The sequence below is a fragment of the Pseudomonas sp. NPDC087639 genome, assembly GCF_044743385.1.
Taxonomy (GTDB): domain Bacteria; phylum Pseudomonadota; class Gammaproteobacteria; order Pseudomonadales; family Pseudomonadaceae; genus Aquipseudomonas.
The window spans coordinates 1-55,291 of record NZ_JBIUWI010000037.1 but is presented as its reverse complement, the minus strand read 5'-3'; the positions used below and the strand labels follow the sequence as shown (position 1 = coordinate 55,291).

Sequence of the window (55,291 nt, the reverse complement as noted above, 5' to 3'; positions counted from 1 at the left end):
GGCCAGCGAGGACGAAATCGCCAACGTCTTCGACGAGTTGAGCAAGAAGTGGGACGGCCTGGACTGCATCGTCCACTCCGTCGGCTTCGCCCCGGGCGACCAACTGGACGGCGACTTCACCGAAGCCACCACCCGTGACGGTTTCCGCATCGCTCACGACATCAGCGCCTACAGCTTCGTGGCCCTGGCCAAAGCTGGCCGCGAAATGATGAAAGGCCGCAACGGCAGCCTGCTGACCCTGTCGTACCTGGGCGCCGAGCGCACCATGCCGAACTACAACGTCATGGGCATGGCCAAGGCTTCGCTGGAAGCCGGCGTGCGTTACCTGGCCGGCTCCCTGGGCCCGGACGGCACCCGCGTCAACTGCGTATCGGCTGGCCCGATCCGTACTCTGGCAGCCTCGGGCATCAAGAACTTCCGCAAGATGCTGGCCGCCAACGAAGCGCAAACCCCACTGCGCCGCAACGTCACCATCGACGAAGTCGGCAACGCCGGCGCCTTCCTGTGCTCCGACCTGGCGTCGGGCATCAGCGGTGAAATCATGTACGTGGACGGCGGCTTCAACACCACCGCCATGGGCAACATCGAAGAGTGATCTTCGGTTAGCCGATAAAAAACCCGCCGATTCAGGCGGGTTTTTTTTGCTCGCAAAAAACTCATTACTCAACGCATACATATGTACCGCCAGCCGCTTTCCTTGCCGCTCGACAATCCACTCCAGCAAGTCTTTTTGCTGCTTACTGGAGAACACCCATGCCCCCTCAGCCAGCCCTTGCACCTGACGAAAAGCACGAACCTGCGATGGTTCAGATCGTGATCGAAGAGCTCTCGGCGCTCCCGACCGCAACGCCGGAGGTCGCACTCGCGCGAACCCTCGATATCCCTCGCAACAGCCTGCTGCGTGAATGGATGGAGCTCTACTGGGTCAGCCTTGATCGCTCGAGCTTTCTCGATTGGGCCAGCACGTTCGACATCGACCTGGACACCCTCAGCCTCAAAGGTGACACGCTGCACGCCTCGACCCTCAAGGACGGCGTCCTCACCACGCGCACGTTCACCCAGCAAGATGACTCCCTGTGGTGGAAAGTCGCGTTTCCGCCCTTGTCCATCGCCCGCAAAATCGACCCCGCAGGACTGGGTCTACCCTCCGTCGGCGGCAAATCCGCCAACCCGCTTTGCCTGATTCCCCGGGCGCTCGTGCTGGCGTTTTACGGTTATCCCGAGCCGGAAAACCGTATGCAGGCTCAGGTGATCATCGATGAGCTAAAAGCCAGCGGATTCGCGCCGATCGCAAGCGATGCGCACACGACGTCGGCAGTGGTTGCCGAGCGCAACGCGCAAACGGCCGACTACCAGGTTCTGGCTACCGCGCTCGAGCAGTCGATCAATACCCTCAGACAGAACCAGCCCTTGCAGTTGGACCTTACACGCGTACGTCTGCGTCACGGATCCTGGCTGACCACCCTCATGCACCGTGGGACGACGGCCATGATGGCACTGGTTCACAATGAGGCGTTTCTGACCTTGGCCGCAGATGCCACGCCCTTCGTGACCTGCCGTTACTCATTGAAGGAGCAGATATTTTCGTTCACTTGCAACGATGGTTCGATCATTGAACACCCACAAAGTCTGTTCGATGACGGTCTGCCAGATGACTCATTGGCTGAGCTGATAAGCGCAGCAGGAAAACTGGGTTGCGTCATCGCCAGCGATGAGTTTTTCAACCTCGATCAACTTCTTGAGTGTTACGGGTTTGAGATACCCGCCACCCTCGACGCCGCCCGCGACTTGCTCACTCGACTGCGACAGCACAAATGGCCGCCCCTGCCCTACGTCAGTGAACACATCCAGACGCGCAAGCTCATCCAACGTTACAAGCGTGCTTTTGCGAATGTTGAGGACTTTCGCAATATCCATTTGCTCCTTGAAGTACTGGCCTGGAACAAGGAGGCAGGTGCCGAAATCGACCTCTACTACCTCAGTGCGCCAGACCCGGAATCCGCATTGGGCGAAAAGACAGTGACGGGCAAACAACGATTGCTGAGTTTCAGAGATAGCAGCGAATTTCAGCGGCTCTTGAAGGCTAACCAACTGCCCGCCGACAGCCCGCTGCTTCTGACCCGTTCAGGTCATGTCGGCACACCAGGGAAGAAAAAGAACTGGGAGGACCTGACGACGCAGGTAGAACAAAACAGCACGCTCAAAACCAAACGCGATGAACTTCGGCTGTTGGCCGACAAGGCCGGCGGCGCCTTGCGTACCAACGGACTGGTGACACTCAAGCAAATGATGGGTTTCTACGAAATCCCGCTGCCTGCAAACGCGCAAGTCGCCGGGATCATCGCGCAGTGGATGAAACCCTACCAGTTGCTCCCCCCAGGCTTTACGAATCACTGGTACATGCTCGGCTCCCCCGGTAGCGGCTCGCCGGGCCTCACCGCCGAGCGACGCAAGTTGATCATCGACGCCAGCGCAGCATTCCTGGCGCACACTTGCGTTGCATTGATCGATTATCTGAGCGAAGGCGTGGTACCTGATCTGAGCGCCACAGTGCTGCAAGCCAAAGCCGATTCGCTGCTCAGCCAGATACTGATTTCGCCACGTGCGCATCAATTGGGCAATCGTCTGCTGGAAAAGCTTGATCCTGAAAAATGGAAGAGAAAGGAAGACATAGCCACCAATCGTGAGTATCTGTTACTGACTGCCTTGATCCTCAGTCTCGATCCTCTGGCAGGCCAGCAGCCAGGCAAGGTGATCGATCAGCCGCTCAATGACAGCTTTTTTTGGGGTGAGTCGTACAAGGATGTCCGACGCTTTATCGATGGGCAATTCGCGCTGCATCGCATCAAGCAGAAAACCCTGGCGACACATCTACTGCTCTCAGGTATCGCTCCGGAATTTCTGGTCCGCGGCATCCCCGCTTCACTCGCCTACATGACCGCGCACTCATGGCTGAAGCTCAAACAAGTGGTGCTCTTCATCGAAAACCACGCCCCCGGCATGACCCGTTTGATGAGTTACAACGAAATCATGACACTGTCCGCCCTGCCCATGATTCCCCACCTGCAGGAGTTCCGCTCGAAGAAAGCACCCGTCTCTCTGGTAGCCGATTGGGCCATTGCCAGAGGCGTGATTCAACGCGACTCGGTCCAGACGGATGCGCTCTATGATGCCGCCACACTCAATGCAGCCGACAATGCGTTTGTCCTGCATGGACAGAGGATGTTCACCCATACCGAGCTGGCCTTTCGCGCACCCTTCGCAACACCGTACACCGTTGCCCTGCAAGATCTGCGCAAGGTGTTTCCTGACGCGTTGTACCTGGAAGAAAGGTGCCTGATATGGCTGCCAAAATGCAGGAAAGTGTCAGCCACACCGACAGCGCCTGACGCGGCGCCGACCGAAAAGTATTCGCTGGTCGAGTTGCACATGGCGCAGAAGCTGACCACCGAATGGAGCAATTGGAGCTCGACACTCCCGCAAGTACAGCTATCGCTGCTGGCACCGTCGTTTGACCAGCTCACGTCGGTTGCCGGCGCGTTCCTGGTGCAGCTCAAAAGCCGACTGGAACGAATGAAGGACGCCTACGTGGCCCTGATCAAGGAATCGTTCTGTGAATTACCGCTTCAGCAACGACTCGATCTGGAGACCGGCCCACTGGAATTCTTCGGCCTGCATCCGGTAACAGCACAACCCCCGGGCCAGGCTGCCGCAGATAAGCAGAATCCGGCGGCTGGATTGTTTGCCATGATCGTCTCCTGCCAAAGTGAGCTGCCACGAATTTACGAGATATTCATTCGAGAGCGAGCCGTTCATCTGCGTCAGGACATCAACTATTCCACGCTGGTGTCGGCATCCGCGAAAACGACCAGCACAAGCCTGCCATTCGACGCAGAGACGTACCTGCAAGGCGCAACGGCAAGAAGCCCAGGCACCTGTCGTGGCCAGATCAAAAGAATCGAAATCGAGCAAGAACAGTTGGCAGTTGGCGCCTATCAACAGATCCCCGCAACATTCACGTCATCAAGAATCCAGACGATTGCCAGCACAGCAGTAGAACGCCTGTTCGCCGTTCAACAGGCCTCGGCCCTGGAACGGGCCAACCGTGCGATCGAGCTCCAAGAAGCTGAAGGTATTCATCAGGCCTGGATGGTGTTTTTTCAATCCATCCAGGCATCGTCCTTTTGATCTTGAACCACCAAGCCCCGATCAGATGCGCTTCAAGGCCTGTTTATGGGCATACATCGCCCCATCTGCATCTGCCAGCAGTCGATCCACCGTGTCATGCCGCTGCGGGTCATATTCGATCTGGCCGACGCTGAAACGAATGGCATAACCACGGTGCAACGTAGCGTTGCGCTCTTCGAGGATTTCCTTGAGCCGCGCCATGATCGCCGTGGTTTCGATATGACTGGAGCCGGTCAGCAACGCCACAAACTCATCGCCACCCAGACGCCCGACCACATCACTTTCGCGAAAGGCAATGCGCAGCACATCAGCGAAGGTCTTCAATGCACCATCGCCCTCGGCATGGCCATAGAGATCGTTGATCTGCTTGAAGTCATTGAGGTCGAAAAACAGCAAAGTGGCCGGCCGGTTCAGCCGCGCGCAGGCGTCCAGTGCATGCTGGGCCAATTGCTTGAAACCGCGACGATTGGAGAGCAGCGTCAGCTCGTCCATGCTCGCCATTTGCACGGCCGTCAGCTCTTGCTCGGCCATCTCTGCCAGATCACGCAGCAGCGCGCGTTCTTCGTCGTCGAGTTCGCGGGGTTTGGTGTCGATCAGGCACAGCGTGCCCATTTTGTTGCCAGTAGGCACGGTCAGTGGATAGCCGGCATAGAAGCGAATGTGCGGCTCGCCGGTCACTAGCGGATTGTCATGAAAGCGCTCGTCCTGGCGGGCATCAGGCACCAGCAACAAGTCATTCTTGAGAATGGCGTGGCCGCAGAAAGACACGTCCCGCGAGGTTTCAGTGACATTCAGCCCGACACAGGACTTGAACCACTGACGATCCTTGTCCACCAGCGTCACCAAGGCGATCGGCACATTGAACAGACGCTTGGCCAGTCGCGTGAGTCGGTCGAAACGCTCTTCGGGAGCCGAATCGAGAAGGTCGAGGCCATGCAGCACTTGAATTCGCGTGGCTTCATTGGCGGGTTTTCCGGGAACCAGCATCACACACTCCATCGAGGTCAGTGGCCCTTAGAGTAGCCTGATTCGCCGCCCGGTCACACCGTCAACTCCCGGCCACCGGACATGGCCCGCCAGCATCAGCCCAGAGCTTGAACTGGTTCACGAATAGGTCGTGCGGTACCGGCACCGGCGCACGCCCTGTTCCGGGATTCCAACCCCAGAGCACCAGTTTGTCCTCGCTGACGTGTTTGATCAGCGCGGAAAAATCGCGGTCACCGTTGCTGGAACGGTCCTTGATCATTGCGCACAACTTGTCCGGCGGCAGGCCGATCCAGGCCATTTTGTGCGCGGCCGGTGGCAGGCTCCAGTGCGGCGCGCCCGGTGGTGCGTGGGGGCCGTAACTGGCCGGCGGATTGCTTTCGGCATGACAGGTCGCGCAGGGCAAACCGGCGGCGCCTTTGCCGTCCATGCCGCGCACCACGTTCATCGCGTGTGGCGTGCCGGCATCGAACTGCAGCGGTGAGTCCCCGGGGATGTGGCAGTTCTGGCAGCGCGGGCTCTTGAACACTTTCTGAATCGTGCCGAACGCCTTCAAGGCTTCCTGATCCTCGGCGAACAAGTCTGAGGCGTAACCGCCCAACCCAAGCAAAACCACCGTTCCCAACAGCAGATGTCGTTTCATCTCACACCCCCGACAGTTGCAGCGGCAGCTCGCGCAGGCGTTGCCCGGTCAAGGCAAACAGCGCGTTGGCCACCGCCGGAGCGGTCGGCGGCACACCGGCCTCGCCGATGCCGCCGGGTTTCTCGCTGCTGGGTACGATATGCACCTCGACCACCGGCATCTCGTTGAGCCGCAGCACCTGATAATCGTGATAGTTGGACTGCACCACCGCGCCGTTCTTCAGCGTGAGCTTATTGTGCAGCGCCATGCCCAGGCCGAAGGTGATGCACGACTCCATCTGCGCGGCGATGCTCTGCGGGTTGACCGCGATCCCACAATCCACCGCACACACCACCCGATGCACACGAATGGCCAGATTGTCCTGCGAGACCTCGGCCACCTGCGCCACATAACTGCCGAACGACTCGTGTACCGCCACGCCCAAGGCATGGCCGTCAGGCAACGGCGCTTTCCAGTTGGCCTTCTCCACCGCCAGATTGAGCACGCCGAGATGCCGCGGATGCGCCTTGAGAAGCGTGCGTCGATATTCCAGCGGGTCCTTGCCCGCCGCTGTGGCCAGTTCATCGATCAGCGATTCCATGACAAACGCGGTATGGGTATGCCCCACCGAACGCATCCACAACACATTGATGCCGGTCTGCGGCGAGTGCAGCTCGACCTGATGATGGGCCAGGTCTTTGACGTAAGGGCTGTCGGCGACGCCCTCGACCGAGGTCGGATCGATGCCATTTTTGACCATGGTCGCTTCCATCAACGTGCCGGTCATGATCGACTGGCCGACCAGCACATGCTGCCAGGCCAGCGGCAGCCCATCGGCGCCAAGGCCGACACGCGCCTGATGCAAAAACATCGAACGGTAGTAACCGCCGCGAATGTCGTCCTCCCGCGACCACACGGTTTTCACCGGCATGCCTGCCGCTTTCGCCACCTCCACCGCTTCGGCGACAAAGTCCGAGGTTGGATTGGCCCGCCGGCCAAAACCGCCGCCGAGGAATTCTGTGTGGATTTCCACTTGCTCGGGTTTCAGCCCGGTGATTTTCCCGGCGACCATCTGATCCAGCGTCTGAAACTGCGTACCCGTCCAGATCTCACACTTCTCGGCGCTGATTTTTACCGTGCAATTCAAGGGTTCCATCGGCGCATGGGCGAGATAAGGCACGCTGTACTCGACGTCGATTTTCTTCGCCGCTTTGCTGAAATTACCTTTGGCATCCCCGGCCTGACTGGCCGAAGTGCCCGGTGTCGCGGCCAGTTTGCGAAAGCTCTCGAGCAGTTTTTCACTGTTCAGATCCGCGTGCGGCCCCAGATCCCAATCAACCTTCAGCGCGTCGCGACCGAGCTTCGCCGCCCAGTAATGGTCAGCAACCACTGCCACACCTGTCGGCACTTGCAGCACTTTATGCACGCCCGGTACCGCCAGCGCTTCGGCGCCTTCGAAGGATTTGACCGTGGCCCCGAACGCTGGTGCGCGGGCGACCATGGCGGTCATCAAGCCTTCAAATTGCACGTCCATGCCGAACTTGGCGCGACCGGTGATTTTCTCCGGGGTGTCGAGGCGTTTGGTGGGTTTGCCAATGACTTTCCAATCCTTGGCCTCTTTGAACGTGATGGATTTAGGGTCCGGCACTGGCAGTTGCCCGGCGGCGTCGGCCAATTCGCCATAAGTCGCGCGTTTATCACCCGCGATCACCACGCCCGATTCAGTGCGAATCGTCGAAGGCGCCACCTCAAAACGCTTGGCCGCCGCTTCCACCAGCATCTGCCGCGCCGTAGCACCCGCCAACCGATAGCGGTCGAACTCCATCCAGGTTGACGTCGAGCCGCCCGTAATCTGCATGCCGCCAAAACCGGGCATGCCGTAATCCGCTGCCGAGGCCGGCGAATGTTCGACACGGATTTTCGACCAGTCGGCATCCAGCTCTTCGGCGATCAGCATGGTCAGGCCAGTCCAGATGCCCTGCCCCATTTCCGAATGACCAAGCAGCACGGTGACGCTGTTATCAGCGGCGATACGCAGGAAAGCGTTCGGCGCGAAGACCTTGCCTTCATTCTCTGCCGCCAAAGCAAAACGATGGGCACCGGGCACGACAAACGCCACCACCAGACCGCCGCCCAACATGGCGCTGCCCTTGAGAAAACCCCGACGCGATACGGGACTGTTCATGGTCTACCTCCCCGTCAGGTTCAACCGATCTCGGACGCACGTTTGACCGCGGCACGAATTCTTGGGTAGGTGCCGCAGCGGCAGATATTGCCGGAGAGCGCCTGATCGATATCGCTGTCGGTGGGTTTGGGAATCTTCGCCAATAAAGCAGCGGCGGACATGATCTGCCCGGACTGGCAGTAACCGCACTGCACCACATCAAGTTCGGCCCAGGCTTGCTGCACCGGGTGCGAACCGTCCGTGGACAAGCCTTCGATGGTGAGAATTTTCTGCCCATGGGCGACGGCGGTGGCCGGGGTGATACAGGCGCGCAACGGCGCACCATCGACATGCACGGTACAGGCGCCGCACTGGGCCATGCCGCAGCCGAATTTGGTACCGGTCAGGTGCGCGACATCGCGCAGGACCCAGAGCAACGGCATGTCCGCGGGGACATCGAGCTCCTGATCCTTGCCATTGATATTCAAGGTCAGCATCGGGAAATTTCCTCAGACTCACGGTGTTCTGAAGGGGCGTTGCTGCGGCAATGAATGCCTGCGCACGCCTCGGCTTATCCCTTTCAGCTAAGCGTAATTTGCGTTTTAGGCCAGATGCGGCGACCACCGGTCATGCAGATGTCGGCTTTAATCCTACAGTTGATAACGGCTCTCACCCGAGTGAGCGCGAGGGCACACTCGTCATGCAAACCGAACCTCCACTTTGATCAGGAGTAGCGAACATGGGATTTGTCACCACCAAAGACGGCGTCGAGATTTTCTACAAGGACTGGGGGCCGAAAGACGCCCCGGTCATCCACTTCCACCACGGCTGGCCACTGAGTTCGGATGACTGGGACGCGCAGATGCTGTTCTTTCTGGGGCAAGGCTTTCGGGTGATTGCCCATGATCGCCGGGGCCATGGGCGCTCCAGTCAGGTCTGGGATGGCCACGATATGGATCACTACGCCGATGATGCCCTGGCCGTGGTCAACCACCTGGGCGTGAAAAACGTCGTGCATGTCGGCCACTCCACTGGTGGCGGCGAAGTCATCCATTACATCGCCCGCCATGGTCAGGACAACGTCGCCAAAGGGGTGCTCATCAGCGCCGTGCCGCCATTGATGGTGCAGACCGAGAGCAATCCGGGTGGTTTGCCGAAATCAGTGTTCGATGATTTGCAGGCGCAACTGGCGGCGAATCGGGCGCAGTTTTATCGCGATATTCCGAGTGGGCCTTTTTATGGCTACAACCGGCCGGGGGCCACGCCGTCGGAAGGCATCATCGCCAACTGGTGGCGTCAGGGCATGATCGGCGGCGCCAAGGCGCATTACGACGGCATCGTGGCGTTCTCGCAGACGGATTTCACCGAAGACTTGAAGAAGGTCACCGTGCCGGTGCTGGTCATGCATGGCGAGGATGATCAGATTGTGCCGTATGCGAACTCGGGGCCGTTGTCGGCCAAGTTGCTGCCCAATGGCACGTTGAAGTCGTATCCGGGGTTTCCGCACGGGATGCCGACGACTGAGGCGGAGACGATTAACGCGGATCTTTTAGCCTTTATTCGCGGCTGAGTTGAACAGCAGCCATCCACTTCCCCTGTGGGAGCGAGCCTGCTCGCGAAAGCAATCTGTCAGCTGCACTTGAGCTGAATGACCCACCGCTTTCGCGAGCAGGCTCGCTCCCACAATGGGTCCACTATTGCTCTGTGCGCTCTGTGCCTTCAAGGTCACGTTCGTAATGGTGAGCCAGTGGCAGCGCCGGTAGCCATGCCTCACGGCGAATGGTCCAGAGCTCATAGGTGGGCTTGCACTGGTTCGGTTCATCGAGCGACCCGACGTTGACTTCCACTTCATCTGCCGACCGCGTGAACACCGGTGAACCGCAGCGCGGGCAGAAAAAGCGCCCGTTATAGTCACGGGTTTCGCCGATGACCTTCAACGCATCCTCGGGAAATATGGCCGAGGTACCGAACAGCGTGCCGTGGCGTTTGCGGCAGTCGAGGCAGTGGCAGATGCCGACGCGGTAGGGCTGGCCTGATACTTCGAAACGGACATCGCCGCACAGGCAACCGCCAGTCAATCGATTCATGTCACACCTCCTCTGCTCGACCTCAATTTACAGATCGTCCAAATCGGGAAAGGCAATCCTGCCCAGCGTCCAAGGCTCAACAATCTGGCAATGCACATTGCGCAGAAATGAGCCCCACTCGCTTCGGTTATGCGCATCCGGGCCGGTGACCGTCAGTAGCAGATATTCATCCCGAAACGCGTCATAGGCATAGATCAGCCAAAAGTCATTATCAGCTTCGTCAACCAGTACAGTGCGGTAATACTGACGATTTATTTTTGCCCATCGAGCTTGCAGTGACGAAGTACTGGCAAGGTGGATATGGTGCATATCGGTCAGATCGAGTCGTTCGTCACGCCCGAAAATCCCGGGTAACTCACCGCACACCTTGTAGTTATAAAAATGTGCAGCGAAGTTTTGCCAGTTAGTGATTTGTTCAAAAAGCGCAGAAATCTTGATGGCTGGCATTCAGGCCTACTTTGTAATAGGTAGCCTGCCAGTGATCACAAATTTATCGAACACTTTCTGCCCATCACGCGCGGCTTGCCGAACATCAAGGAATGTCAGCTCATTACGAACTTCCTTTTTGTTAGGTTTGTCGGTCTTTCTGGTGGTGGCCATCGGAGCCTCCGAAGGATGTGTATTCATGCTGACCAGCTTAAGTGATTAAGTTTTGACCGGCAAACGATAGGATCTTGTTTCAAGGCAGACAAGTCGGCGGATTCTCGCGAGCTTGTAGGTCATGACGCCCAAAATTGTAGTCCGTGAGCGATCTGGGCTCAGGTTCGCCGCTCGGCATCTTCCATGCTTAAACGCAACTTCGAGCGAACGTTTAAAGCACACAAACCGTTACGCCATCCTCCCTACAACACCTTGCGCCGTTACCTACGCGTACGCCAGAATCCGCCGGCTTACGCGGCTGTGGGGCGGGTTGTATCGTTTCCCTGTCACTGAAAAACAGTGATCGGGTTTGGTAGCCCGCTTTAAATTGTCGTTGTTGCGACACCTTCGATGCTGTCTCTTTTTTAAGGTATAGCTTTGTATGGTGGGCATGCGTGGGGCTCCTCTGCGAGCGCCGGGTTTCCCAATTTAACCGGTCTACCAACCCGCGCATGGCCGCCACCCGCCGTTTGGTAGCGAGGGTGATGGCTCCCATTTTTTAAATTGGAGCTTTATCTATGTTCAAAATCACGCCTAACCCACCGCACACCGATCCAATCCCCCACGACCCCGCGCTTGACCCGCAAAAGGTCAAAGAGGCAACCGATCGCGCCCTCGACTACTACCTCAAGCCCGAAGACCTGGCAGCTCCGCCAGCATCGCCCAAGTTTCGCCCCGTCTTTCTCGTCGACCCCACGCTGGATGACGAAACCCTGCTGGTCGAAGCCTGTGAATCGCTGTCATACGCCCACGCCATGGCCGGTAATATCGCTGACTCGGTGGGTGGCCCGGAGCGTAAACCGCTGCTGGCGCTGCGACAGGTGATCATGTTGAACGAGCTGTTGGTCAACCGATTGCTGGACAAGCTGCGCCTGCCGCAGTAGGTAGCTGACGGATCGCCATGCAGGGCCAGTGCATCCTGCATGGCGATCTTGAGTCCGGCGTCCATACTGATTTTTTGCAAACGGCATCCTCCACTCAACTGTCCGGACACCGACATGCCCTCCCTCGAATCCACCCTTTTGCAGAGCTGGCACGACAACGCCCACGCCTGGATCGAAGTGATCCGCAGTGGGGCCATCGAAAGCCGTCAGCAGGTCACCGATCAGGCGATTCTGTTGGCGATCATGGGCCGTCAATCGCAGCGGGTGCTCGACCTCGGTTGCGGCGAAGGCTGGCTGTTGCGGGCACTGGTGGATCGGGGCATTGAGGCGACGGGCGTGGATGGCGATGCGACGCTGGTGGAAGCGGCGCGTCTGGCCGGTGCATCGCAGGCGCATGTCGCCAGTTATGAAGCGTTGGTTGAGGCTACGGTGGACATCGGTCGCGACTATGACCTCATCTGTGCGAATTTCTCTTTGCTGCAACAGGACATCATCCCGTTGCTCGCCGCGATGAACGCGTTGCTGGTGCCCGGCGGCGCACTGGTGATTCAGACATTGCACCCTTGGGTCGTCGCGGCGGGTGATTATCAGGACGGCTGGCGGGAAGAGACTTTCGCCGGGTTCAAGGGTCAGTGGCAGCCCATGCCCTGGTACTTTCGTACGTTGTCGAGCTGGGTCAACGCGCTGGACATGGCCGGATTTCAACTGGCCGCACTGCAAGAGCCACAGCATCCGCAAAGCCCTGTGCCGCAGTCTTTGCTGCTAGTGGCTGAGCGGTGCTAGTTTCAGAGCCTTTGCCGGCCAGAGCTAATACACTCGGCCACTGGCCCGCCGGGATGACGTCGATGAAACACGCTGCCGCGAAATACCCTGAAAAAGCCCCACGCTTCTGGCGCGACGATGCCCTGCCCTTCATTGAGGCGCGGGCCATCGCCGATGGCCGCGAAGTCTGCTATGCGCGGCATTCTCACGCGCATTTTTCTATCGGTGCGATCACCGCCGGGCGCAGCACGTATGTGCACGAACAGACGCAGTTCGAAGTGGCGGCGGGCACCGTGGTGCTGATGAATCCCGGTGATGTGCATGCGTGCAATCCGATCGATGATCAGCCGTGGTCATACGTGATGCTGTACGTGGAAACGCCATGGCTGACGGATTTGCAGCATCAACTGGGGTTTGCCGCCGACGTGGAATTTCGTCGCTTCGCGACCACGCATCTCGACGACGCCAGGCTGTTCAATGATCTCAACGGGTTGTATGAGGTGCTGGTCAATGACCAACAGGATGTCTTGCGCAAACACAGCGCCGCGGTGGAGTTTTTCACCGATCTGCAACTGCGCTTGAACCCGGCGCAAGCGCCCGTGCGAGAACCGAATTTCAAGCTTGAACGCGCCGCCGATTTCATCCGCGAACACTGCACCGAGCTGCTGAGCCTCGACGACATTTGCAGCGCGGCGCAGCTGTCACCGTCCTACCTGATCCGCGCTTTCAAACAGCATTACGGCATGACGCCGCACGCGTTTGTGGTCAACCAGCGCATCCAGTTCGCCCGCGAGCGGTTGCGCAGAGGACAGTTGATTGCGGATGTAGCGCTCGAAGCCGGGTTTGCCGATCAAGCGCACTTTCAACGGGCGTTCAAACAGCATCTGGCGGCGACGCCCGGCCAATATCGCGGCTGACATCGACCCCCTGCGGGGATTTCAAGGCAACAGCAGGTAAATCGCACTCAACGCCAACAACCCCGCCATCACTCGATTGAACAGGCGCATCCCCGCCGGGTTGCCCAGATAGCCGCGCAAGAACGTCCCGGCATACACCCAGCAGCCCACCGACACATAGCAGATCACCAGATACACCGCCGCAAACTGCCAGACCAACCGGGCCTCGCCATCGGCGACAAACGCGCCCATCCCGGCCACGCAGGCCAGCCAGGCTTTCGGGTTGAGCCACTGCATGACCGCGCCATAGAGCATCGATGGCGCGCGGCCCGAGTCGCCGGCGTTCAACTGCCCGTTGTCGGTCGCCAGCTTCCAGGCCATGAACAGCAGAAACGCCACCCCGGCCAGTTGCACCACGCGGGTCATGAACGGCCAGAGCTTGAGGACTTCATGCAGGCCCAGACCCATCAGCACCAGTAGCAGCACAAACCCCAGCGTCGCACCGAGGACATGCCGCTGGCTGGCGCGAAAGCCGAACTGCGCGCCGGAACTCAGCGCGACGATGTTGACCGGGCCGGGGGTAATGGACGCGGCCAGGGCAAACGCCGCCATCGAGATAATCAGACTCATCGCACACCTGCTTCAAATCGGGGAACAAGGCGCTCACAGTAACCAGCGCCCCGCCCCCGGTATTGAAGAAAATCACCCTGCCAACAACACACTCTGTACAGGAGCTGCCGCAGGCTGCTCCTACACGGGGTTCAGGTGTTTCGGCGATCAGTCCAGACGCGGCACGGTGAAGCGGAACTCGCTGCCCTGCCCCACCTCGCTTTCGGCGAAAATCCGCCCGCCATGGGCTTCGACAATGCCTTGGCTGATGTACAAACCCAGGCCGGTGCCGGTCGGGTTGCCCTCTTTCACAGTCCAGTAACGGTCGAAGACGCGGGCCAGATTTTCCTTGGGAATGCCTTCGCCACTGTCGCGCACGGTGAAAACGATATCGCTGCCCACGGATTTGGCCAGCACATCGACTGCGCCCAGGCGCGGGGTGAACTTGATCGCGTTGCCGACCAGATTCGACAGCACCTGAAACAAGCGCTCGGGGTCGGCATGGATACGCAGGCCGGGATCGGCCTCGAAGGAAATGCGGATGTCCTTGTCCTGCGCCAGCGGCCCGAGCAAGGCTTGAGCTTCGTCGAACATCTGCCCCACGTCGAGCCGCTGCGGCGTAATGGTGTAGCGTCCGGCATCGATTTTCGAAGTATCGAGCAAGTCTTCCAGCAGCGTATTCATGCGTGCGGCGGCCTGTTGCATGGTGTCGATGGCCGTGGAGATGCGCCGCGAGGGATGGTGACCTTCGGAGCTGAAGTCCTTTTGCAGCAGACCGCAGAGCATCGAAATGACCGTCATCGGGTTACGCAGGTCGTGCGAGACCACCGCCACCAACTCATCACGGGCGTGCACAGCATCCTGCTCGCGGCGCACCTGGCGGGCCAGATCGTTTTCCAGCGCCGAACGGCGCAGGTCGTTGGCGGCGAACAGGTCGCCGTGGCTCCACTTGGTGGAGATCCCGGCCATCTCGACTTTCCAGATTTCGAACGACGTGCGCGGACGCAGATGCAACCCGGCGTCGGAATTTTCCAGCGCCAGCGGTTTGCGCGGATCGCCGCTCCAGTTGATGTTTTCTTTCACCTCGGGACGGAACCACAGCACGCCGTTTGCCACCGGTTTGGGCAGACTCATGGCAAGCACGCCGCTGGTTACCTGCTGATATTGCGCGGCCGGCGGATAAACGCTGGCCAGGTGATGACTGGCGAACACCGACTGGCCGCTCTCTTGCAGCCATTTGTGCAGGGCGCGGATCTCATCGGGTTCCGGGCAGATACCGTAATGGTGCATCTGCTTGTCTTCAATGATCGCGACACCGCCCGCATTGGTCAGCGCCATGAGGGTTTGCGGCAGGTTTGCCAGGCCATCGAAAACGTTTTGCGGCGAATCGATCATCGCTTGGTTGAGCAGCGCCAGCGCATCGAGCTTCTCTTCTCGCTGACGGCTGATTTCCAGAGATTCCATCGCGCTGATCTGCAACGACAGCACCTGGCCGATGGTCTGGCATGCGCTGCGCAATTCATGCGGCACATGCAACGGCTGACGATTGCCGCAACTGATCAGGCCCCACAGCTTGTCGCCCTTGAGCAGGGAAATGCTCATCGACGACAGCACGCCCATGTTCTTCATGTATTGGCAGTGAATCGGCGACACGCTGCGCAGCGTGGCGAAACTCAAATCCAGCGGCGTCTGCGTGTCAGGACGCAGCTTCGGCACCAGCGGCACCGGTTGATAGTCGGCATTGGGGATGATCCGCAGCCAGTTGGTGCGGTACAACTCGCGGGCCTGCTCGGGAATGTCCGAGGCCGGGAAGAACAGGCCATTGAACACTTCCATCGATGGGGAGGAGGCTTCGGCGATGACCTGACCGTGGCCCTCCTCCTCGAAACGGTAGATCAGCACTCGGTCGTAACCGGTCAGGGCCTGGATTTCCTGGACGCTGATGTCGTACAGCGCCTGCAACGTGGTCGCCGCGTGCAGGCGCTGGAGCATCCGTCCCAAGTGGGTTTGATTACCGGCAACGTTGCGTGGCTGGAAGTTCTCCGCGTGGATTTCCAGCTCCAGAATCAACACGCCTTGATGGCGATGCAGCAAGCCTTCGAACGCCGTGCCGTTGAGCTGAAAACGCAGCGGTGGCACATCGAAGAGTGCCGGTTGCTGCAACGCTACGCGCACGGCCTGGGCATCCACGTCGCCGATCAGGTGCTCCAGCGGCTGACCAATGAGCTCTTCTGGCGCGCGGGCCAGCAGGGTTTCGACGTTGGCGCTGACCTGAATAATGTCCAGCGCAGGCTCGCTCAGGGTCAGCAGCAAGCCGTGGGGCTGGATCGCGCCGGGGAAACGAATCGGCTCATCGGCACAATTGCTCAGCAGTTGTTCAAACGTCTCTTTTTCTTGCTCGGTCACGCCAGCACCTCCTGGCTTTCGAGCCAGCGCTCGAAACAGCTGAATGTAGATTGGGCGGCACACACGACGGCCTCACGCTCGGCGGCGTCCATCGGGCGACTGCCCAGGTATTCGATGAAATCACGCCAGCGCCGACCGGTCGAGGCACCGTAAATATCCAGAAATGCCGCGCCGTTGTCGGCATCCACAGCCAGACGCGCGGCGATTTCCCGGCGCAGGATCTGCCCGCCCAAGGTTGCGCCTTCAAGCACGTACAACACGCCAAGGCAGGCAGCGCTGGAGTCGATCAGCGGCAACTGCTGGCAGATCGGCACGCTTGCCAGCGCGGCGTCTGCCATACCCAGTGCACGCAGGTCAGCGCGCAGCGTGTGGGTCTTGAGACGTGGCGTCAGATCAAAATCGTCGGGGACTGAACCGCTGCGCTGCAATGCGTTTTCCAGAGGCGCGTAGAAACCGTAATAGGCCTGCATCAGGCGCCCAAAAGCTTGCGCATCGAGGGTATCGGAGAAAAAAGGAAGGCGTTTTTCCAGTGCGATGTGCAGTTCGGCAGTGCCGGCTCGCAGATCTTGCAGCACGGGTGGCACATAAATTTCACGGGCCTTTGCTGGCATGTATATCGCTCTTGGTGGGGCCGCCTGGGGCCATTCGGGTTCGCAACACAAGGGCGGAACTTACATGGCTTACGCCTATGCTCGCCGGATAGATAGCGTTATCTGGCGCAACCATCACCCTCAGATCCGTTCAGACTCGGCTCGTGTCCGGAAAGTTCGACTTGTCTGGGGACGGGCCTTTGAGTTCGACCTGATTGCCATCCGGATCAAAACAGTACAGCGACAGGCCATTGCCCTCGGCGCCGAAGCGGGTGGCGGCTTTTTCGACGCTCAGGCCGTGTGCCTGCAAGTGGGCGATCAGCGCCACTTCATCGAACGGCTCGATGCGCAGGCAGAAGTGATCAACGTTGCGCCGCTCGGCACCCGCCGCCCCGCCGCCCTTGCGCCCGAGTTCGCCGGCGAGATCAATCAGGTCGATCAGCGAAGTGCCGGCGCGCAGGTGCACCAGCCCCAGCGGCTCGTTGTATTTGACCACTTCGGCGCCGAACACACGGCCGTAGAAGTCGATACTGCGTTGCAGGTCCGCGACGCGCAGTACGATGTGATCGATGTGTTGAATGACGAACGGTTGCATGGGTTGGATTCCTTACATTCAGCGACCCGGTGATTGTGGTGCAAATACAAAAAAATTCACTGTCGATTTTTCGGTGGAGCCATCGACAAACTGGTTTTACTCTCACGCCATGAACATACAAACCGCTGCCCTGCCGCCCCACGCCGAAATGGTTCGCGCCATGCTCGAAAGTGACACCGCCTATGAAGGCGTGTTCTTCACGGCCGTGAAAACCACCGGGATCTTCTGCCGCCCCAGTTGCACGGCGCGCAAGCCGAAACCGGAAAACGTCGAATTCTTCGCCCATGCCGATGAATGCATGTCTGCCGGCTATCGCGCGTGTTTGCGCTGCAAGCCGCTGGACGCGGCGGCCATTGCGCCGGACTGGGTGCAGCGCCTGCTCAAACGGGTGGAGGCCGATCCCGAGATGCGCTGGAGCGATGCGCAATTGCTCGCCGAAGGCATTGAGCCGTTGAAACTGCGGCGCTGGTTCAAGCAGCATTTCGGCATGACTTTCCATGCGTGGTTGCGCACCCGTCGGCTCGGCATGGCGTTGGGCGGGATCAGGCAAGGCACCTCGATCGATCACGCGGCGTTCGACTCCGGCTACGAATCCCTCAGCGGCTTTCGCGACGCGTTCCAGAAGTCGTTCCACATCACCCCGGGCCGTGCGGCGGCCAGCGAGCCGTTGCTGTTCACGCGTCTGACCACGCCGCTGGGGCCGATGATTGCCATGGCCGAGCGTCGTGGACTTGTATTGCTGGAGTTTCTTGATCGGCCGGCGCTGACCCGCGAAGTAGAAGCGCTGCAGAACCGTTACGGCTACGCAGTCGCCCCGGGACACAATGCGCATTTGCAGCAGATCGAAGGCGAACTGGCGGAGTATTTCGCCGGCCGACTGACCGCGTTTGCTGTCGCCCTGCACTTGCCCGGCAGCCCGTTCGACCGTCAGGTCTGGGCACATCTGCTGCAAATCCCCTATGGCCACACCGCCACCTACGGCGCGATTGCCGCCGGTTTGGGCAAACCCGGCGCCAGTCGCGCAGTCGGCCTGGCCAACGGGCACAACCGATTGGCGATTGTGGTGCCGTGTCATCGGGTGATCGGCGCGGATGGCTCGCTCACCGGCTATGGTGGAGGACAGCCGCGCAAGGCGTTTCTGCTGAGGCTGGAAAACGCCGCGATGCAAATCACGCAACAACTGGCTTTCTGACGATTCGACACAACCGACAAGAAGGGATTTTGATGAACGCGCTCGACACGCAGTTTCACCAGTTGCACCAGCAAGGCCTGCTGATCCTGACCAACGTAGGCGACGCCACCGGTGCGCGACTGGTCGAACATCTGGGCGGTAAAGCCGTGGCCACCAGCAGCGCCGCCGTGGCCTGGGCGCACGGTTATCCGGACGGCAACACCCTGCCCCTCGAACGCCTGGTTTCCACCGTGGAGTCGATTGCCCGGGTGATCAGCGTGCCGTTGACCGTCGACGTCGAGGCGGGTTACTCCGATGACCTCGGGCGCGTGGCCGAAGTGCTCGACGCGGTCATTGCAGCGGGCGCCGTCGGGATCAATATCGAGGACGGATCGGCTGATCCCGAATTGCTGGCGCGCAAGATCGAACTGGCGCGGCAAGTCGCCAATAAACGCGATGTGAAGCTGTTCATCAATGCCCGTACCGATGTTTACCTCAAAGGTCTGGTGCCAGCCGAAGACCGCGTCGCCGAAACCCTGCGTCGTGCCGCGTTGTATCAGGCCGCCGGCGCCGATGGTCTGTTTGCTGCAGGCGTCACCGCTGCCTACGAGATTGAAGCCATCTGCAAGGGCACTGCGTTGCCGGTCAACGTGCTGGGCTTAGCCGGCCTGCCCTCGCCTGCCGAGCTGCAAGCACTGGGCGTACACCGCTTGAGCGCCGGCTCCGGCATTGCCGAGTTCATGTATGGCGCGATGGGCGGGCTGGTGAAAAGCTTCCTCGACACCGGCAAACTCGATACCCACGATCTGAAGGCGTTCTCCTACGGCGAAGTCAACGGATTGCTGAAATAGCATGGTCGAGGTCTATCAGGCTGCAACTGAATTTCTGGCCGCGCTCGATGCTGATTGGCAGCGGCACGTCGCGGTTGTCGGACCTTGCCTGCATCAACCGCATCCGGCGCGCGATCCCTACGAATCATTGGTGCGGGCGATTGCCTATCAGCAACTGCATGCCAAGGCCGGGGATGCGATTATCGGGCGGCTGGTCGGGTTGTTTCCCGGTCAGTCGTTTCCTCGGCCTGAGCAGATTCTTGCGACCGACTTTGATCGAATGCGCGGCTGCGGGTTCTCGGCGGGCAAGATCGCGACGATTCAGGGCATTGCCCAAGCCACGCTGGACGGCGTGGTGCCGGATTACGCCACGGCGCTGGCCATGGACGACGAAGTGCTGATCGAGCGGCTGGTCAGCCTGCGCGGCGTCGGGCGCTGGACGGTGGAGATGTTGTTGATTTACAGCCTGGAGCGGATGGATGTGTTGCCGGCGGATGATTTCGGTGTGCGCGAGGGCTATCGGCGGCTGAAGAGGCTGGAGGTGCAGCCGACGCGCAGGCAAATGGTCGAGATTGGGGTAGCGTGGAGTCCCTATCGGACCGTAGCGGCTTGGTATTTGTGGCGGGTGGCCAAGCCGTAGACCGCGTTATCGTTCTTCGCGAGCAGGCTCCCACATTTGAAATGCAGTTCCCTGTGGGAGCGAGCCTGCTCGCGAAGGCGTCAGTCGGTTTAACACCCATTTACAGGCCAGACTTCAAGCGACTGAACGCCCGAATCAACGCCCGATTGAACGCCTTGCCGTTGTCATTCTTGCTATACAACGAAGCCCTCACCTCGGCCGACGGATACGTCCCCGGATCATTGCGAATCGCCGCCTCCACCAACCCGTCCGCCGCCGTGATCGCATTGGCGTAGTGAATGGTGTCGGTGATCGGCGCGATCACCTCCGGGGTCATCAAATAGTCCATCAATGCCAACCCGGCCTGCGGATGCGGTGCGTCCTTGGGGATGACCATGGCGTCGAACCAGATCAGCGTGCCCTCCTTCGGTATCCGATAACTGAGTTTGAACGGTTTGCCGGCCGCCTGCGCCTGCCCGCCGGCGATGGCGACGTTGCCATTCCACGACATCGCCACGCAGGTGTTGCCGTTGGCCAGGTCGCTGATGTTCAGGTCGTTGTCGAAGTAGCGAATATACGGACGGATTTTCGCCAGTTGCTGCTCGGCGAGTTTCAGGTCATCAAGGTTCTGCCGGTTGATGTCCAGGCCCATGTACTTCATGACCGCAGCAAACACTTCGTTGGGATCGTTGAGCAGGCTCACTCCACAATCGGCGAATTTCGAGACCACCGCCGGGTCGAACAACATCGCCCAACTGTCCGTCGGCGCATCAGGCAAACGCTGCTTGATCGCCTGCTCCTGATACCCCACACCGGTGGTGCCCCAAGCGTAGATCCCGGCATAACGGTTGCCGGGATCGAACACCGCCATGTGCTGGCGAAACTCCTCACCGACCCCGGCTAAGTGCGGCACTTTCGCCTTGTCCAGCGGCTGGATCGCACCGCTCTCGATGGCTCGCGACAGGTGCTGGCCGGCGGTCAGCACCAGGTCGTAACCGCTGCGCCCGGTGAGCAGTTTGGTCTCCACCGTTTCCAGCGAATCAAAGTGATCGGCGACCACATGAATACCGGTTTTCGCCTCGAAATTCTTCAGGGTATCCGGGGCCAGGTACTCGCCCCAGATATACAGATTGACCACCGGTTTGGCGGTGTCGGCGGCCTGCACACACAAGGGTGCAAGCACCAGCATTAACGCTTGAGTCAGTTTGTGCAGGCCCATGCTCAGGCTCCTTTCTTCAGGCCGGCGTATTGCGGCATGGTGATGCACGCGACGTTGCCGCCGCCGAGGAGGATTTCCCGGGAGTTTTCGATGCCGACGATTTTGTGCTGCGGGAACAGTTCGGCCAGGGTCGCCAAAGCGATGTTGTCCTGGCGATCACCAAACAGGGGAACGACGATCGAACTATTGCCAGCGTAGTAGTTGATGTATGACGCGCAGATTTTCGTACCGGCCTGCCGTGTGTGGGTGCTGTCTTGCTGATCGAGACCTTCGGCTTCCTCGGCGGTCCACTCCAACACGTCCGGCTGCGGCAGTTTGTGCACGATCAACTCGCGACCACGGCTGTCGCGGGTGCTGCGCAGGATGTCGTAGGCCTCCTGATAGATTTCCCACTGCGGATCATCGCGGTTGTCGGTCCATTGCAGCACCACTTCACCGGGACGAACAAAGCAAGCAAGGTCATCGACATGGCCGTCGGTTTCATCGAACTTGCAGCCCCGTGGCAGCCAGATCACCTGTTCGGCACCGAGGTAATCGTTCAACCGCCGAGTGACTTCGTCCTTGCCCAGATGCTGGTTGCGATTGCGGTTGAGCAGGCATTGTTCGGTGGTGAGGATGCTGCCCTGGCCGTCGCTCTGGATGCCGCCGAGTTCGGCAATCAACGGCGCGCGATAACGGTCGAAGCGTTCGATCTCAAGGATCTTGCTGGCGATCTGATCGTCCTTGTCCCACGGGTAATACAGGCCGCCGTCGAGACCGCCGTAGGCGTTGAATTCGAAGTCGACACCGCGCACTTCACCGCTCTGATCGTTGACCACAAAGCATGGGCCGCTGTCGCGAAACCAGGTGTCGTTGCAGGTCATTTCCACTACGCGCACTTGCGGCGGCAACTGCCGGCGGGCGGTAGCGAATTGCGCGGCAGAAGCGCACACGGTGACCGGTTCGCTTTGCGAAATGGCCGTGACGATCTGCACCCAGACTTTCTGCGCTGGCTTGGCGCCGTTGCGCCAGACATCGGTGCGCTCTGGCCAGCCGAGCCAGCAACCAGACTTGGCTTCGAATTCGCCGGGCAGACGAAAGCCGTCGTGTTTGGGGGTGGAGTCGAGCAAACGTGCCATGGTCAAACCTCGTCTTCGGGATGGGAATGACCACAGGCTAAGGTCGTCGGCAGCGCGCCCGCCAACGATGATTATTGCGGAACAGTTGAATTCAACTCATCAATCAGCCAGTTGATCGTTGAACCATTCAAGCATCTGCGCCACTGCCGGACGCTCCAGTCGCACCCGTTCGCAAACCAGTGCGTATTGGCCCAGCGCCGTCATGCTGGAAGTAAATGGCCGCACCAGCCGACCATTCTGCAAGTCTTCCTGGGCAGTAAGATTGTCGCCCATCGCCACACCCTGCCCTTGCGCCGCCGCCTCCAGTGCCAACCCGGCGTGGGCGAAATACAACTGGCGTTGCGGGCGCTGATCGCCGGCATGGCTGGTCAGCCACGCGGTCCAGGTCTTGCCGTCCTGATCATCGTGCAGAAGGCAGTGGCGAGCGAGATCCTTAGGGGTTTTCAGGGTGCCTTGGTTGAACAGTCCGGGGCTGCACACCGGGAAGAATTGCAACGCGGGCAAAGGGCGAACGAAATAGGCGCTGCTGTCCACCGGGCCGGTGCCGTAGGTGATCGCCAGATCGATATCCTCGCCCGGCGCGCTGGCGTCGATGGGTTGTTCGTAGAGGTGCAAAGTGATGTGCGGATAGCGCGCGTAAAAATCGCTGAGGCGACTCATCAACCACTTCTGCGAAAGCTCAGCGGTCACGGCCAGGCGCAGTACCGCCAGCGAAGACGGGTCGCGCAGTTCATCGCAGGCATCGCCGATCAGTTCAAAGGCCTGTTGCAAGCTTTGCATCAGACGCCCGGCGGCGATGGTCGGGCGAATCTGCCGACCTTCGCGGATGAACAGTGAGACGCCGAGGTGTTCTTCCAGTTGCCGGATCTGATGGCTGACGGCGCTGTCGGTGACACACAGCTCGGCCGCCGCCCGGCCGAAATGCGCATGGCGGGCGGCGCATTCGAAGGTACGCAGGGCGGCCAGTGAGGGGAGTCGTCGCATGGGGTTTGATCCGTTTTTTCGGCCATGCTGACCGGACAGGTGATGCGCGTCCAGCGTGCAGACTGTATCGCACTGTATATCGCCCCACCGCAGACACACCCACCGCACAATTCCCCACCCCGACGACACATCACCGATACACCCCAAGGCTCAAATGCACCGGTCGATTCAACTTCCAAAATCCACCGGAGAACTGCCATGACCTCGACCCTTTCCGCCGCCTTCAAAGGCTTGCACCTGAACCTCGATCGTGCCGGCACCTGGCTCGCGCCGCTGACTTTGCGCCTGTTTATCGCCTGGGAATTTTTCGAGTCGGGGCTGGAGAAATTCAACGGTCAGAACTGGTTCGAAGACATTCAGGAGCGCTTCCCGTTTCCCTTCGACCACCTGCCGGCGACGCTGAACTGGGAACTGTCGATGTGGGCCGAGCTGATTTGTGCCTTGGCGATTCTGATTGGCTTCGGCACACGAATTTCGGCCATCGCGCTGATCTTGGTGACTGTCGTTGCCACCGCCGCCGTGCATTGGCCCGCCGACTGGTCGTCGTTGAGCGAGCTGGCGCAGGGTTATGCGATCACCAACAAGGGCTTCGGCAACTTCAAGCTGCCGGCGATTTACCTGGCCGCTTTGGTGCCGCTGGTCTTCGCCGGGGCCGGCAAGTTGAGTTTCGATGCCTGGCTGGCGCGGGTGTTCTGGAAGCGAAGCACCCGCTGAGACTCAATGTGCGCGATCCAGCCCAACCAACAACGCGTTGTCACGGCTGTAGATGTCCGGCGCGTAGCGCACGTGGCCGGCGTTGTCGACTTGCGCGGTCCAGTAGGTCATCAGGATCGGCACCGGCGCCGACAAGCGGAACTCGTGGGTGGTGCCGGTGGCGAGCAAGGTCTCGGTGCGGGCCTTTTCCGCCGGTGTGAGCAGCAGATCGCGCAGTTGCATCGGGTGCTCGACCCGCACACAACCGGAGCTGAATGCCCGCGGCCCCTTGTCGAACAGCGCCTTGCTCGGCGTGTCATGCAGGTACACCGAGAACGGATTGGGGAAGCGAATGACCATCTGCCCCAACGGATTGCGCGGCCCGGCGTCCTGACGCAGGAGAATATTGCCAGGATTGTCCCAGTCGATGTCCGCAGCGGCCAGCGGCTGGCCGTTGGCATCGAGCACTTGCAGGTTCTGGCGGCTGAGGAAGGTCTGGTCCTTGCGAATCTCCGGCAGTTTGTCTTCCTTCCAGATGGTCGGCGGCACCGTCCAGGTCGGGTTCAGGGTCAGACGCGTGACGCGGGATTTGAGCAACGGTGTCTGGCGCTCGGCACGGCCAACCTGGGTGCGGGTCTGCCACACTGGCTGGCCGCCCTGATACAGCATCAGCTCGGCCGCAGCGACGTTGACCAGCAAACCATCAGGCTCCATGTCCTGGGCCATCCAACGGAAACGTTCGAGGTTGACCCGCAGTTGGTCGCGGCGGGTCAGCGGGCTTATGTTCAGTTCGGCAATCGTGCCCGGCCCGACCACGCCGTCAGCCTGCAACGAATGGTTGGCCTGGAAGCTTTTCACCGCCTCCACCAGCACGCCTTCGTAGGCATTGCCGGGCGTGGCGATGTAATCGGTCAGATAGCCTTCGCTGTGCAGACGCAACGCCAGTTCCGGCACGCGTTTGTCTTCCATGGACGGGCGCAGCAGCGGGCCGTTGCCGACCGACTGCCATTGCGGCAAGGCTTTGATCCTTTGCGCGGCGTAGAGCTGACGCAGATTCAGGTATTGCGCCAGACGCGGCCGGGCTAGATCGAACGCCGCCGGAATGTCATGCATGCCCGGTACGGCAATCGACAACAATTCCGCCTGACGGTCACGCGGCGCTTCGTCGGCGTGCCACAGCGGTTCGAAGTGCGATTGCAGCAGACGGCCGTAATGCAAATCTTGCAGCGCTTGCAGGTAATAGCGGCTGATGTCGATGTCGGCACACAGCTCGCCGTCCTGCGGTGCAGTGGTGGCGACCGGATAGCGTTTCGGGCTGAGGCCATCGTCGGCCAACAACTGCAATTGGCCCTGCAACGCCTGCAATCGTCCCGACTCACTGGCCCACACCGGCATCCAGTCCTGCTGTTGGTAGAAGCCTTTCAACTGTTCCAGCGCCGGGCCATTGAGCTGCGTTGCAATCGCCGGGCATGATTGTCGCAGACCGATCATCACGGCCTGCAAAGGGCTTTGCGGCTCGACCGGCATTTCGGCCGGTGGCGTCGGCAGCGTCTGCAAGGGTGACAGCGGCTCATCGGCACAAGCGACAAACGGCGCAGCGAGCAAACAAATGCTCAAGTAGCATGCGTACTTTTTGAACAACTGCTTTACTCCAATCCATGGCCATCCAGATGATGGCCAACCTTACATCAGGTGCGCTGAACAGTCAGGCTCGAATCTTCCGGCCTGCAGGTTACGACTGGACGTCAGGAGCCAAAGTGCCAAATAAGTAGCAAGCTGAGGACACTTTATAAATGTTGACGTTTTTGCGCCGACTTCTGCTGAGCACCGTGACCCTTGTCGCCGTGACCAGCCCAGCTTTCGCCGCCGGCAAACCATCGCCGGTTTTGTTCACCAGCCTCGCGCACGCCGCGCCAGAACTCAATGCCCAAGCGCTGAAAGGTGCCTTGAGCGCCATGCAATGTGCGGTCAACAACGGCGCCAAACCTTCCCGCCACCTGGCAATCATCGATTATTCGCAACCGTCCACTGAGCGCCGACTGTGGATTTTCGACCTCAACCGGAAAAAACTGGTGCTGCGCGATCTGGTCGCCCACGGCTCCAATTCCGGGGAAAACTTCGCCACGCAGTTTTCCAATGTCGAAGGCAGTTATCAGTCCAGCCTCGGCCTGTTCCGCACTCAGGAAAGCTACAGTGGCACTCACGGTTATTCGCTGCGCATGGACGGCCTGGAACCGGGCTTCAACGACATGGCCCGCGACCGCGCCATCGTCATCCACGCCGCCGACTATGTGAATCCGTTGTGGAGCAAACGTCAGGGTCGCATCGGCCGCAGTCAGGGTTGCCCGGCGGTTCGGCCGCAGATTGCCAAGCAGGTGATCGACAAACTCAAGGACGGCCAGTTCATGTTTTCGTGGTACCCGGATCAGCGCTGGCTGAAAAAGTCGCCGTACCTCAATTGCCAGCCGCAGCAGGTGGCGAGCATTTTGAGTACTCACGCCAGCTAAACACCGCAAAACCCTGTAGGAGCTGCCGAAGGCTGCGATCTATTGATCTGTTTTTTTTGAAAAAATCAAAAGATCGTCCGATCGCGGCCCGAGCCTTCGGCAGCTCCTACAGGGGTGACGTTGTGCAATTCGTTTCATTACAACTTTGTCATTCAGTTGTCGGTTTGCCGTGCGGATCGCTCGGTAGCCTGACGTTGTCCCGGCGCCAATGCCGATCAACTTCAGCCACTGAGTGACTCATCATGAAAACCCTGATCCTCGCCTTCTCCGCCCTCCTCGCCACCGGTTCAGTATTCGCCGCCGATACGCCTGCCACCGCCGTGATTCATGACAAAACCGGCTTCTTCGTGCACCTGGATGTCGACAAAGTCCTGTCCAGCACCGATATTTCACAGGCCTGCGGCGTGATTCCGGCGCAACTCAACTACCTCGATCATCAGGGCCGTGAACATGTGCTGGACTATCAAGTACAAGGCACCGGCTGCACCAACGACCATTGAGACTGATCGCCCATGAATATTCTGGTTGTCGAAGACGAACCCAAGGCCGGCAATTATCTGCTCAACGGTTTGCAGGAACTGGGCTACAGCGTAAGCCTGGCCCGGGATGGCGCCGACGGGCTGCATCTGGCGCTGGAGCACAGCTTCGACGTGATCGTGCTGGATGTGATGATGCCGAAAATGGATGGCTGGGAAGTCCTGCGCCGGCTGCGCAAGGAAGCCGACACGCCGGTGCTCTTCCTCACCGCCCGCGATGACATTGCCGACCGGGTCAAGGGCCTGGAACTGGGCGCCGACGATTACCTGATCAAGCCGTTTTCCTTCGCCGAACTGGTGGCGCGCCTGCGCACCCTGACCCGACGCGGGCCGATTCATGAAGACGAACAACTGCAAGTGGCCGATCTGCAGATCGACGTGCTCAAGCGCCGCGTGACCCGCGCCGGGGTACGGATCACCTTGACCAACAAGGAGTTCGCCCTGCTGCAACTGTTCGCCAGCCACACCGGGCAAGTGCTCGCGCGCTCCCTGATCGCTTCACGGGTGTGGGACATGAATTTCGACAGTGATACCAACGTGGTCGACGTCGCCGTGCGCCGCTTGCGGGCTAAGATCGACGACCCGTTCCAGCTCAAGCTGATCCACAGCGTGCGCGGGATTGGCTACCGCTTCGATACTCAGCCATGAGCGCCAACCGCCCGTATTCCCTGACCCTGCGCCTGGCACTGGTGTTCGCGCTGCTCGCCTTTGCCTCACTGGCCGGGCTCGGCGCGGCGCTGTACAGCGAGCTTGAAGAACAACTCATCCGGCGCGACGACACGGCGCTGGTCAGTCGCGTCGATCAGTTGCGCAGTTTCCTCAACGACAGCAATACCCTTGAGCTGATCAAGAACAAACCGGCGCTGTTCCAGAACATGCTCGGCAACCACGAAGCGCTGCTGACCATCGGCGCGCCGGGCCAGCCGCCGCTGTTGGTGGTCAACCCCGGTAACCTGGCCACGCCAAATTTGCCGGCGGTGCCGATTGACCGGCCGCTGTCGCTGAACGATGTGCAGCATCTGCCCGACGTCAACGGCGTGCCGTTTTCGGCCGTGGCGGCAAGCATCGATTCCGGCGATCTGGGCAATCTGCAAGTACAGTCCGGGCGCCTGATGAGCGAGCGCACGGCGATGCTCGCCAATTATCGTTTGAGTGTTTATGGCTTCGCGTCGCTGGCGGCGCTGATGTTGGCGGTGATTGGCTGTCTGCTGGTGTATCGCGGACTGTTACCGTTGCGGCGCTTGGCCAACCACGCCCACGGTATCGGCGTCGGCAACCTCGGTGAACGTCTCGGCAGCCATGGCGCACCGCGAGAGTTGCAGCCGATGATCGAGGCGTTCAACGCCATGCTCGACCGCCTTGCCAAGGGCTTTGCGCAGTTGAGCCAGGTGTCCACCGACATGGCCCATGAACTGCGCACACCGATCAATAACCTGCTCGGTGAGACTCAGGTCGCGCTGCATCAGAACCGCAGCATCGAGGCGTATCAGCAATTGCTCGCCTCCAATGTCGAGGAGCTTGAGCGGCTGACGCGCATGCTCGACAACATGCTGTTTCTGGCGCGCACCGATCCGGCCAGTGCGTTGAATCAACGTCAGGAGCTGGACGCCAGCGATGAGATGCAACGCATCGCCGATTACTTTGAAGGCTTGGCGGCGGATGTCGGCGTGTGCATCGAGGCGCGAGGCAGCGGCGTGATCTGGGCCGAGCCGATGTTGCTGCGCCGGGCGCTGGCCAATCTGTGCGCCAATGCGATCAAGTACGGCGCGGCGGATTCGACGGTACAGGTAGAGGCGTTTGCCGAGGCTGACGGCAGTTATCTGCGGGTGCGCAACCGGGGCGTGACGATTGCGCCGGAACATCTGGCGCGACTGTTCGAACGTTTCTACCGCGTTGACCCGTCTCGCGAGCGCTCTGCGCAATCGAACGGGCTGGGCCTGTCGATCGTTGCGACGATCATGCAGTTGCATCACGGTCGTTATGCTGTGAGCAGCGTCGATGGCGAGACGTGCTTCGAACTGTTTTTCCCCGCCCGCGAATCCCGGGGCTGACATCCACCACAAGTCCCTGTAGGAGCTGTCGAGTGAAACGAGGCTGCGATCTTTTGATCCTGATCTTTGCAATCAAAAGATCGCAGCGTGCCGCAGCTCCTACAGCAAGTGGTGGTGGGTCAGTCACCTGAGATTTTGACTGTGCCGCCGCTATCGCGAGCAGGCTCGCTCCTACAGTTGATCTGCGCTCGGCTGATGATCAGGGCCATGACCATCAGGGCCGTGGCGACGCCGAAGGTGATGTGCAACCCAGTGGCGATAACGGCAGCAGGGGCTTGGGTCGGATCGCCAGTGGCCACGGCAAACACCGCGCCCATCGCCGCCGCCCCGGTGATCAAGCCCAGATTGCGCGCCAACCCGAGCAGTGCCGACACCACGCCGCGCTGATCCTGGCTGACCCCAGCCATCAAACCGGTATTGTTGGCCGCCTGGAACAACGCATAACCAGCGGCGATCACCGTCATCGGCAGCAGGTACGCAGGCAGGCCGAAACTCATCGGCAACAGCGCTAACAGGCTGCAACCGCAGGCCATTGCGAGCAACGCGCCGGGCACCACTCTCCGCGCGCCGAAGCGATCCACCAAGCGCCCGGCCGGTACGCCGCCGAACGCCGCCAACAAAGGCCCGACCGACAACACCAATCCGACCACCGTGCTGGTCAGGCCCAACCCTCGGCTCAGGTAAAACGGGCCAACCACCAGTGTGGTCATCATGACCGTGGTCACCAGCAGCGTCAGCGCCAGACTGCCACTCAGACGCAGGTCGGCGAACAGTGACAAGCGAATCAGCGGTGCCTTGGTCTTCATCTCGACCGCAATGAACAATCCCGCGCCGCACAGGCTGATCAGCAGCAACGCCGGGGTGAATCCGTCAAGGGTCATCGCCAGCGCATAGGCCGCCAGCGTCAGCATCAATAACCCGGTGCCGAAATAATCAAACGCAATACGCACCCGGACTGGCCGATCCGCCGGCAGATAGCGATACACCAGCCACGCATTGAGCAAGCCCAACGGCACGTTGAGCAGAAAAATCGAATGCCAACCGGCATGCGTCATCAACAACCCGCCCAGCGACGGGCCGAGGCTGGTGCCGGTGGCCGACATGGTCGCCAACAACCCCATCGCACTGCCCGCCCGGGACTTGGGCACCGCATCGGCCACCAGCGCCACTGTCAAGGCGAACATGATCGCCGCGCCAAGGCCTTGCACCGCCCGTGCGCCGATCAGCCAGCCCAGCCCCGGGGCCAGCGCGCAGGCCAACGACGCGGCAGTAAAAATGCCGATGCCGATCAACAGCAATCGCCGCCGCCCGAGGCCATCCCCTAAACGCCCGACACTGACAATCAACGTGGTGATCGCCAGCAAGTAGGCCAGAACGATCCACTGCACCTGTGGAAACGTCGCCTCAAACGCCGCCGCCAGAATCGGCAACCCGGCGTTGGCAATGCTGGTGTCCAGCGACGGCATCAACATCGACAGCGCCAGACTGGTCAGGGCCCAGCGGGCTGTGGTGTTCAGGGGTGGTCGAGGCATGGCGCATTCACTGTGCAAAGTTAATGTGTCGTAGCCTGAGCCTCGACAATACAAGGCGCAAGACGCATGCTTTGCACTTAATACCTGCACAGAACGCCATATCATGACCGCACCGGATCTTAACCTGCTGACCACCCTCGACGTGCTGCTGCGTGAAGGCAGTGTCGCCCGCGCCGCCAAATGTCTGCGCCTGAGCCCGTCGGCCATGAGCCGCGCCCTGGCCCGTCTTCGTGAAACCACCGGCGATCCGTTGCTGGTGCGCGCCGGTCGCGGCCTGGTGCCAACCCCGCGTGCGCTGGAGTTGCGCGAACGGGTCAGTCATCTCGTGCAGGAAGCCGAGGCGGTTTTGCGTCCCGCTGAAGTGCTCGATCCCGGCCAGTTGCAACGCACGTTCACCTTGCGCAACACCGACGGTTTTGTCGAAACCTTCGCCGCCGCCCTACTCGCACGCATCGTCCAAGAGGCGCCCGGCGTGCGCCTGCGCTTTGTACAAAAGGCCGATAAGGACAGCACGCCGCTGCGCGAAGGCCGGGTGGATCTGGAGACCGGCGTCGTCGACGACAGCACCGACCTGACCCTGCACAGCCGCATCCTGTTTCAGGATCACTGGATCGGTGTGGTACGTGAGGGGCATCCCCTGAGTTCTGGCAAGATCAGCGCCAAGCGCTTTGCCGGCGGCGAGCACATTCTCATTTCACGACGCGGACGCAGCAGCGGCCCGGTCGACGAAGCGTTAATGGCCTTGGGCATGACGCGGGATATCGTCACCTCATTCGGCGGATTTTCGGCGGCACTGACGCTGGTCCGTGAGTCAGACCTGATTGCCACCGTGCCGGAACGTCACACCAGCAAACTGCGCACCGGCCTGCACAGTTTCGCCCTGCCTTTCGAGATGCCGCCAATCAGCGTGTCCATGCTCTGGCATCCGCGCATGGACGCCGACCCGGCGCACCGCTGGTTACGCAAATGCGTGCGGGAAGTCTGTGCCTAACGCGCGTCACCGCCAGCGGGTTTGTAGAACAGGAATTTTTTCGTCTCGGCGGTTTTCCGGTATTCCTTGGCCCAACTCGGATGCACGTTGCGGTCATGGAAATACAGCGCGCCATTGGTGCGATCCTTGAGCTGACGGTTCAACGCCTTGCCGGCGATTTCCTTGGCCAGCGCGTATTCGGCATCCTCCTTGACCTGATCCGGACGCCCGTCACACCACCAGGAAAACTGGCAGCTTTTGGTTTCCGAGCCTTGCTTGACCACGGCGCAAACGGTGTCGGGAAAACCTTCATGGCCGAGGCGATTCATCACCACGCTGGCCACGGCTTCCATCTCCGGGGTGTCCCTGCCTTTGGCTTCCCAGTAGATACTGCGCGCCAGGCACGTGATCGGATCATCCAGCGGTGCGGCGCCGGCCGGGTCCACCGCTTGCACTTCGGTCGGGGTGATGGCTTCGGATTTGGGCGCCGGTGCCGTGCTGACTTTGTCCGCCGCTTTCTCTTCCAGCACCTGGGCTTTCTCTTCGGCTTTTGCCTTGATCGGCGTTTGATCGGTGGCCATGGCAGTGCCGGCCAACAGGGTTAACGCAACGCATCCAATCAACCATTTCAATGCCATGTCAGCTCTTCCGGCAGGGCCCGAGTCGGGCAAGGTGTTACGTAGGGGAGACGCCCGCATCCCGGGGTCTTGGCTGAGTGTAGACGGCAAAATCGCGGGCAACGTTCCGCTGAAAAATCCGCCAAATCAAGAAAAAGACATTGCACCCACCGGGGGCGTTTCGCGCATCATGGGCGCATTCAGCTCAAGGGAGATCTCCATGCGCTTCATGCCATCCGTTTTGCGCTTTGCCGCGTTGTCCGCCGGCCTGGCCTTTGCCGCCTCGACCATGGCCAGCGACGAGTCGCAACTGATCGAGTCGATCAACAAGTACCGCAGCGAACCGCAACGTTGCGGTGCTCAGGCATCCAGCGAACTGCCACCGCTGTCGGCCGATCCGCGACTGCGGCTACCGGCCAGTGGGGCTGTCAATTTGCAGCAAGCCATGGCCAGCGCCAGTTACCCGATGGTCAACGTACAGGCGATCACCCTCAACGGCCCGCGCGATGCGGCGTCGGCGATGCAGGCGATTCAAGAAAGTTTCTGTCAGGTGGTGCTCGATCCGCAGTTCGTCGATGTCGGTGTCAGCCGCGCTGATCGCGATTGGCGCGTTGTGCTGGCGCGGCCATTGTTGTCGGCCAAACTTGGCGATGCGCAGGGTGAAGGGCAAAAACTGCTTGAGCAGCTCAACGTCGCACGCAGCCAGCCACGCCAGTGCGGCGGCCAGGCCTTCGCCGCTGCCGCACCGCTGGCCTGGAACGCGACGCTGGGCACGGTCTCCCAGGATCACAGCCGCGACATGGCCAACAAAAACTACCTCGACCACAAGGACCGCGACGGCCGCACCCCCGGTGACCGCGCCGAACTGGCCGGCTACAGCGGTCAACTGGTCGGCGAAAACATCGCCGCCGGCCAGGACACTGTGGGCAAAGTCGTCGACGGCTGGCTCGCCAGCCCCGGCCATTGCGCCAACCTGATGAACCCGCAGTACAAGGAACTCGGCGCCGCTTATGCGACCGACCCGAGGAGCGATGCAGGGATTTACTGGACGGCGATGTTTGGGGCGCAGTAAATCTCAAGCCCACAGTCTTTTTGTGGTGTTCTGCTGATCATCGACGGCATCAATCACCCGGTCATTAAGAGTGATTGGACGCTGTTCGACATTGCCCATACCCTGCGCCGTCCAGATCCGCGGTTAGCGGTTTTCCCCACAGCGAGGCTGTCATGTCAGAGCGCGTTTTGATCGATGGCTTCAATCGCCGCGTCGACTACCTGCGCATGTCGGTGACCGACCGTTGCGACTTTCGCTGTGTGTATTGCATGGCTGAAGACATGCAGTTTCTGCCGCGCCAGCAAGTGCTGACGCTGGAGGAAATCTTCCAACTGGCACAAAGCTTCGTCGCACTGGGCACGCGCAAGATCCGTCTCACTGGCGGCGAACCGCTGATCCGTCCCGGCGTGGTGCAACTGTGCGAGCAGATCGCCGCCCTGCCCGGCCTGCGCGAATTGTGCCTGACCACCAACGGCTCACAACTGGGCAAACTCGCCGCGCCGCTGTTCGACGCCGGCGTTAAACGCCTCAACGTCAGCCTCGACAGCCTCTGCCCTGAGCGCTTCAAACAGATGACCCGCACCGGCGATCTGGCGCAGGTCATCGAGGGTATCGATGCTGCGCGCAAGGCCGGTTTCACTCGCACCAAACTCAACTGCGTGGTGATGCAGGGCCGAAATGATCAAGAGATCAATGATCTGGTGAGCTTCGCCATCGACCGTGAGCTGGACATTTCTTTCATTGAAGAAATGCCGCTGGGCGTGATTGACGAACACAGCCGCGCCGAATCGTTTTTCTCTAGCGCACAAGTGCGCGAACGGATCGCCGAACGCTACACCCTGATCGACTCGGCCGAATCGACCCAAGGCCCGTCGCGCTACTGGCGGCTGGCCGAAGCCCCGCAGATTCGCCTGGGTTTTATTTCTCCGCACAGCCACAACTTCTGCGCTACCTGTAACCGGGTGAGGCTGACGGTGGAGGGGCGTTTGCTACTGTGTCTAGGTAACGAGCATTCGCTGGACTTGAAAGCCGTGCTGCGCGCCCATCCCGGGCAACCGGAACGTCTGGAGAAAGCGATCATCGAAGCGATGAAGCTCAAGCCCTACAGGCACAACTTTGAAGTGAACGATGACGTACAAATCGTGCGATTCATGAACATGACCGGCGGTTGATGCGTCACGTCCACGCGTAATCGGGATCACCCAGCATGATCATCAGACCCAAGGTCAGTCAGTTCGCCATCCTTTTTACCCTCAAGGGTTCGATTGCCAAGCGAATCGCCTTGCGCACCCTGATGGTCACCCTGCTGGCGTCGGCGATTGTGCTGGTGGAAATCCTCCATCCCAGCAGCTTCACCAAGGTCAACGCCACGCCCTTCACGCTACTGGGCTTGTCGCTGTCGATCTTCATGAGTTTTCGTAACAACGCCTGCTATGACCGCTGGTACGAAGCGCGCAAGGCCTGGGGCGAAGTGATCGTCCATGTGCGCTCGATCATTCGCGAAACCCACATCATCCGCGAATCGGAGCAACGCCGGCCGCTGCTGCTCAATCTGTGCGGCTTCGCCCACGCCCTCAACGCGCGACTGCGGCGTGAAGACGAGGCGGCGGCCAGCGGCGCGTGGGTCGACCCGAAACCCGACGCTCAGGTGCCCGACTACAGCGCACAGATCCTGCACCGGATTGGCGAACAATGCTCCGATCTGCAACAGGCCGGCGCATTAAGCGAATGGCGCTACATGCTGCTGGCCAATCACCTGACCAGCCTCACGCAAGCTCAAGCCGTGTGCGAGCGGATCAAGAACACGCCGCTGCCCTTCCCCTATACCTTGCTGCTGCACCGCACGATTTACCTGTTCTGCATCCTGTTACCGTTCGCCATGGCCGAGCCACTGGGCTGGCTGACGCCGCTGTTCACCGCGATTGTCAGCTACACCTTTTTCGGTCTGGATGCGATAGCCGATGAGTTGGAAGACCCATTCGGCCGCGATGAAAACGACCTGCCAACCGATGCTCTGGTCCGCACGATCGAGCGCGACATTCTGGCTGAACTGGGTGTTGCACAACTGCCACCGGCCTTGACGCCCGTCGATTACGTCCTGAGTTGATCGGCCAGCCACAGCCTTGTCTGAGCACTATTGGATTTAACAAAAGCCTGATTAGATAGCGGCTCCGCCAGAATTCGACTCAGGAGCCGCACTTGAGTACACCGCCGCAGGATCTTCCCCGCCCCGATCCCGTCACCCTGCGTCAGGCCTGGCGCTTCTGGCTCAAGCTCGGCTGTATCGGTTTCGGCGGCCCCGCCGGGCAAATCGCGATCATGCATCAGGAGTTGGTCGAACGCCGCCGCTGGATCTCCGAACGACGTTTTCTCCACGCCCTCAACTACTGCATGTTGCTGCCCGGCCCCGAGGCTCAACAACTGGCGACCTACATCGGCTGGTTGTTGCATCGCACCTGGGGCGGCGTGATTGCGGGCGTGCTGTTTGTGCTGCCGTCGCTGTTTATCCTGATTGCGCTGTCATGGCTGTACATCGCCTACGGTGACGTGCCGGCGGTGGCCGGGGTGTTTTACGGGATCAAACCGGCGGTGACGGCGATTGTGCTGCACGCGGCCCATCGCATCGGCTCGCGGGCCTTGAAAAATGGCTGGCTCTGGGCGATTGCCGGGGCCTCGTTCGTGGCGATTTTTGCGTTCAATGTGCCGTTCCCGCTGATCGTGCTCGGCGCCGCGTTGATCGGTTATCTCGGCGGGCGTCTGGCGCCGCAGCGATTCGATAACGGCGGCCAGCGCAGCAGTGAAAAATCCTTTGGCCCGGCGTTGATTGATGACGACACCCCGACGCCCGAACACGCTCGATTCAGTCTGTCGCGGCTCTCGCGGCTGACATTGGTCGGCGCGGCGCTGTGGTGTTTGCCCATGGCCTTGCTGACGGCGTTGTTCGGTTGGGACGGCACTTTCACGCAGATGGGCTGGTTCTTCACCAAAGCCGCATTACTGACCTTTGGAGGGGCCTATGCAGTGTTGCCCTACGTCTATCAGGGCGCGGTGGGGCATTACGGCTGGTTGACGCCGACGCAGATGATCGACGGCCTGGCGCTTGGCGAAACCACCCCGGGGCCGCTGATCATGGTGGTGGCGTTTGTTGGCTTCATCGGCGGTTATGTGCAACCGGTATTCGGCGCGGAACATGCGTTCGCCGCTGGCGCAATAGCAGCGACGCTGGTGACGTGGTTCACCTTTCTGCCTTCGTTTCTGTTCATTCTCGCCGGCGGGCCGCTGGTGGAATCGACTCACAATGAACTGAAGTTCACTGCGCCGCTGACCGCGATCACGGCGGCAGTGGTCGGGGTGATTCTCAACCTCGCGTGTTTTTTCGCGTATCACGTGTTCTGGCCGAGCGGTTTCGCCGGGCAACCGGATGTTTTTTCGATAGCGCTGGCAGTCATGGCGGCATTGGCGCTGTTCGTTTTCAAGCGTGGTGTGATTGAAGTGTTGATCGTTTGCGCCCTTGTCGGGCTGGGCTTTCACCTGTTGCGCTAAACAACCGTCGCATCGCCGATGCGCAATCAATCGTTTACACGCCCGAGGAATGCCCCTTACTATCCGGGCACACCGGTCGGCGGGTCAGTCCCGCCACCGAAGTTTTCCGCCAACGGAAACACGCGTCATGAGTACGTCACTACAACAACCAAAATCGTTGAACGTCTCCGCTGTGTGCGCCCTCTGTCAAAGAGGCCGCGCATGAATCGCATCGTCAATCTCCCTATGGCCCTGCGCCGTTCCAAGCTGCGTCACTCCGCACGCCCGCCGGATATCGCCTGCTGATTTCCTGATTACCGTCAGTCAACAACACAAACTGGATGATGGCCTGTGGCGAGGGGATTTATCCCCGATGGACTGCGTAGCAGTCACGCCTTTTGGGGGCCGCTTCGCGCCCCATCGGGGATAAATCCCCTCGCCACAGGTTCATCGTCGCGTCTGACTGACTGAAGACCTTTTTGAAATCCCTGCCAGGACGCCATCCATCGCGTCCGGCCCGAATCTGCGCGCCTGTGCGGCGCCATTTGAGTGATTGATTATGAAATTCGCAGCCATTGAAGACGCACGCCTGTTCCTTGAACAGAACCCCGATATCGACATGATCGAACTGTTCATCCTCGATGCCAACGGCGTACCGCGCGGCAAGCTGTTGCACCGTGAAGAACTGCTCGCCGTGTATGAAAGCGGCCGCCCGCTGCCCAGCACTATTCTCGGTCTGACCGTACAGGGTGAAGACGTCGAAAACTCCGGTCTGGTCTGGGATGTCGGCGATATCGACTGCCGCGCCTATCCATTGGAAGGCAGTCTGGTGCGCCTGCCGTGGCGGCAGATTCCGACCGCTGCGGTGCAGGTCAGCATGCACCCCACCGAGGGCATGCCGGCGAGCATCGCCGACCCGCGCCACCTGTTGATCAAGGTGGTCGACGCGCTCAAAGCAGAGGGTTATTACCCGGTGATGGCCTGCGAACTGGAGTTCTATCTGCTCGACGCCAAACGCGATCACAACGGCCGCCCGCAACCGGCGCTGGATGCTGACGGCGGTCGACCGCGACACACCCAGGTCTACGGTTTGCGTGAACTGGAGCAGATCGAACCGTTCCTTGCCGACCTTTACGGCGCCTGCAAACTGCACGGCATTCCGGCGCGCACGGCGATCTCGGAATACGCGCCGGGTCAGGTAGAAATCACCCTCGAACATGGCGATGCGCTGGAGGCGATGGATCAAGCGGTGCGCTACAAGCGCCTGGTCAAAGCCGTGGCGCACAAGCACGGCATGCAAGCGACATTCATGGCCAAGCCGTTCGATGATTTGGCCGGCACCGGCATGCACATGCACGTCAGCCTCGCCGATGCCGAAGGCCGTAACTTGTTCGCCTCCGAAGACCCGGCCGGTACCCCGCTGCTGCGCACGGCGATTGGCGGGATGCTCGCGTCCTTGCTCGATTCGCTGCTGCTGTTCTGCCCGAATGCCAACTCTTATCGCCGTTTTCAGGCCAACAGCTATGCGCCACTGGCGCCGACCTGGGGTGTCGACAACCGCACCGTCAGCCTGCGCGTGCCCGGCGGCCCGGCCAACACCCGACACATCGAACACCGTATCTGCGGCGCCGACGCCAATCCGTATCTGGCGGCAGCGGCAATCCTTGCCGGCATTCATCGCGGCATTCGCGAAAACCTTGATCCGGGCGCACCGGTCGAGGGCAACGGCTATGCGCAAGCGAAGGAATTACTGCCGACCGATTGGCTGACTTCGCTGCAGGCGCTGGAAAATTCAAGTTGGGCGCGGGATGCGTTGGGGCAGGAATTTCTTGGGGTTTATCTGGCGGTGAAGCGCGCTGAGTACCGGCAGTTCATGGCTGAAGTGGGTGAGCAGGATTGGCGCTGGTATCTCACCGAGGCCTGAATATTCACATCTCCCCTGTGAGACCGCGTACCGAACTCGAATTTTGTGTGGACACTGACATGACCAATCGCTGCAATTCCTACTACACCGCCACCCTCAACCAGGACACCGACTACCCGACCCTGCAAGGCCGGCACAAAGTCGATGTGGTGATCATCGGCGGCGGTTTCACCGGCGTCGCCACCGCTGTCGAACTCGCCGAAAAAGGCCTGAAAGTCGCCATCGTCGAGAGCAACAAAATCGGCTGGGGCGCCACCGGGCGCAATGGCGGCCAGGTCACCGGCAGCCTCTCTGGCGATGGCGCGATGCGCAAACAGATGCGCCCGAAACTGGGTGATGAGGTCGACGATTTCATCTGGCATCTGCGCTGGCGCGGGCACGAGATCATCAAACAGCGCGTCGAGAAATACGGCATCGCTTGTGACCTCAAACACGGTCATCTGCACGCCGCCTACAAACCCAGCCACATGACCGATCTGCGCAGCGATTACGAAGAAGCCGTGCGACGCGGACTGGGTGATGAAGTCAGCCTGCTCGACCGCAGCCAGGTGCGCGACCTGCTGCAAAGCGACCTCTACCACGGCGCGATCAAGAACACTCGCAACATGCACCTGCACCCGCTCAACCTGTGCATCGGCGAAGCGCGAGCGGCGGAAAGTCTGGGTGCGCTGATCTTCGAAAACAGCGAAGTGCTAGAGATCATTCACGGCGATACGCCTGGGGTCAGAACCGCCCACGGCCAGATCGACGCCAATCAGGTAATGCTCGCCGGCGACGTCTATCACAAACTCGAACCGGGCCAGCTCAAGGGCAAGATTTTTCCGGCCATGGGCGGCATCGTCACCACGGCCCCGCTCGGCGATCTGGCGCGGCAGATCAACCCTGAAGATCTGGCGGTGTACGACTGCCGTTTCGTCCTCGATTACTACCGCCTCACCGCCGACGGCCGCTTGTTGTTCGGCGGCGGCGCCAACTACAGCGGCAAGGACTCGCGCGACATCGCCGCCGAACTGCGCCCGTGCATCGAGCAGACTTTTCCGGCGCTCAAAGGCGTGCAGATCGACTACCAGTGGAGCTGCGCGATGGGCATCGTGATCAACCGCATCCCGCAACTGGGCAAGCTTTCGGACAATGTCTGGTACTGCCAGGGTTACTCCGGGCACGGCATCGCCTCGACCCACATCATGGGCGAAATCATGAGTCGGGCGATCACCGGGCAGATGGAGCAGTTCGATACGTTTGCGGCGTGCCAGCACATTCGCGTGCCGATGGGGGATTTGCTGGGCAATCCGTTACTGGCGGCGGGGATGTGGTACTACCAGATGCTCGAAAAGTTGCGTTGATTGCACTGGCCCTTTCGCGAGCAGGCTCGCTCCCACATTTGAAATGCATTCCAATGTGGGAGCGAGCCTGCTCGCGAAGAGGCCGGCAGCCTCACTACAAACCTCAATCCGGCAACTGCTCCACCTCGATCCCCAATCGCCGGTAATCCTCGACACTCCCCGACGCCAGGTGCCGCTCGGTAATCAACGTATGCACCCGCGTGCACGGCGCCACCACAAACGGCTCCACCGCGCCCAGCTTGTCCGCCGTGGTCACTGCGATCACCTGCGCGGCGCTCTCGAACAATGCCTGCTTCACCGGCACCTCATCGAAATACAGCGAGCTCAACCCCACCTCCGGATGAATCGCACACACCCCGGTAAACAGCAGATCAGCCTTGATGCTTTGCAGCAGGCGCACGGTCTCGTGGCCGCTGACCGACATCGTCGCCAGGTTCAACTGCCCGCCAGCCAGGATTACCTTGATGCCCTTGTATTCGGCGAGGGTGATGGCGGTCATCGGCGACGTGGTCACCGCTGTGATCTTGATATCCGCCGGCAACGAACGCGCGATCTGCAACGTGGTAGTGCCGGAATCGAACAGCACGATCTGGCCATCCTTCACCCTCCCGGCAGCGAGTTGCGCCAGGCGGGTTTTCACCTCGTCGGTCTCACTGATGCGGGTGAAGTAATCCTTGCCGGTGTCTTTCGGCCTCGGCAACGCGCCGCCGTGTACCCGCTGCACCAGGCCGGCGTTATCCAGCTCGGCGAGGTCGCGGCGGATGGTGTCCTCGGACACGGCGAAATGCTGGCTCAACTCGGAGGCCATGACCTTGCCGTCACGTTCGAGGATCAGGAGGATTTTCTGCCGGCGCAGGGAGGGAAGTTCGGTGACCGAATGATCGTGCATGGTTCTGCCTGTTTATGCTTGTAGTTGCAGGTTTTCGCCGAGACTAGCGAAAGCCTCGGGTAAACACAAATCGGCGGATATCAATTGTTTCGATCATTGGAATCACAAAGCCGAATTTTTCCTTTGCATTCAGCCTGTTCAGAATGGCCCCACTCTCAACAGGCTCAGGATGACCACCTTATGAATCTCAATTTCGCGTTTGCTTGCATGATCGTCGTGTCGTTCGCGATCGCTTTGGGCCACGCCTGAGGCATTAAACCGACGCCGCCAGATGCTCGCGAAACCACTTGTGCGCGGGATCACGGTGAAGTCGCTCGTCCCAGAACATCGCCATTTCGTAGCCCGGCACCTGCAGCGGTGCCTCGACCACTTGCAATGCCGAGTTGCCCCGCACCAGCCGTGACGGCAGCATCGCCACCAGATCGGTGCTCGCCAGCACCGACATCACCATCAGAAAGTGCGGCACCGACAGCACCACTTTGCGCGACAGCCCCACGTCGGCCAGCACCTTGTCAGTCACCCCGAAAAAGCTCCCGCCCTCTCGCGACACCAGCACATGTTCCAGTGCGCAGAACTCATCGCAGCTCGGTTTACCCGTCAAACCGGGATGCCCGAGACGCCCGGCCAACACGTAACGCTCGCTAAACAGCACCCGTTGATGCAGGTCCAGCGGCGCGTCTTCGGTGATGTGCAGCGCCAGATCGAACACGCCCTGCTCCGCTTGCTTGACCAATTGCGCTGGCATCAGGTCGATAACCGCCAGCCGAGTGCCCGGTGCCTGCGCACGTAAACTGCTCAGCGCCGGCAGAAGAATGGTCGATTCACCGTAGTCGGTTGCCGCGACTCTCCAGGTCTGGGTCGCCAGTGCGGGGTCGAACACAGTGGCCGGGGCCACCGCCCGTTCCAGTGCTTCCAGCGCCTCGCGCAAAGGCTCGCGCAACTCATCGGCTCGCGCCGTCGGGCGCATACCCCGCGGGCCAGGGAGCAACAGCGGATCGCCGAAGATGTCGCGAAGCTTGGCCAAATGGACGCTCACCGAGGGCTGCGACAGGTTCAGCCGTTGCGCCGCGCGGGTGACGTTGTGCTCGGACAGCAGCACATCGAGGGTCAACAGCAGATTGATATCCAGCCGTCTCAAATTATTCATGGCTATACCAGACATATCAGACATTCATTTCCAATATACCTATGGAACGCTGATCCTGCTCCCACTCAGCCACGGAGCTTTAAAAATGAATGTACTACTGGTCTACGCCCACCCCGAACCCACGTCCCTCAACGGTGCGCTCAAGGACTTCACCGTTCAGCGCCTCGAAGCCGCCGGCCACAACGTGCAAGTCTCCGACCTTTACGCGATGAACTGGAAAGCCATCCTCGATGCCGACGACGCCCCACAGCGTGATAACAGCAAACCGTTCCACGCCTCCCTTGACTCGAAACTCGCCTACGCCCAAGGCACGCAAGCCGCCGACATCGCCCGCGAGCAGGAAAAACTGCTGTGGGCCGATGCGCTGATTCTGCAATTCCCGCTGTGGTGGTTCACGATGCCGGCGATCCTCAAGGGCTGGGTCGAACGCGTCTACGCCTACGGGTTTGCCTATGGCGTTGGCGAACACTCCGACAGCCGTTGGGGCGAGCGTTATGGCGAAGGGAAAATGAAAGGCAAACGGGCGATGTTGATGGTCACCACTGGTGGCTGGGAATCGCATTACAGCCCGCGCGGAATCAATGGGCCGATGGATGACCTGTTGTTCCCGATTCAGCACGGAGTTCTGCATTACCCCGGTTTTGACGTGCTGCCCCCCTTCCTTGTCTATCGCACCAGCCGCATGGACGACGCCCGGTTTACCGAGACAACGGATGAACTGGGGCGCCGACTGGATGAGTTGTGGAGTGCCCGGCCGATTGCGTTCAGGCAGCAGAATGCGGGGGATTACGAGATCCCGGGGTTGACGTTGAAGGATGATGTTGCGCCCGGTAAGCAGGGCTTTGCCGCACACCTCATTTAGCGGAGAAAGGTGAAGGAGCAAGCTCCTTCACCGTATCTCAAGGCGAAACCACCCGCGCCTTACGCACAAACAGCGCATGGGCCTTCTCCCAGAAGTTGCCGCCCAGCACAAAGAAACTGCCAACGAACATCAGATCCCCAAGCAATTGCAGCTGCCACAGATTGGGCCGCAACCCCGGCCAGAAGTTATCGAAATACGGTTCCAGAAACGAGACAAGCAACGGCAGGCAAAACATCACCACGCCGATCCTGTGCCGCAGCGGCCCGACCTCGTCGACCGGTGTCGGAATCATCCCCGAGACATAACCGCCGATCTTGCGCTTGAGCTCGGCGAATCCGGCCTTGCCCATCACCGCGATCACCAGCAGCAACAGCACTTTGTTACTGATAAACAGCACACCGGTCAGCGCCGCCACTTTCGAGCCGGGCACATCAAGGGCGGCGGCCAGTGGCACCATCAGCCACGAACCGAGCATCAGGCAGATGATCGCCACACCGACCTTGAAGCGCCAGTTGGCGGTGGTGGTCGGCGTTACCGGATCTTGGGTAGTGTCCATGGTTTCGTACCTGTTTTGGCGGGATGCCGTGCCTGAAAAGCGTAGCAGCAGATTCGCCCGAACAACCTGCAATTCGCGGTCTATGCTCCAGTGATATTGGCGATTGGGGACACACGCAATGCCTGCACCGACAGCCCTGCTGACGCGGCCCGGTCACCTGTTGTTGCTCGGCGCGCTGAGCTTCAGCGGCTGTGTGCGTCTGGGGCCGGATTTCCAGCCGCCGGCCGAAGCCTGGAGCAAGCAGTGGAACAGCGCAGCGCTGGAGCAGGCCAGCGAACGTGCGGCCCAGCCAGACCTGCGCCAGTGGTGGCAGGTATTCGCCGACCCGGTGCTGGATCGCCTGATTGCCGAAGCAGATGCACATAACAGCAGCCTGAAAATCGCCGGCCTGCGGGTGCTCGAAGCCCGCGCCCAACTGGGCATCGCCGAAAGCGGCCGCTACCCGCAACTGCAACAGGTCGGGGTCGACAGCCTCTACATCGACCGTCACCAGTCCGGCGGCAGCAACCCGCAGGATCTGCACTTCTGGCAACACAGCGCCGCGTTCGATATCGGTTGGGAGCTGGATTTCTGGGGGCGCTTCAGTCGCGCCATCGAATCGTCCGATGCCAGCTACTTCGCCGCTCAGGCCAACTACGAAGACGCCCTTGTACTGCTGCGCGCGCAAGTCGCCGACACCTATTTTTCCCTGCGCACCACCGAAGCACGACTGCGCGTCGCCCGGGAAAACGCCGTCCAGCAAAAACGCAATTTCGAGATCACCGAAAAGCTTTTCACCAGCGGCCAGAGCGCCGAACTCGACCTGCAACAGGCGAAAACCCAATACCTCGGCACGCTTAGCAGCATTCCGGCATTCGAAGACCAATTGCTGCGCACGCGCAATGCCCTGGCGGTGCTCGTCGGCCAGCCGCCCGGTGGCGCGGCGATGCTGGCCGAACAAACCGGGCTGATTCCTTTGCTGGATCGCGCCGTGCTGCAAGACGTCCCGGCCAACCTGCTGATGCGCCGCCCGGACGTGCGCGCGGCGGAACTGAATGTCGCCGCGCAATCGGCGCTGGTCGGTGTTGCCGAGACTGATCTGTACCCGTCGCTGACTTTGCTCGGCAGCATCGTCTGGTCGACTGATTCCCTCGGCGCCACCCCACGCAGCCTCGACCTGATTGGCGGCCCGAGCCTGCGCTGGAACATCTTCGATTACGGCCGCATCCGCAATAACGTGCGGGTGCAGGACGCGCGCTTGCAACAACTGATCGAAGCCTATCGCGACAAGGTTCGGCAAGCCGCGCGCGAGGCTGACGACGCCGCCAGTGGCTTGAGCAAGGCGCTGGAACGCGAACGCATTTTGCGTGAGGCCGAAGGCGCAGCGCGGCGTTCGCTGGTGCTGGCCAACACGCAATACCGCGAAGGTTATTCGGACTTTCAGCGAGTGCTCGACGCCCAACGTGCGCTGCTGGAGTTACAGGACAACTATCTGGTCAGCCGCAGCAACGCCGTGAGCAATCTGATCGCTCTGTACAAATCCCTCGGAGGCGGCTGGCAGAGCAACGCGCCGCAGATCGACGAGCCGACCCGACAACAGATGCAACAACGCACCGATTGGGGCGATTTGCTCACCGCGCCCCCCGCCGAACCGGCGTATCCCCTTCCATCGCAGGAAAGCCGCCATGACTGAAAACACGACGCCCGCTCCTGCCCCTGTCCAGCCCGACGCAGCGAAAAAAGGCATCCGCTGGGTGCTACTGCTGATCGTACTGAGCCTGGCCTGGTATTTGCTCGCCGACCGCTACACGCCCTACACCCAGCAGGCGCGGGTCGGTGCGTTCGTGATTCCGGTGGCGGCGGAAGTCGCGGGTCGGGTGATTCGGGTCAACGTGCGCAACAACCAGGATGTGAAAGCGGGCGACACCCTCTTCGAACTTGATCCACAGCCGCTGCAAATCGCCGTCGATCGAGCAAAAGCCGATCTGGAATCGACCCGACGTCAGGTCGGCGCCAGCACCGCCGGAATCGCCTCGGCACAGGCTTCCTTAAGGGCCGCGCAAGCCAACGAACTCAAGGCACGACAGGACAATCAGCGCCTCGAGGGTTTGTACAAACAAGATCCCGGCACGGTCTCTGTCCGTCTTCTTGAGGTGTCGCGAGCCAACCGTGAACAAGCGGTCGCCCAAGTTGCCGCCGCCCGCGCCGAAGTGCAACGGGCGCAGGAACAGGAAGGTGGCAATACCGACACCAACGCGCAGTTACGCAGCGCCGCCTCGGCACTGGCCAAAGCCGAGCTGGATCTGGCCAACACCCGCATCGGCGCACGCTCGGCCGGGTTGATCACCGACCTGCGCACCGACGTCGGCCAGTTCACCGCCGCCGGCAGCCCGCTGATGACCCTGATAGCGATCCACGACGTATGGGTCAGCGCCGACCTCACTGAAAACAACCTCGGCCGCGTGCAACCTGGAACCCCGGTGGCCATCGTCCTTGACGCACTGCCCGGCGAAGTCCTCGACGGCCGGGTGCGCAGCGTCGGCTATGGCGTCAGTGTCGGCCAGACGCCGGCGCCCGGCACCCTGCCGAGCATCCAGAACAGCCGCGACTGGCTGCGTCCGGCGCAACGTTTTCCGGTGATCATCGAATTCACTGAAGAGGCGAAAAAACGCCTGATCGACAGCCGCGCCATCCGTGCCGGCGGTCAGGCGGAAGTCATGGCCTTCCCCAGCGAAGGCAATCCGCTCAACCCGTTGGGGCGCTTGTTTGTAGGGCTGATGAGCTGGCTGTCGTATGCCTACTGAGCGCAGCGTTCCGGCGCAACGGGCCTTGCGCCTGGCGTTCGGCACCGCGCTGTGTACCGCCGCCAGTTATGCGCTGGCGCTTCCGCTGGCGTTTATTTCGCCCGTGCTGGCGGTGTTGTTGCTGGCCAGTCTGCCAAGGCCATTACCGCTCAAAGGCGCACTGGTGCTGGCGCTGGTCGCTGCGCTGACAACGAGCATCGGCCTGCTGCTGGTGCCGTTGCTGCGCTATTACCCGGTGAGTGGTGTGTTGTTGATTGGGCTCGGTTTGTTTGTGGTGTTTCGCTTTGGCCTGCGCGGCGGTAACCCGTTGATCGTGACCTTTCTGGTGATCGGCATGACCATGATTTCTGCCGCCGGATTTGCCGAATTCGATCTGGCGATGGCGGTGATCGGCGCGCTGGTCAAAGGCCTGTTGCTGGCGGTCGCGGTGGTGGGCATCAGCCATACACTGTTTCCAGAACGGCCCGACAGCCCCGTCCCGCCGAAGCCGCCCGCCTTACCCGCCGATGAAGTCCCGCGTGTGGCTCTGCGCGCCACCCTGATCGTCATGCCGACGTTTCTACTGGCCCTGAGCGACCCGGCCAGTTACCTGCCGATCATCCTCAAAGCCGTCAGCCTCGGCCAGCAAAACTCCACGCCCCACACCCATCACGCCGGCCGCGAACTGCTCGGCTCGACCCTGCTCGGAGGCTTGCTGGCCGTGCTGCTCTGGTGTGGCTTGAGCCTGTTCGTGCATGTGTGGATGTTCTTTCTGTGGACGCTGCTGTTCGGGCTGTGGCTGGCGCGCAAACTCTATCGCCTCAGCCCGACAACCTTCAGCCCCGGCTTCTGGCTCAACACCCTGGTGACGATGATCATCCTGCTCGGCCAATCGGTGCAGGACAGCGCCGCGGGCAAAGACGTCTACAGCGCGTTCGCCGTGCGCATGGGTCTGTTCATTCTGGTCACGCTCTACAGCGCGTTGATGATGCGCCTGCTCGAAGCGCACAAACCAAGCCGTCAAGGCGTGACCTGATAGCCGCGCCCTTGCAGACACCCGGTGTAAGCACTGGAACTGGCTGCTGCATCAGTCTTGCTCTGCGCACGTCGATCCTGACGCTGTCGCGCACCACCCACCACCGCGCCGGCGGCAGCCGATTGCCCGGCGCGGTTCTGCCGGTAATCCTGCTTGCGATCATCGTCGTCCGCATCATAAAACTCGTCGTGCTGGCGACCGCGCACCTCAGCCGCTGTTGCACCGGCAGCAGCACCGACGGCAGCGCCCCTCAGGCGACCACCGGTTTGCGGGGTTGAAGTGGTGGAACTGGCGGCGACCGAATGGCAGTCGTTCATGTCGATCTGGGTTTGTTGCGAAGTCTGGCCCTTGAGCGGGACGATGGTTTGCGCATTGGCTTGCGTGGCGCAAAGAGCGGCGATCAAGAGAGCGGTGGACGACAAACGGTTCATGATTACCTCCGGCGGGGCCTGGCGTTGGCTGTGATGCGGGGTAATCAAATAGTGTAGTTCACCAGTGACAAACTCATTTAAGCGGTGAAGGAGCAAACTCCCTCACCGCGACGGATGATGTGTAATCAGGACTCTTCCCGCACCCGCCGCACCTGCACCAACAACGCCGGCGCAAAATGCAGCAGCACCATCCGCGCCAAGTGGTGAGTGAGGATAAACACCACATTCAGCCCGCCGGCAAACGCGACAATCGCAATCGTCTCGATCGCCCCCGGCATGTACGCCAGCCACAGAGACAGCGGATCGCTGCCCAACCATCGCGCCGCCCCTTCGGCAAATGCCGCCGCCACCACAATCATCAACCCGACCGACACCAGCGCCGTACGACCATGCAGCCCCAATTCCTTGAGGCCCAAACCCTTAAACCGCGATCCAATCCGTACGCCGAGCACCAGGGCTGCCAGATTCAAACTCCAGTCCGGCATGTGAAAGCCCTGCAGCCAGCCTGCTTTTACAAAGACTGCGGTGATGATGATCGCCGTGAGCATAAATGGCGCCGGCACGCCGATTAGCAGCAGCAATCGACCGAGGACGACGCTCAAGCCGATTACCGAGAAAACCGTCAACGCCATGCCGGTGGTCAACGGATCGCTATCAACAGCAGCAACCGACACCTGCCCCGGAATCAAAAAGCTCACCAACACCGTGATCAACAGCAACCGCATCAGGTGCACGATGATTACCTTGCTCGACGCCTTCTCCGACTCAAGCAAATCAAACACCGCCGCCAGCGCCCCCGGATACACCGCGAGTAGCGCGTCCGTGCGGTTCCACCCTGCCCCGCGCGTCAGCCACCATCCGGCCAAGGCAATCTGCACCGTCAAGCACAGCAGCAACACGCCAAGGCTCGGCAACATCGTCGACGCCGTCGCACCGTCCCACGCTTCGAACATCAGCCCGGTGGCGATGCCCAGCGTGACCTGGATGTAGCCCAAACCATAAGGTGTCGCGGGTGCAAAACCGGATTTAGTGACGACCAATGCCGTGACAAGGATCGACCCCAGCAGCAACCCATGAGGTACACCGAGGGACTGCAACACAGCGCCAAAACCGGCGGCGATCAACAAACATAGAATGGATTTCATATTCGCCTTCCTGGCTATTCAACTGACCCGACACGATCCCGTGTAGGAGCTGCCGCAGGCTGCGATCTTTTGACTTTGAATCTAAAAAACAAGATCAAAAGATCGCAGCCTTCGGCAGCTCCTACAGGGGCGTGTCCATTTTTATGAGCGCAACCGACCGATTGCGCGACGGTATTTTTCGACTCGTTCCAGATCCTCCCAACTCGGCGAAGCGATCCGCGACAAGTCGCTGTTCTCTTCCAGATCCGCCAGTTTCACGACCCGGCCGATCGGGTTCTGCGCCGCGCGCTCGACGAAATCCTCATAGGACTCGCCCGGCACTTTGGTAACTGATTCGATAGCGCTCAGCACCTCTTCGCTGAAACCTTCCTTGCGAAGGTCATCCAGGCTGATATCGCAATCCTCGACCACGTCGTGCAGCACCGCGACGATGCGCTCCTCCAGCGTGGTCATGCGCAACATCACTTTCAGCGGATGCAAAATGTACGGCGCCCCGCCCTTGTCCACCTGCCCCGCGTGCGCAGTGGCGGCGATGGCGATTGCGCGTTCCAGTGTTTGCGTCATGGAAGTCTCCGAATGCGCGAAACGGATGTGCCATTGCCGCTACAGATTTCAATCATGGGCAATATTCCAATCCTTGGGGCGCTAGATGTGTCCGATTGTTTCTCAGTCTACGCGAACAGCGCAAATCAAAAACCTGATTGAACCTCCTTCCCCTGCGCTATCTCGAAACCATAAGCGCCCACTCATTGATCAGAACCGGCGCCATTGAAGAGGAAAGCCCGATGAACATTCGATTCCTGCTTCTGATCACCACTTTCAGCGTCATCCCCACCTGCGTCATGGCCGAAGGCTGCGACGTCGAAACCCGCTCCTCCAGCGCCTCCGTGCCCACCGTCTCCAGCCATAGCTGCTACGAATACGAGGGCGTGCCCGTCAATTCCATCGACTGGTCGTGCAGCAACGAAAGCAAAGACATGGTCAACGCCGTCAAGAAAAAGGTCCAACAGTGCGATGACCATTACCAGGCCACCTGCATCGCCACCCTCACCCAGGAATCCCTGGCCAACCCGCACTCCACCAGCAAGGATAAAAACGCCAAGGCGTTGAATATTCCTGATGGTGCGCAGGTGACTACTTATTACTACGGTGCGGAGAATCTGGGGCAGGCGAAGATTGATTGCGAAAGTGGGGGTGGGGATTGGAAGGTGAAGTAACGGCTGTTTAGCGCACATAAAAAGGGACACCGCTGGGTGTCCCTTTTTCGTGTTCATTGTGGCGAGGGAGCTTGCTCCCGCTGGGCTGCGAAGCAGCCCCTGTACCAAACATACAAAGCCATGATTTGAGATTCGACCGAATTTGAAGTCTGAAAAACTCGTAGGAAAACACCCCTTGTGGCGAGGGGATTCATCCCCGATGGGCTGCGAAGCGGCCCCAACCCGGCGAGTTCATTTCTCCAGACACCCCGCACGCCCCGGATTACGACGACTGCGTCGCCGATCGGGGATAAATCCCCTCGCCACAGTGTATTTCCGCCACCACACTTGTTTATTGCCTGAACTCGACAACCCCGGCAGTAACCAGTCGCCAATATCGGCCACGGGGCATTATCAAAAATTCGCCGGCGTATTCGCACTAATAATCTCAGCCTCATCGGCCCCGATATTCCTAAACTTATGCGGCAGCGTCGTAGGAAAGTAATACCCATCCCCCGCATTCAAAACACTCACCGACCCATCCACGGTCAACTCAACAGTCCCGCGCGTCACCAACCCACACTCCTCACCTTCCGAATGCACAATCGGCTCTTCCCCGGAGCTCGCGCCCGGTGCGTATTGCTCGCGCAGCAAGCGCATCTGCCGGCTCGGCACGGAGGCGCCGATCAGCAGCAGGCGCAGGCCATGGCGGCCGAGGTCGGGTTGTTCGTTGGCGCGGAAGACGTATTGATGCTCACGCGGCGGTTGGTCGAAGGTGAAGAAGTCGGCCAGGGACATCGGGATGCCTTCGAGCAGCTTTTTCAGGGAGCTGACGGAGGGGCTGACGCGATTCTGTTCGATCAGGGAGATGGTGGCATTGGTCACGCCGCTACGCCGGGCCAGCTCGCGCTGGGAGAGTTTGTAGCTTTCGCGTACTAGTTTGAGTCGAGAACCCGTATCCATGACTGCCTTATGTTGAGGTACTTAAGGGTAATGGGGGTGGGTGGCGGGTGACGCGCCGGGGCGCGGATCACGTTGCTCCCGTGTCCCGGAACCGTGAAAGGCGGCTATTAAATCACGTTTGATGGTGTAGCTCAGCAGGTTCGATGGATGGTGGGGGAAAAGTCTTTCCTGCCTTGGCAATGCGGACCTGTAGGCCTTCGCCTGCTCGCGATTCGGTGGCACATTCAACATCACTTTTGACTGATTGATCGCATTCGCGAGCAAGCTCGCTCCCACAGGATTTGTGGTGTTTCTGGAAGAGTGGTGATGGCTGGGCTGGCCTCATCGCGAGCAGGCTCACTCCTACAGTAGAGCGTTGTGTCAGGTAAAAAACCGGCGGGGTCTTGGGGGCCGCCGCCGGGGAGGTAACTTAGAGGCCGAAGCGGTCGCGCAGGGAGTAGTAGACCGCGCCGAGGGCTGTCAGCGGGGCTGAGAAGGTGCGGCCGCCGAGCATTGGCATGTGTGGCAGGGAGGCGAAGGCGTTGAAGCGTTCGGCGTCGCCGCGGATCATTTCCGAGATCAGTTTGCCAGCCAGGTGCGAGCAGGTGACGCCGTGGCCGCTGTAGCCTTGCATGTAGTAGGCGTTTTTCTCGATGCGGCCGAATTGCGGCATGCGTGACATGGTCAGCAGGAAGTTGCCGGTCCAGCGGTAATCGATTTTCACGTCTTTGAGCTGCGGGAAGGTTTTGAGGATCTTCGGGCGGATCAGCTGTTCGATGTCGTCCGGTTCACGGGCGCCGTAGACCACGCCGCCGCCGTAGAGCAGTCGGTTGTCGGCAGTGAGGCGGTAGTAATCGAGCAAGTAGTTGCAGTCTTCGACGCAGTAGTTGTTGGTGATCAGGCTGCGTGCCTGCTTTTCGGTCAACGGTTCGGTGACGACGATCTGTGAGCCGCACGGCATGCTTTTCGCGGTCACGCGGTTGTCGAGGCCTTGCGGCAGGTAGGCGTTGCCGGCGATCAGCAGGTACTTGGCGCGTACCAGGCCTTTGGCGGTGCGCACGACGTTTGGCTCGCCGTAGGTGATTTCCACGGCGGCGGATTGTTCATAGATCTTGCCGCCCAGACGCACGATGGCGGCGGCTTCACCGAGGGCCAGGTTCAGTGGGTGAACGTGGCCGCCCTGCAGGTCGAGGAGGCCACCGACGTAGGCGTCGGAGCCGACTTCGCGACGAATGTCCGCCGCATCGAGCATCTTCAGGTTGTGGTTGCCGTAGCGTTCCCAGTTTCGCTTCTGTTCGGCCAGGCCGTTGAGCTGCTTTTTGTTCATCGCTGCGAAGATGCCGCCCGGGCGGTAGTCGCATTTGATGTCGTAGTCCTTGATGCGCGAACGAATGATGTCGGCGCCTTCGAAGATCATGCTGCCGAGGATTTCTGCGGTCTTGTCGCCGTAGCGCTCTTCGATCACATCGACGTCGCGGCTGTAGGAGTTGACCAGTTGACCGCCATTGCGACCGCTGGCGCCGTAGCCGACTTTCGCCGCTTCCAGCACGGTCACTTTATAGCCGGCCTCGCTGAGAAACAGTGCCGAGGACAGGCCGGTGTAGCCGGCGCCGATGATGCAGACATCGCAATCCACCGCTTCTTCCAGAACCGAGAAGTCGATGACTTCGTTGCGGGTGGCGGCGTAGTAGCTGTTGACGTGTTGTTGTTTCATTTTATTGTTCTCCGAGGGTCGCCCATTGAAGGCGACCACCGCTTTAGAAAAATCAGAGCTTGATCCAGGTCGCTTTCAGCTCGGTGTACTTGTCGAACGCGTGCAGCGATTTGTCGCGACCGTTACCTGATTGTTTGAAGCCACCGAACGGCGCCGTCATGTCGCCGCCGTCGTATTGGTTGACCCACACGCTGCCGGCGCGCAGGCCTCGGGCGAAGGTGTGCGCCTTGCTCAGGTTGCTGGTCCAGACCCCGGCGGCGAGACCGAAGATGCTGTCGTTGGCGATTTGCAGTGCTTCTTCAGCGGTGTCGAAAGTGATCAGCGACAGGACCGGGCCGAAGATTTCTTCTTGGGCGATGGTCATGGCATTGGTCACGCCGTCGAACAGCGCCGGCTCGACGTACAAGCCGCCGGTTTCTTCGAGGGTGCGTTGGCCGCCGGCGATCAGTTCAGCGCCCTGCTCGCGACCGATGCTGATGTAGCGCAGCACGTTGTCCAGTTGGCGCTGATCGACCACGGCGCCGACAGTGGTGGCCGGGTCGAGGGCGTGACCGGGTTTCCACGCTTGCAGCGCTTCCACCAGCATCGGGATGAACTGCTCGCGAATCGAACGCTCGACCAGCAGGCGCGAACCGGCAGTGCAGACTTCGCCCTGATTGAAGGCAATGGCGCCGGCCGCCGCTTGTGCTGCCGCGCGCAAGTCCGGTGCGTCGGCGAACACCACGTTAGGGCTCTTGCCCCCTGCTTCGAGCCAGACGCGCTTCATGTTGCTTTGGCCGGCATAAATCATCAGTTGCTTGGCAATCGCCGTGGAGCCAGTGAAGGCCAGCACGTCGACGTCCATGTGCAGCGCCAATGCTTTGCCGACGGTGTGACCGAAGCCTGGCAAAACGTTGAACACGCCTTTTGGAATGCCTGCATCCAACGCCAACTGAGCGATGCGGATGGCAGTCAGCGGCGACTTTTCCGAAGGCTTGAGGATGAACGAGTTGCCCGCCGCCAGCGCCGGAGCGAATTTCCAGCTGGCCATGATCAGCGGGAAGTTCCACGGCACGATCGCGGCGACAACACCTGACGGTTCGCGAGTAACCAGACCCAGTTGGTCGTGCGGCGTGGCGGCAACTTCGTCGTAGATCTTGTCGATGGCTTCGGCGCTCCAGCGGATCGCGTTGGCGGTCGCCGGGATGTCGATGCTCATCGAGTCGCTGATCGGTTTGCCCATGTCCAGGGTTTCGAGCAGCGCCAGCTCTTCCTGGTGTTGCAGGATCAGATCGGCGAAGCGGATCAGGATGCGCTTGCGCTCGGCCGGGGCTTTTTTCGCCCACACGCCGGATTCGAAAGACTGGCGCGCGACCTCAACGGCGAGGTTGGCGTCGGCTTCGTCGGTGCTGGCCACGGAGGCGAGGAAACGGCCGTCGACGGGGCTCAGGCATTCGAAGGTGTCGCCGCTGATCGCAGGGCGGTATTCGCCGTTGATGAAGGCGCGGGATTCGATGCTCAGGGACTGGAAGCGTTGTTCCCAGTCGTTGCGGGTTGTAGTCATTGTTGTGGCTCGACAAGGGGGAATTGGGGGTGTTGTCTGGCTGTGATGTCTGGCTTGAGATGGCTGCCCTCACCCTAGCCCTCTCCCGGTGGGAGAGGGGACCGATTGGGGGATGCTCAGAATCTCCGCCGACCTGAAAAATCTTTGCCGAATCCATAATCGACTGGATCGTTCAGGTCGCTGAATATCTCAAGACAACTCCGTCAGTCCCCTCTCCCTTTGGGAGAGGGTTAGGGTGAGGGGCTTTTGGGGCCCTCAAACAATCACACCGTATGCAGATACCAGTTGTACTCAAGGTCAGAGATCGAGTTTTCGAACTCGGCCAGCTCGCTTTCCTTGCACGCGACGAAGACGTCGATGTACAGCGGATCGATGTAGCGGGCCATGACTTCGCTGTCGTCCAGCTCGCGCAGGGCGTCGCGCAGGTTGTTCGGCAGGCTCTGCTCGTTCTGCTCGTAGCTGTTGCCTTCGACAGGCGCGCCCGGTTCGATCTGGTTGGTCAGGCCATGGTGAATACCAGCCAGCACCGAGGCCATCAGCAGGTACGGGTTGGCGTCAGCACCGGCTACGCGATGCTCGATACGCACGGCGTCGGCGGAACCGGTTGGCACACGTACCGCAACCGTGCGGTTATCGATGCCCCAGCTCGGCGAGTTAGGCACGTAGAACTGTGCGCCGAAGCGGCGGTACGAGTTGACGTTCGGGCAGAGGAACGCCATTTGCGCAGGCAGGGTCTCCAGCACACCGCCGATCGCGTGTCGCAGCGCGGCGTTCTGCTCGGGATCCTCGCTGGCGAAGATGTTGTTGCCCTCTTTGTCCAGAATCGAAATGTGCACGTGCAGACCATTGCCCGCCTGGCCCGGATACGGCTTGGCCATGAAGGTGGTGTCCATCTCGTGGGCGTCGGCGAGGTTTTTCACCAGACGCTGGAGCAGGACGGCGGCGTCGCACGCGG

52 protein-coding genes are annotated in these 55,291 nt (G+C 60.6%); 26 read left to right on the top strand and 26 right to left on the bottom strand.

Annotation, left to right across the window (positions count from 1 at the left end; genetic code table 11):
* Both fabI and ACIOVB_RS16700 read left to right on the top strand, forming a co-directional pair.
* Positions 1-595 (top strand): enoyl-ACP reductase FabI (gene fabI, locus ACIOVB_RS16705; RefSeq protein WP_401269496.1); only part of this gene is annotated, 595 nt, incomplete at its 5' end.
* Positions 596-753: 158 nt separating this feature from the next.
* Positions 754-4,188, top strand: a complete 3,435-nt coding sequence (locus tag ACIOVB_RS16700) for a hypothetical protein (protein WP_401269493.1) — start codon at positions 754-756, stop codon at positions 4,186-4,188.
* A gap of 21 nt (positions 4,189-4,209) precedes the next feature.
* Here ACIOVB_RS16700 and ACIOVB_RS16695 read toward each other — a convergent pair whose 3' ends face one another.
* From ACIOVB_RS16695 to ACIOVB_RS16680, 4 genes are all read right to left on the bottom strand, one after another.
* Positions 4,210-5,175, bottom strand: a complete 966-nt coding sequence (locus tag ACIOVB_RS16695) for a diguanylate cyclase domain-containing protein (RefSeq protein ID WP_401269491.1) — start codon at positions 5,173-5,175, stop codon at positions 4,210-4,212.
* Positions 5,176-5,236: 61 nt separating this feature from the next.
* A complete protein-coding gene (locus tag ACIOVB_RS16690; protein WP_401269488.1) occupies positions 5,237-5,815 on the bottom strand; it encodes a hypothetical protein in 579 nt (192 codons plus the stop codon).
* Between the two features lies 1 nt (position 5,816).
* Positions 5,817-7,979, bottom strand: a complete 2,163-nt coding sequence (locus ACIOVB_RS16685) for a molybdopterin cofactor-binding domain-containing protein (RefSeq protein ID WP_401269485.1) — start codon at positions 7,977-7,979, stop codon at positions 5,817-5,819.
* A gap of 20 nt (positions 7,980-7,999) precedes the next feature.
* On the bottom strand, positions 8,000-8,455 hold the full coding sequence (locus tag ACIOVB_RS16680) for a (2Fe-2S)-binding protein (RefSeq protein ID WP_003224136.1): 456 nt from the start codon (positions 8,453-8,455) through the stop codon (positions 8,000-8,002).
* A 242-nt stretch (positions 8,456-8,697) separates the two neighbouring features.
* Between ACIOVB_RS16680 and ACIOVB_RS16675 the strand changes: the two genes are divergently transcribed.
* A complete protein-coding gene (locus ACIOVB_RS16675; protein WP_401269483.1) occupies positions 8,698-9,528 on the top strand; it encodes an alpha/beta fold hydrolase in 831 nt (276 codons plus the stop codon).
* 124 nt (positions 9,529-9,652) lie between these two features.
* Here ACIOVB_RS16675 and ACIOVB_RS16670 read toward each other — a convergent pair whose 3' ends face one another.
* The gene (locus ACIOVB_RS16670) at positions 9,653-10,045 is read right to left on the bottom strand and encodes a GFA family protein (RefSeq protein WP_401269480.1); all 393 of its coding nucleotides are present in this window, start codon (positions 10,043-10,045) and stop codon (positions 9,653-9,655) included.
* Between the two features lie 27 nt (positions 10,046-10,072).
* Positions 10,073-10,492, bottom strand: a complete 420-nt coding sequence (locus ACIOVB_RS16665; protein WP_401269478.1) for a type II toxin-antitoxin system YafO family toxin — start codon at positions 10,490-10,492, stop codon at positions 10,073-10,075.
* A gap of 710 nt (positions 10,493-11,202) precedes the next feature.
* Here ACIOVB_RS16665 and ACIOVB_RS16660 point away from each other — a divergent pair.
* The 3 genes from ACIOVB_RS16660 to ACIOVB_RS16650 all read left to right on the top strand — a co-directional run bounded on the left by ACIOVB_RS16660 (position 11,203) and on the right by ACIOVB_RS16650 (position 13,247).
* Positions 11,203-11,568 (top strand): DUF6124 family protein, encoded by a 366-nt coding sequence (locus ACIOVB_RS16660; protein WP_401269476.1) that lies wholly within the window; start codon positions 11,203-11,205, stop codon positions 11,566-11,568.
* 114 nt (positions 11,569-11,682) lie between these two features.
* Positions 11,683-12,351: a class I SAM-dependent methyltransferase gene (locus tag ACIOVB_RS16655; RefSeq protein ID WP_401269475.1), complete on the top strand. Its 669-nt coding sequence runs from the start codon at positions 11,683-11,685 to the stop codon at positions 12,349-12,351.
* A gap of 62 nt (positions 12,352-12,413) precedes the next feature.
* Positions 12,414-13,247 carry an AraC family transcriptional regulator gene (locus ACIOVB_RS16650; RefSeq protein ID WP_401269472.1) on the top strand — a complete coding sequence of 278 codons (834 nt, stop codon included), beginning with the start codon at positions 12,414-12,416 and terminating at the stop codon, positions 13,245-13,247.
* Positions 13,248-13,268: 21 nt separating this feature from the next.
* On the opposite strand, the gene ACIOVB_RS16645 is transcribed toward ACIOVB_RS16650, so the two are convergent.
* The 4 genes from ACIOVB_RS16645 to ACIOVB_RS16630 all read right to left on the bottom strand — a co-directional run bounded on the left by ACIOVB_RS16645 (position 13,269) and on the right by ACIOVB_RS16630 (position 17,426).
* The gene (locus ACIOVB_RS16645; protein WP_401269469.1) at positions 13,269-13,856 is read right to left on the bottom strand and encodes a LysE family translocator; all 588 of its coding nucleotides are present in this window, start codon (positions 13,854-13,856) and stop codon (positions 13,269-13,271) included.
* A 147-nt stretch (positions 13,857-14,003) separates the two neighbouring features.
* Entirely contained in the window at positions 14,004-16,241 is a 2,238-nt protein-coding gene (locus ACIOVB_RS16640) for an ATP-binding protein (protein ID WP_401269467.1), read from the bottom strand.
* Entirely contained in the window at positions 16,238-16,852 is a 615-nt protein-coding gene (locus ACIOVB_RS16635; protein WP_401269465.1) for a biliverdin-producing heme oxygenase, read from the bottom strand. Before ACIOVB_RS16635 ends, ACIOVB_RS16640 begins: the two co-directional genes overlap by 4 nt.
* Before the next feature lie 130 nt (positions 16,853-16,982).
* Positions 16,983-17,426 carry a VOC family protein gene (locus ACIOVB_RS16630; protein WP_401269462.1) on the bottom strand — a complete coding sequence of 148 codons (444 nt, stop codon included), beginning with the start codon at positions 17,424-17,426 and terminating at the stop codon, positions 16,983-16,985.
* A gap of 109 nt (positions 17,427-17,535) precedes the next feature.
* On the opposite strand from ACIOVB_RS16630, the gene ACIOVB_RS16625 reads away from it, so the two are divergent.
* From ACIOVB_RS16625 to ACIOVB_RS16615, 3 genes are read left to right on the top strand one after another with little or no spacing between them, the layout of a single operon-like run.
* Positions 17,536-18,618, top strand: a complete 1,083-nt coding sequence (locus ACIOVB_RS16625; RefSeq protein WP_401269460.1) for a bifunctional transcriptional activator/DNA repair enzyme AdaA — start codon at positions 17,536-17,538, stop codon at positions 18,616-18,618.
* Positions 18,619-18,650: 32 nt separating this feature from the next.
* Entirely contained in the window at positions 18,651-19,448 is a 798-nt protein-coding gene (locus ACIOVB_RS16620) for an isocitrate lyase/phosphoenolpyruvate mutase family protein (RefSeq protein WP_401269459.1), read from the top strand.
* A 1-nt stretch (position 19,449) separates the two neighbouring features.
* Positions 19,450-20,067 carry a DNA-3-methyladenine glycosylase family protein gene (locus ACIOVB_RS16615; protein WP_401269457.1) on the top strand — a complete coding sequence of 206 codons (618 nt, stop codon included), beginning with the start codon at positions 19,450-19,452 and terminating at the stop codon, positions 20,065-20,067.
* Positions 20,068-20,167: 100 nt separating this feature from the next.
* Here the strand turns inward: ACIOVB_RS16615 and ACIOVB_RS16610 are convergent, their stop codons facing one another.
* The 3 genes from ACIOVB_RS16610 to ACIOVB_RS16600 form a co-directional block, all read right to left on the bottom strand.
* Entirely contained in the window at positions 20,168-21,265 is a 1,098-nt protein-coding gene (locus ACIOVB_RS16610) for an extracellular solute-binding protein (protein ID WP_401269454.1), read from the bottom strand.
* A gap of 2 nt (positions 21,266-21,267) precedes the next feature.
* Positions 21,268-22,383, bottom strand: coding sequence for an agmatine deiminase (gene aguA, locus ACIOVB_RS16605; RefSeq protein ID WP_401269451.1), 1,116 nt, complete (start codon positions 22,381-22,383; stop codon positions 21,268-21,270).
* Between the two features lie 99 nt (positions 22,384-22,482).
* Positions 22,483-23,367, bottom strand: coding sequence for a LysR substrate-binding domain-containing protein (locus tag ACIOVB_RS16600; RefSeq protein ID WP_187680530.1), 885 nt, complete (start codon positions 23,365-23,367; stop codon positions 22,483-22,485).
* A gap of 198 nt (positions 23,368-23,565) precedes the next feature.
* Here ACIOVB_RS16600 and ACIOVB_RS16595 point away from each other — a divergent pair, with 198 nt between their 5' ends.
* On the top strand, positions 23,566-24,081 hold the full coding sequence (locus ACIOVB_RS16595) for a DoxX family protein (protein WP_401269450.1): 516 nt from the start codon (positions 23,566-23,568) through the stop codon (positions 24,079-24,081).
* Between the two features lie 3 nt (positions 24,082-24,084).
* On the opposite strand, the gene ACIOVB_RS16590 is transcribed toward ACIOVB_RS16595, so the two are convergent.
* Positions 24,085-25,701 carry a murein L,D-transpeptidase gene (locus ACIOVB_RS16590; protein WP_401269447.1) on the bottom strand — a complete coding sequence of 539 codons (1,617 nt, stop codon included), beginning with the start codon at positions 25,699-25,701 and terminating at the stop codon, positions 24,085-24,087.
* Between the two features lie 152 nt (positions 25,702-25,853).
* Here ACIOVB_RS16590 and ACIOVB_RS16585 point away from each other — a divergent pair, with 152 nt between their 5' ends.
* The 4 genes from ACIOVB_RS16585 (at position 25,854) to ACIOVB_RS16570 (ending at position 29,154) form a co-directional block, all read left to right on the top strand.
* Positions 25,854-26,567, top strand: coding sequence for a murein L,D-transpeptidase catalytic domain family protein (locus ACIOVB_RS16585; protein ID WP_187680527.1), 714 nt, complete (start codon positions 25,854-25,856; stop codon positions 26,565-26,567).
* A gap of 242 nt (positions 26,568-26,809) precedes the next feature.
* The gene (locus ACIOVB_RS16580) at positions 26,810-27,067 is read left to right on the top strand and encodes a DUF2790 domain-containing protein (protein ID WP_401269444.1); all 258 of its coding nucleotides are present in this window, start codon (positions 26,810-26,812) and stop codon (positions 27,065-27,067) included.
* A gap of 12 nt (positions 27,068-27,079) precedes the next feature.
* Entirely contained in the window at positions 27,080-27,751 is a 672-nt protein-coding gene (locus tag ACIOVB_RS16575; protein ID WP_187680525.1) for a heavy metal response regulator transcription factor, read from the top strand.
* Positions 27,748-29,154 carry a heavy metal sensor histidine kinase gene (locus ACIOVB_RS16570; protein WP_401269442.1) on the top strand — a complete coding sequence of 469 codons (1,407 nt, stop codon included), beginning with the start codon at positions 27,748-27,750 and terminating at the stop codon, positions 29,152-29,154. Before ACIOVB_RS16575 ends, ACIOVB_RS16570 begins: the two co-directional genes overlap by 4 nt.
* 119 nt (positions 29,155-29,273) lie before the next feature.
* Here the strand turns inward: ACIOVB_RS16570 and ACIOVB_RS16565 are convergent, their stop codons facing one another.
* Positions 29,274-30,686, bottom strand: a complete 1,413-nt coding sequence (locus ACIOVB_RS16565; protein WP_401269440.1) for an MFS transporter — start codon at positions 30,684-30,686, stop codon at positions 29,274-29,276.
* A 103-nt stretch (positions 30,687-30,789) separates the two neighbouring features.
* Here ACIOVB_RS16565 and ACIOVB_RS16560 point away from each other — a divergent pair, with 103 nt between their 5' ends.
* Positions 30,790-31,677 carry a LysR family transcriptional regulator gene (locus tag ACIOVB_RS16560; RefSeq protein ID WP_401269438.1) on the top strand — a complete coding sequence of 296 codons (888 nt, stop codon included), beginning with the start codon at positions 30,790-30,792 and terminating at the stop codon, positions 31,675-31,677.
* On the opposite strand, the gene ACIOVB_RS16555 is transcribed toward ACIOVB_RS16560, so the two are convergent.
* On the bottom strand, positions 31,674-32,294 hold the full coding sequence (locus ACIOVB_RS16555) for a cell wall hydrolase (RefSeq protein ID WP_401269435.1): 621 nt from the start codon (positions 32,292-32,294) through the stop codon (positions 31,674-31,676). The two genes, ACIOVB_RS16560 and ACIOVB_RS16555, sit on opposite strands and share 4 nt — an antisense overlap.
* Positions 32,295-32,493: 199 nt before the next feature.
* Between ACIOVB_RS16555 and ACIOVB_RS16550 the strand changes: the two genes are divergently transcribed.
* The 6 genes from ACIOVB_RS16550 (at position 32,494) to ACIOVB_RS16525 (ending at position 40,113) form a co-directional block, all read left to right on the top strand.
* A complete protein-coding gene (locus tag ACIOVB_RS16550) occupies positions 32,494-33,345 on the top strand; it encodes a CAP domain-containing protein (RefSeq protein WP_401269433.1) in 852 nt (283 codons plus the stop codon).
* A gap of 152 nt (positions 33,346-33,497) precedes the next feature.
* Positions 33,498-34,496: a GTP 3',8-cyclase MoaA gene (gene moaA / locus ACIOVB_RS16545; RefSeq protein WP_401269431.1), complete on the top strand. Its 999-nt coding sequence runs from the start codon at positions 33,498-33,500 to the stop codon at positions 34,494-34,496.
* 35 nt (positions 34,497-34,531) lie between these two features.
* A complete protein-coding gene (locus ACIOVB_RS16540) occupies positions 34,532-35,431 on the top strand; it encodes a bestrophin family protein (RefSeq protein WP_401269430.1) in 900 nt (299 codons plus the stop codon).
* Between the two features lie 92 nt (positions 35,432-35,523).
* A complete protein-coding gene (gene chrA / locus ACIOVB_RS16535) occupies positions 35,524-36,867 on the top strand; it encodes a chromate efflux transporter (protein WP_401269427.1) in 1,344 nt (447 codons plus the stop codon).
* A gap of 538 nt (positions 36,868-37,405) precedes the next feature.
* Entirely contained in the window at positions 37,406-38,770 is a 1,365-nt protein-coding gene (locus tag ACIOVB_RS16530; RefSeq protein ID WP_187680516.1) for a glutamine synthetase family protein, read from the top strand.
* A 59-nt stretch (positions 38,771-38,829) separates the two neighbouring features.
* Positions 38,830-40,113: an NAD(P)/FAD-dependent oxidoreductase gene (locus ACIOVB_RS16525; protein WP_401269423.1), complete on the top strand. Its 1,284-nt coding sequence runs from the start codon at positions 38,830-38,832 to the stop codon at positions 40,111-40,113.
* Between the two features lie 103 nt (positions 40,114-40,216).
* Here ACIOVB_RS16525 and ACIOVB_RS16520 read toward each other — a convergent pair whose 3' ends face one another.
* Both ACIOVB_RS16520 and ACIOVB_RS16515 read right to left on the bottom strand, forming a co-directional pair.
* On the bottom strand, positions 40,217-41,002 hold the full coding sequence (locus tag ACIOVB_RS16520) for a DeoR/GlpR family DNA-binding transcription regulator (protein ID WP_401269421.1): 786 nt from the start codon (positions 41,000-41,002) through the stop codon (positions 40,217-40,219).
* 253 nt (positions 41,003-41,255) lie between these two features.
* Positions 41,256-42,149, bottom strand: a complete 894-nt coding sequence (locus ACIOVB_RS16515; RefSeq protein ID WP_401269419.1) for a LysR family transcriptional regulator — start codon at positions 42,147-42,149, stop codon at positions 41,256-41,258.
* 85 nt (positions 42,150-42,234) lie between these two features.
* Here ACIOVB_RS16515 and ACIOVB_RS16510 point away from each other — a divergent pair, with 85 nt between their 5' ends.
* Positions 42,235-43,011, top strand: coding sequence for an NAD(P)H-dependent oxidoreductase (locus tag ACIOVB_RS16510; RefSeq protein WP_401269417.1), 777 nt, complete (start codon positions 42,235-42,237; stop codon positions 43,009-43,011).
* Between the two features lie 37 nt (positions 43,012-43,048).
* Here the strand turns inward: ACIOVB_RS16510 and ACIOVB_RS16505 are convergent, their stop codons facing one another.
* Positions 43,049-43,567, bottom strand: a complete 519-nt coding sequence (locus ACIOVB_RS16505; RefSeq protein WP_401269415.1) for a transporter suffix domain-containing protein — start codon at positions 43,565-43,567, stop codon at positions 43,049-43,051.
* A 118-nt stretch (positions 43,568-43,685) separates the two neighbouring features.
* Between ACIOVB_RS16505 and ACIOVB_RS16500 the strand changes: the two genes are divergently transcribed.
* From ACIOVB_RS16500 to ACIOVB_RS16490, 3 genes are read left to right on the top strand one after another with little or no spacing between them, the layout of a single operon-like run.
* Positions 43,686-45,239 carry an efflux transporter outer membrane subunit gene (locus ACIOVB_RS16500; protein ID WP_401269412.1) on the top strand — a complete coding sequence of 518 codons (1,554 nt, stop codon included), beginning with the start codon at positions 43,686-43,688 and terminating at the stop codon, positions 45,237-45,239.
* A complete protein-coding gene (locus tag ACIOVB_RS16495) occupies positions 45,232-46,350 on the top strand; it encodes an HlyD family secretion protein (RefSeq protein ID WP_187680510.1) in 1,119 nt (372 codons plus the stop codon). Before ACIOVB_RS16500 ends, ACIOVB_RS16495 begins: the two co-directional genes overlap by 8 nt.
* Positions 46,340-47,365 (top strand): DUF2955 domain-containing protein, encoded by a 1,026-nt coding sequence (locus ACIOVB_RS16490; protein WP_401269409.1) that lies wholly within the window; start codon positions 46,340-46,342, stop codon positions 47,363-47,365. Before ACIOVB_RS16495 ends, ACIOVB_RS16490 begins: the two co-directional genes overlap by 11 nt.
* Here the strand turns inward: ACIOVB_RS16490 and ACIOVB_RS16485 are convergent.
* From ACIOVB_RS16485 to ACIOVB_RS16475, 3 genes are all read right to left on the bottom strand, one after another.
* Positions 47,350-47,796 (bottom strand): hypothetical protein, encoded by a 447-nt coding sequence (locus tag ACIOVB_RS16485; RefSeq protein ID WP_401269407.1) that lies wholly within the window; start codon positions 47,794-47,796, stop codon positions 47,350-47,352. The genes ACIOVB_RS16490 and ACIOVB_RS16485 overlap by 16 nt on opposite strands.
* Before the next feature lie 125 nt (positions 47,797-47,921).
* On the bottom strand, positions 47,922-48,941 hold the full coding sequence (locus ACIOVB_RS16480; RefSeq protein ID WP_401269404.1) for an AbrB family transcriptional regulator: 1,020 nt from the start codon (positions 48,939-48,941) through the stop codon (positions 47,922-47,924).
* A 141-nt stretch (positions 48,942-49,082) separates the two neighbouring features.
* A complete protein-coding gene (locus ACIOVB_RS16475) occupies positions 49,083-49,505 on the bottom strand; it encodes an HD domain-containing protein (protein WP_401269402.1) in 423 nt (140 codons plus the stop codon).
* 221 nt (positions 49,506-49,726) lie between these two features.
* Here ACIOVB_RS16475 and ACIOVB_RS16470 point away from each other — a divergent pair, with 221 nt between their 5' ends.
* On the top strand, positions 49,727-50,158 hold the full coding sequence (locus ACIOVB_RS16470; protein ID WP_401269399.1) for a hypothetical protein: 432 nt from the start codon (positions 49,727-49,729) through the stop codon (positions 50,156-50,158).
* 393 nt (positions 50,159-50,551) lie between these two features.
* Here the strand turns inward: ACIOVB_RS16470 and ACIOVB_RS16465 are convergent, their stop codons facing one another.
* The 4 genes from ACIOVB_RS16465 to ACIOVB_RS16450 all read right to left on the bottom strand — a co-directional run.
* Positions 50,552-51,100, bottom strand: a complete 549-nt coding sequence (locus tag ACIOVB_RS16465; RefSeq protein ID WP_042558757.1) for a cupin domain-containing protein — start codon at positions 51,098-51,100, stop codon at positions 50,552-50,554.
* Between the two features lie 409 nt (positions 51,101-51,509).
* Positions 51,510-52,793, bottom strand: coding sequence for an NAD(P)/FAD-dependent oxidoreductase (locus tag ACIOVB_RS16460; RefSeq protein WP_401269395.1), 1,284 nt, complete (start codon positions 52,791-52,793; stop codon positions 51,510-51,512).
* A 52-nt stretch (positions 52,794-52,845) separates the two neighbouring features.
* Positions 52,846-54,336 carry an aldehyde dehydrogenase gene (locus ACIOVB_RS16455; RefSeq protein ID WP_187680502.1) on the bottom strand — a complete coding sequence of 497 codons (1,491 nt, stop codon included), beginning with the start codon at positions 54,334-54,336 and terminating at the stop codon, positions 52,846-52,848.
* Positions 54,337-54,599: 263 nt separating this feature from the next.
* Positions 54,600-55,291 (bottom strand): glutamine synthetase family protein (locus tag ACIOVB_RS16450; RefSeq protein ID WP_401269392.1); only part of this gene is annotated, 692 nt, incomplete at its 5' end.

Excerpts from the sequence above, each read along its gene's own strand:
- ACIOVB_RS16680 (WP_003224136.1), bottom strand. The coding sequence starts at position 8,455 with ATGCTGACCTTGAATATCAATGGCAAGGATCAGGAGCTCGATGTCCCC.
- ACIOVB_RS16565 (WP_401269440.1), bottom strand. The coding sequence starts at position 30,686 with ATGCCTCGACCACCCCTGAACACCACAGCCCGCTGGGCCCTGACCAGT.
- ACIOVB_RS16650 (WP_401269472.1), top strand. The coding sequence starts at position 12,414 with ATGAAACACGCTGCCGCGAAATACCCTGAAAAAGCCCCACGCTTCTGG.
- ACIOVB_RS16520 (WP_401269421.1), bottom strand. The coding sequence starts at position 41,002 with ATGCACGATCATTCGGTCACCGAACTTCCCTCCCTGCGCCGGCAGAAA.
- ACIOVB_RS16455 (WP_187680502.1), bottom strand. The coding sequence starts at position 54,336 with ATGACTACAACCCGCAACGACTGGGAACAACGCTTCCAGTCCCTGAGC.
- moaA (WP_401269431.1), top strand. The coding sequence starts at position 33,498 with ATGTCAGAGCGCGTTTTGATCGATGGCTTCAATCGCCGCGTCGACTAC.
- ACIOVB_RS16665 (WP_401269478.1), bottom strand. The coding sequence starts at position 10,492 with ATGCCAGCCATCAAGATTTCTGCGCTTTTTGAACAAATCACTAACTGG.
- ACIOVB_RS16540 (WP_401269430.1), top strand. The coding sequence starts at position 34,532 with ATGATCATCAGACCCAAGGTCAGTCAGTTCGCCATCCTTTTTACCCTC.
- ACIOVB_RS16625 (WP_401269460.1), top strand. The coding sequence starts at position 17,536 with ATGAACATACAAACCGCTGCCCTGCCGCCCCACGCCGAAATGGTTCGC.
- ACIOVB_RS16475 (WP_401269402.1), bottom strand. The coding sequence starts at position 49,505 with ATGACGCAAACACTGGAACGCGCAATCGCCATCGCCGCCACTGCGCAC.
- aguA (WP_401269451.1), bottom strand. The coding sequence starts at position 22,383 with ATGGCACGTTTGCTCGACTCCACCCCCAAACACGACGGCTTTCGTCTG.
- ACIOVB_RS16470 (WP_401269399.1), top strand. The coding sequence starts at position 49,727 with ATGAACATTCGATTCCTGCTTCTGATCACCACTTTCAGCGTCATCCCC.
- ACIOVB_RS16655 (WP_401269475.1), top strand. The coding sequence starts at position 11,683 with ATGCCCTCCCTCGAATCCACCCTTTTGCAGAGCTGGCACGACAACGCC.
- ACIOVB_RS16570 (WP_401269442.1), top strand. The coding sequence starts at position 27,748 with ATGAGCGCCAACCGCCCGTATTCCCTGACCCTGCGCCTGGCACTGGTG.
- ACIOVB_RS16505 (WP_401269415.1), bottom strand. The coding sequence starts at position 43,567 with ATGGACACTACCCAAGATCCGGTAACGCCGACCACCACCGCCAACTGG.
- ACIOVB_RS16525 (WP_401269423.1), top strand. The coding sequence starts at position 38,830 with ATGACCAATCGCTGCAATTCCTACTACACCGCCACCCTCAACCAGGAC.
- ACIOVB_RS16480 (WP_401269404.1), bottom strand. The coding sequence starts at position 48,941 with ATGAAATCCATTCTATGTTTGTTGATCGCCGCCGGTTTTGGCGCTGTG.
- ACIOVB_RS16675 (WP_401269483.1), top strand. The coding sequence starts at position 8,698 with ATGGGATTTGTCACCACCAAAGACGGCGTCGAGATTTTCTACAAGGAC.
- ACIOVB_RS16635 (WP_401269465.1), bottom strand. The coding sequence starts at position 16,852 with ATGCCAGCAAAGGCCCGTGAAATTTATGTGCCACCCGTGCTGCAAGAT.
- ACIOVB_RS16555 (WP_401269435.1), bottom strand. The coding sequence starts at position 32,294 with ATGGCATTGAAATGGTTGATTGGATGCGTTGCGTTAACCCTGTTGGCC.
- ACIOVB_RS16610 (WP_401269454.1), bottom strand. The coding sequence starts at position 21,265 with ATGGGCCTGCACAAACTGACTCAAGCGTTAATGCTGGTGCTTGCACCC.
- ACIOVB_RS16690 (WP_401269488.1), bottom strand. The coding sequence starts at position 5,815 with ATGAAACGACATCTGCTGTTGGGAACGGTGGTTTTGCTTGGGTTGGGC.
- ACIOVB_RS16500 (WP_401269412.1), top strand. The coding sequence starts at position 43,686 with ATGCCTGCACCGACAGCCCTGCTGACGCGGCCCGGTCACCTGTTGTTG.
- ACIOVB_RS16660 (WP_401269476.1), top strand. The coding sequence starts at position 11,203 with ATGTTCAAAATCACGCCTAACCCACCGCACACCGATCCAATCCCCCAC.
- ACIOVB_RS16685 (WP_401269485.1), bottom strand. The coding sequence starts at position 7,979 with ATGAACAGTCCCGTATCGCGTCGGGGTTTTCTCAAGGGCAGCGCCATG.
- ACIOVB_RS16490 (WP_401269409.1), top strand. The coding sequence starts at position 46,340 with ATGCCTACTGAGCGCAGCGTTCCGGCGCAACGGGCCTTGCGCCTGGCG.
- ACIOVB_RS16615 (WP_401269457.1), top strand. The coding sequence starts at position 19,450 with ATGGTCGAGGTCTATCAGGCTGCAACTGAATTTCTGGCCGCGCTCGAT.
- ACIOVB_RS16580 (WP_401269444.1), top strand. The coding sequence starts at position 26,810 with ATGAAAACCCTGATCCTCGCCTTCTCCGCCCTCCTCGCCACCGGTTCA.
- ACIOVB_RS16620 (WP_401269459.1), top strand. The coding sequence starts at position 18,651 with ATGAACGCGCTCGACACGCAGTTTCACCAGTTGCACCAGCAAGGCCTG.
- ACIOVB_RS16670 (WP_401269480.1), bottom strand. The coding sequence starts at position 10,045 with ATGAATCGATTGACTGGCGGTTGCCTGTGCGGCGATGTCCGTTTCGAA.
- ACIOVB_RS16585 (WP_187680527.1), top strand. The coding sequence starts at position 25,854 with ATGTTGACGTTTTTGCGCCGACTTCTGCTGAGCACCGTGACCCTTGTC.
- ACIOVB_RS16550 (WP_401269433.1), top strand. The coding sequence starts at position 32,494 with ATGCGCTTCATGCCATCCGTTTTGCGCTTTGCCGCGTTGTCCGCCGGC.
- ACIOVB_RS16575 (WP_187680525.1), top strand. The coding sequence starts at position 27,080 with ATGAATATTCTGGTTGTCGAAGACGAACCCAAGGCCGGCAATTATCTG.
- ACIOVB_RS16695 (WP_401269491.1), bottom strand. The coding sequence starts at position 5,175 with ATGCTGGTTCCCGGAAAACCCGCCAATGAAGCCACGCGAATTCAAGTG.
- ACIOVB_RS16560 (WP_401269438.1), top strand. The coding sequence starts at position 30,790 with ATGACCGCACCGGATCTTAACCTGCTGACCACCCTCGACGTGCTGCTG.
- ACIOVB_RS16595 (WP_401269450.1), top strand. The coding sequence starts at position 23,566 with ATGACCTCGACCCTTTCCGCCGCCTTCAAAGGCTTGCACCTGAACCTC.
- ACIOVB_RS16530 (WP_187680516.1), top strand. The coding sequence starts at position 37,406 with ATGAAATTCGCAGCCATTGAAGACGCACGCCTGTTCCTTGAACAGAAC.
- ACIOVB_RS16485 (WP_401269407.1), bottom strand. The coding sequence starts at position 47,796 with ATGAACCGTTTGTCGTCCACCGCTCTCTTGATCGCCGCTCTTTGCGCC.
- ACIOVB_RS16495 (WP_187680510.1), top strand. The coding sequence starts at position 45,232 with ATGACTGAAAACACGACGCCCGCTCCTGCCCCTGTCCAGCCCGACGCA.
- ACIOVB_RS16465 (WP_042558757.1), bottom strand. The coding sequence starts at position 51,100 with ATGGATACGGGTTCTCGACTCAAACTAGTACGCGAAAGCTACAAACTC.
- ACIOVB_RS16510 (WP_401269417.1), top strand. The coding sequence starts at position 42,235 with ATGAATGTACTACTGGTCTACGCCCACCCCGAACCCACGTCCCTCAAC.
- ACIOVB_RS16515 (WP_401269419.1), bottom strand. The coding sequence starts at position 42,149 with ATGAATAATTTGAGACGGCTGGATATCAATCTGCTGTTGACCCTCGAT.
- ACIOVB_RS16630 (WP_401269462.1), bottom strand. The coding sequence starts at position 17,426 with ATGCAACCGTTCGTCATTCAACACATCGATCACATCGTACTGCGCGTC.
- ACIOVB_RS16700 (WP_401269493.1), top strand. The coding sequence starts at position 754 with ATGCCCCCTCAGCCAGCCCTTGCACCTGACGAAAAGCACGAACCTGCG.
- ACIOVB_RS16460 (WP_401269395.1), bottom strand. The coding sequence starts at position 52,793 with ATGAAACAACAACACGTCAACAGCTACTACGCCGCCACCCGCAACGAA.
- ACIOVB_RS16600 (WP_187680530.1), bottom strand. The coding sequence starts at position 23,367 with ATGCGACGACTCCCCTCACTGGCCGCCCTGCGTACCTTCGAATGCGCC.
- ACIOVB_RS16645 (WP_401269469.1), bottom strand. The coding sequence starts at position 13,856 with ATGAGTCTGATTATCTCGATGGCGGCGTTTGCCCTGGCCGCGTCCATT.